Annotated in this window: 38 protein-coding genes, 1 tRNA gene and 1 pseudogene; 21 read left to right on the top strand and 19 right to left on the bottom strand. The window is 66.9% G+C overall.

Annotated features, from left to right (window positions below; genetic code table 11):
- The 5 genes and pseudogenes from KMAL_RS17600 to KMAL_RS09045 form a co-directional block, all read right to left on the bottom strand.
- Positions 1-385: pseudogene (locus KMAL_RS17600) on the bottom strand (hypothetical protein); the annotation flags it as partial.
- Positions 385-1,197 carry an LPS export ABC transporter periplasmic protein LptC gene (gene lptC / locus KMAL_RS09060; RefSeq protein WP_110095385.1) on the bottom strand — a complete coding sequence of 271 codons (813 nt, stop codon included), beginning with the start codon at positions 1,195-1,197 and terminating at the stop codon, positions 385-387. The pseudogene KMAL_RS17600 and the gene lptC, both read right to left, overlap by 1 nt.
- Positions 1,194-2,255: a KpsF/GutQ family sugar-phosphate isomerase gene (locus KMAL_RS09055; protein ID WP_110095384.1), complete on the bottom strand. Its 1,062-nt coding sequence runs from the start codon at positions 2,253-2,255 to the stop codon at positions 1,194-1,196. The genes lptC and KMAL_RS09055 overlap by 4 nt, the downstream gene beginning before the upstream one ends.
- Before the next feature lie 72 nt (positions 2,256-2,327).
- Positions 2,328-2,975, bottom strand: a complete 648-nt coding sequence (locus KMAL_RS09050; RefSeq protein WP_110095394.1) for a ribonuclease D — start codon at positions 2,973-2,975, stop codon at positions 2,328-2,330.
- A gap of 327 nt (positions 2,976-3,302) precedes the next feature.
- Positions 3,303-3,389 (bottom strand) — tRNA-Leu (locus KMAL_RS09045).
- Between the two features lie 240 nt (positions 3,390-3,629).
- Here KMAL_RS09045 and KMAL_RS09040 point away from each other — a divergent pair.
- From KMAL_RS09040 to KMAL_RS17245, 13 genes are all read left to right on the top strand, one after another.
- Positions 3,630-4,571, top strand: a complete 942-nt coding sequence (locus KMAL_RS09040; RefSeq protein ID WP_110095383.1) for a complex I NDUFA9 subunit family protein — start codon at positions 3,630-3,632, stop codon at positions 4,569-4,571.
- Between the two features lie 173 nt (positions 4,572-4,744).
- Positions 4,745-6,199 (top strand): NAD(P)-dependent oxidoreductase, encoded by a 1,455-nt coding sequence (locus KMAL_RS09035; RefSeq protein WP_110095382.1) that lies wholly within the window; start codon positions 4,745-4,747, stop codon positions 6,197-6,199.
- Positions 6,199-10,743 (top strand): glutamate synthase large subunit, encoded by a 4,545-nt coding sequence (gene gltB, locus KMAL_RS09030; protein WP_110095381.1) that lies wholly within the window; start codon positions 6,199-6,201, stop codon positions 10,741-10,743. Before KMAL_RS09035 ends, gltB begins: the two co-directional genes overlap by 1 nt.
- Positions 10,744-10,950: 207 nt before the next feature.
- Positions 10,951-12,798: a M3 family oligoendopeptidase gene (locus KMAL_RS09025; RefSeq protein ID WP_239020042.1), complete on the top strand. Its 1,848-nt coding sequence runs from the start codon at positions 10,951-10,953 to the stop codon at positions 12,796-12,798.
- Positions 12,779-14,164: an ABC1 kinase family protein gene (locus KMAL_RS09020; protein ID WP_110095379.1), complete on the top strand. Its 1,386-nt coding sequence runs from the start codon at positions 12,779-12,781 to the stop codon at positions 14,162-14,164. The genes KMAL_RS09025 and KMAL_RS09020 overlap by 20 nt, the downstream gene beginning before the upstream one ends.
- Before the next feature lie 99 nt (positions 14,165-14,263).
- Complete coding sequence (uvrB, locus tag KMAL_RS09015) at positions 14,264-16,501, top strand: excinuclease ABC subunit UvrB (RefSeq protein WP_110095378.1); 2,238 nt, start codon at positions 14,264-14,266, stop codon at positions 16,499-16,501.
- 99 nt (positions 16,502-16,600) lie between these two features.
- The gene (locus KMAL_RS09010; RefSeq protein WP_110095377.1) at positions 16,601-17,485 is read left to right on the top strand and encodes an aldose 1-epimerase; all 885 of its coding nucleotides are present in this window, start codon (positions 16,601-16,603) and stop codon (positions 17,483-17,485) included.
- Positions 17,479-18,024, top strand: a complete 546-nt coding sequence (gene greB / locus KMAL_RS09005) for a transcription elongation factor GreB (protein ID WP_110095376.1) — start codon at positions 17,479-17,481, stop codon at positions 18,022-18,024. The genes KMAL_RS09010 and greB overlap by 7 nt, the downstream gene beginning before the upstream one ends.
- 121 nt (positions 18,025-18,145) lie before the next feature.
- A complete protein-coding gene (gene gshB / locus KMAL_RS09000; protein WP_110095375.1) occupies positions 18,146-19,147 on the top strand; it encodes a glutathione synthase in 1,002 nt (333 codons plus the stop codon).
- Positions 19,148-19,390: 243 nt separating this feature from the next.
- Entirely contained in the window at positions 19,391-20,101 is a 711-nt protein-coding gene (locus KMAL_RS08995; RefSeq protein ID WP_110095374.1) for a class I SAM-dependent methyltransferase, read from the top strand.
- 185 nt (positions 20,102-20,286) lie between these two features.
- Complete coding sequence (locus KMAL_RS08990) at positions 20,287-21,690, top strand: cbb3-type cytochrome c oxidase subunit I (RefSeq protein WP_110095373.1); 1,404 nt, start codon at positions 20,287-20,289, stop codon at positions 21,688-21,690.
- Complete coding sequence (gene cyoE / locus KMAL_RS08985) at positions 21,687-22,634, top strand: heme o synthase (protein ID WP_110095372.1); 948 nt, start codon at positions 21,687-21,689, stop codon at positions 22,632-22,634. Before KMAL_RS08990 ends, cyoE begins: the two co-directional genes overlap by 4 nt.
- Before the next feature lie 45 nt (positions 22,635-22,679).
- On the top strand, positions 22,680-22,820 hold the full coding sequence (locus tag KMAL_RS17245) for a hypothetical protein (RefSeq protein WP_167400020.1): 141 nt from the start codon (positions 22,680-22,682) through the stop codon (positions 22,818-22,820).
- Positions 22,821-22,959: 139 nt separating this feature from the next.
- Here KMAL_RS17245 and KMAL_RS08980 read toward each other — a convergent pair whose 3' ends face one another.
- The 6 genes from KMAL_RS08980 to KMAL_RS08955 all read right to left on the bottom strand — a co-directional run bounded on the left by KMAL_RS08980 (position 22,960) and on the right by KMAL_RS08955 (position 30,995).
- Positions 22,960-23,943 (bottom strand): Tim44 domain-containing protein, encoded by a 984-nt coding sequence (locus tag KMAL_RS08980; protein ID WP_110095371.1) that lies wholly within the window; start codon positions 23,941-23,943, stop codon positions 22,960-22,962.
- A 137-nt stretch (positions 23,944-24,080) separates the two neighbouring features.
- Positions 24,081-25,421: a TldD/PmbA family protein gene (locus tag KMAL_RS08975; protein ID WP_110095370.1), complete on the bottom strand. Its 1,341-nt coding sequence runs from the start codon at positions 25,419-25,421 to the stop codon at positions 24,081-24,083.
- Entirely contained in the window at positions 25,418-26,683 is a 1,266-nt protein-coding gene (locus KMAL_RS08970) for a M16 family metallopeptidase (protein WP_110095369.1), read from the bottom strand. The genes KMAL_RS08975 and KMAL_RS08970 overlap by 4 nt, the downstream gene beginning before the upstream one ends.
- A gap of 82 nt (positions 26,684-26,765) precedes the next feature.
- On the bottom strand, positions 26,766-28,163 hold the full coding sequence (thrC, locus tag KMAL_RS08965) for a threonine synthase (RefSeq protein WP_110095393.1): 1,398 nt from the start codon (positions 28,161-28,163) through the stop codon (positions 26,766-26,768).
- A gap of 88 nt (positions 28,164-28,251) precedes the next feature.
- Positions 28,252-29,406, bottom strand: a complete 1,155-nt coding sequence (locus KMAL_RS08960; protein WP_110095392.1) for an L-dopachrome tautomerase-related protein — start codon at positions 29,404-29,406, stop codon at positions 28,252-28,254.
- Between the two features lie 68 nt (positions 29,407-29,474).
- Positions 29,475-30,995, bottom strand: coding sequence for a carboxypeptidase M32 (locus KMAL_RS08955; RefSeq protein ID WP_110095368.1), 1,521 nt, complete (start codon positions 30,993-30,995; stop codon positions 29,475-29,477).
- A gap of 90 nt (positions 30,996-31,085) precedes the next feature.
- On the opposite strand from KMAL_RS08955, the gene KMAL_RS08945 reads away from it, so the two are divergent.
- Positions 31,086-33,020: a tetratricopeptide repeat protein gene (locus KMAL_RS08945; protein WP_146044188.1), complete on the top strand. Its 1,935-nt coding sequence runs from the start codon at positions 31,086-31,088 to the stop codon at positions 33,018-33,020.
- Here KMAL_RS08945 and KMAL_RS08940 read toward each other — a convergent pair.
- From KMAL_RS08940 to tsaD, 6 genes are all read right to left on the bottom strand, one after another.
- The gene (locus tag KMAL_RS08940; RefSeq protein ID WP_110095365.1) at positions 33,010-35,907 is read right to left on the bottom strand and encodes a [protein-PII] uridylyltransferase; all 2,898 of its coding nucleotides are present in this window, start codon (positions 35,905-35,907) and stop codon (positions 33,010-33,012) included. The genes KMAL_RS08945 and KMAL_RS08940 overlap by 11 nt on opposite strands.
- Positions 35,908-35,967: 60 nt before the next feature.
- Entirely contained in the window at positions 35,968-38,595 is a 2,628-nt protein-coding gene (mutS, locus tag KMAL_RS08935; RefSeq protein ID WP_110095364.1) for a DNA mismatch repair protein MutS, read from the bottom strand.
- A gap of 75 nt (positions 38,596-38,670) precedes the next feature.
- On the bottom strand, positions 38,671-40,239 hold the full coding sequence (murJ, locus tag KMAL_RS08930) for a murein biosynthesis integral membrane protein MurJ (RefSeq protein WP_110095363.1): 1,569 nt from the start codon (positions 40,237-40,239) through the stop codon (positions 38,671-38,673).
- A gap of 36 nt (positions 40,240-40,275) precedes the next feature.
- Complete coding sequence (locus KMAL_RS08925) at positions 40,276-40,761, bottom strand: glutathione peroxidase (RefSeq protein WP_110095362.1); 486 nt, start codon at positions 40,759-40,761, stop codon at positions 40,276-40,278.
- A 172-nt stretch (positions 40,762-40,933) separates the two neighbouring features.
- Positions 40,934-41,911: an NAD(P)H-dependent glycerol-3-phosphate dehydrogenase gene (locus KMAL_RS08920; protein WP_110095361.1), complete on the bottom strand. Its 978-nt coding sequence runs from the start codon at positions 41,909-41,911 to the stop codon at positions 40,934-40,936.
- Between the two features lie 99 nt (positions 41,912-42,010).
- The gene (tsaD, locus tag KMAL_RS08915; protein WP_110095360.1) at positions 42,011-43,120 is read right to left on the bottom strand and encodes a tRNA (adenosine(37)-N6)-threonylcarbamoyltransferase complex transferase subunit TsaD; all 1,110 of its coding nucleotides are present in this window, start codon (positions 43,118-43,120) and stop codon (positions 42,011-42,013) included.
- Between the two features lie 71 nt (positions 43,121-43,191).
- Between tsaD and hemC the strand changes: the two genes are divergently transcribed.
- Together hemC and KMAL_RS08905 are read left to right on the top strand one after the other, a co-directional pair.
- Positions 43,192-44,268, top strand: coding sequence for a hydroxymethylbilane synthase (gene hemC, locus KMAL_RS08910; RefSeq protein ID WP_110095359.1), 1,077 nt, complete (start codon positions 43,192-43,194; stop codon positions 44,266-44,268).
- Between the two features lie 31 nt (positions 44,269-44,299).
- A complete protein-coding gene (locus KMAL_RS08905) occupies positions 44,300-45,001 on the top strand; it encodes a uroporphyrinogen-III synthase (RefSeq protein WP_239020041.1) in 702 nt (233 codons plus the stop codon).
- Positions 45,002-45,216: 215 nt separating this feature from the next.
- Here KMAL_RS08905 and secB read toward each other — a convergent pair whose 3' ends face one another.
- Positions 45,217-45,756, bottom strand: coding sequence for a protein-export chaperone SecB (gene secB, locus KMAL_RS08900; protein WP_110095358.1), 540 nt, complete (start codon positions 45,754-45,756; stop codon positions 45,217-45,219).
- Positions 45,757-45,982: 226 nt separating this feature from the next.
- Between secB and KMAL_RS08895 the strand changes: the two genes are divergently transcribed.
- From KMAL_RS08895 to KMAL_RS08875, 5 genes are all read left to right on the top strand, one after another.
- Positions 45,983-46,666 carry a Tim44/TimA family putative adaptor protein gene (locus KMAL_RS08895; protein WP_110095390.1) on the top strand — a complete coding sequence of 228 codons (684 nt, stop codon included), beginning with the start codon at positions 45,983-45,985 and terminating at the stop codon, positions 46,664-46,666.
- Between the two features lie 55 nt (positions 46,667-46,721).
- Positions 46,722-47,960: a murein transglycosylase A gene (gene mltA / locus KMAL_RS08890; protein ID WP_110095389.1), complete on the top strand. Its 1,239-nt coding sequence runs from the start codon at positions 46,722-46,724 to the stop codon at positions 47,958-47,960.
- A gap of 41 nt (positions 47,961-48,001) precedes the next feature.
- Positions 48,002-48,862: a DNA-methyltransferase gene (locus KMAL_RS08885; protein ID WP_110095357.1), complete on the top strand. Its 861-nt coding sequence runs from the start codon at positions 48,002-48,004 to the stop codon at positions 48,860-48,862.
- A gap of 114 nt (positions 48,863-48,976) precedes the next feature.
- A complete protein-coding gene (locus tag KMAL_RS08880; protein ID WP_180999782.1) occupies positions 48,977-50,398 on the top strand; it encodes a cytochrome-c peroxidase in 1,422 nt (473 codons plus the stop codon).
- Between the two features lie 204 nt (positions 50,399-50,602).
- Positions 50,603-51,190, top strand: coding sequence for a Smr/MutS family protein (locus tag KMAL_RS08875; protein ID WP_239020043.1), 588 nt, complete (start codon positions 50,603-50,605; stop codon positions 51,188-51,190).
- Positions 51,191-51,285: 95 nt separating this feature from the next.
- Here the strand turns inward: KMAL_RS08875 and KMAL_RS08870 are convergent.
- The coding region (locus KMAL_RS08870; RefSeq protein ID WP_408887909.1) for a hypothetical protein at positions 51,286-52,360 on the bottom strand (1,075 nt) is incomplete at its 5' end.

Genomic DNA, 52,360 nt, shown 5'->3' with positions numbered 1-52,360 from the left:
CAATCGGGGCTGTGGGGGCCTGTGCCTGCTGCTGCGGCCTTGGCTGCGGCGTGGCGGCAGCCTGAGTGGCCGCAGCCTGAGTGGTGCTGGCCTTCGGCGCATTTGCAGGGGTGGGCGCAGGCGCGTGCGCGCCCGGCGTCTTCTTGCGGTAATAGGCGATCAGGCGGTCCGCGCGCACCGTGACATTGCCACGCACGGCCTGCGCGCGGTCATAGGCGGTGACGGTCTGGCTGTTCTGGTCCCAGTCGAAGCCGCCCGCCGCCGTGATGCTGACCTGCCCGCCCTGTGACATGTCCAGGCCCTGCGCGGTGGCAGGAGCGTTGCCAGCCGTGGCGAGCGCACCGCCCGCAAGCAGCGCGAACGCAAGGGAATGTCGCCTGCGCATCAGTGTTTCCCCCCACCGGGTGCTGGTGTGGGTGGTGTGCTTTTGTCGGCCGACCCGCCATGCGTGGTGTTGAGGACCAGGCGTCCCGGCCCGCGGAACTGCATGATGCCGTCATGGATCAGCAGCATCGTCCCCTGCGCGTCCAGGGTGCCGAACGGACCTTCGGAATGGATCCAGCTGTCGGACACGATGACGCCGTGTTTCATGTCGATATCCGCGGTAGGGCTGTACATGGTGGTTCCGTCGCTACGATAAAGCATCACGTCCTGTGTCAGGTCCAGAAGCTGGCTATGCTGGATATAGACGCCATTGCGTGCCGTGACATAGACCCAGTTGCCCGGCCCCAGCAGGGTATCCGCCTGGGGCGTGGTCAGGTCGATGCGTTCGGGGGAGATCTGGCGCGCCTCGTTTGCCGTGACCATGAAGGGATGGCCATGGTCGTCCATCCCGCGATAGGTGGCGTTGAGCATGCTGCCGCTCTTGACGCGCACATGCGACATCTGCGCCATCGTGCCGCGATGCATGATGACCGCGCGCTCCACGGCGGGCCACGCCGCGATCGATCCCAGCAGCACCAGCGCGGTCAGCGGCAGCGCCCATTTGGCCGAGCGCATGATCGCCCGCCGCCGCGCCAGGTCATTTTCGTTGGGCAGGAGCCGCTGCCGGATGGAGCGGGTGTCGAAGATGCTGCGCTGCCGGGCGATGTCTTCGGCTGAACGGGCGTAATCCTCGCGCTGGATGCCGCCCTCGCGCGGGTCATCGCCCCGCGCGCGCGCGTCCTGTGGCGGATCGTCTGGCGCCCTGTCGCTCATGCCACCCCGGCACGCAGCAGGTCATGGATGTGCAGGATGCCAAGTGGGCGGCGCTGCGTATCCAGCACGAACAGGCTGGTGATCGGGCGCGGGCGGTCATTCATGATCCGCAGCGCGTCCACCGCCAGCACGTCGGGGCGGATGGTCTGCGGGTTCGTGTTCATGATGTCGGCGGCGCGGGTGCCGTCGATATCCTGTTCCAGCGCACGGCGCAGGTCGCCATCGGTAATCAGGCCGACCAGCGTGCCGTCCGGTCCCACGACGCCCATGCAGCCGAAGGCCTTGTGCGTCATTTCCATGATGACCTGGCGCAGCGGCAGGTCCGGGGAGCCAAGCGGCATGCTTGGCCCGACATGCATCAACTGGCGCACGTCGCGCAACTGCGCGCCAAGGCGGCCGCCAGGGTGGAAGATCCCGAAATCATCCGCCCCGAACCCGCGCTGCGTCAGGAGCACGATTGCCAGCGCGTCGCCCAGGGCAAGCTGCATTGTCGAACTGGTGGTGGGCGCCAGCCCCATGGGGCAGGCCTCCGGCGACTGGGGCAGGACCAGCGCGATGTCCGCAGCCCGCGCCAGGGTCGAGTCGGCGCGCGCGGTCATCGCGATCAGCAGCAGCCCGAACCGTCGTGCGTGCGAGACGATGTCCGCAAGTTCCGACGTCTCCCCCGAATTGGACAGCGCAAGGATCGCATCACCGGGCTGGAGCATGCCAAGGTCCCCGTGGGAGGCCTCGGCCGGGTGGACGAAGATCGACGGCGTGCCGGTGGAGGCCAGCGTGGACTGGATCTTGCGCCCGATATGGCCCGACTTGCCGATGCCCGTCACCACGACGCGGCGCGCGGGCATCGACAGGGCCTCCACCGTGCGGATGAACGCCTGCCCCAGATCGGATGCCTCCGGCCCTTCATGCGCCGGGCCAAGGGCCTGGCGCAGCGCCGCCATCATGTGCGCCAGCCCGTCGCGTTCGGTCTGCAGGACCTTGCAGGCCGATTCGATCATGTCGGCCTGTTCCGTGCTGACGGGACTGTGGTCTGGATGGGGCTGGAGGCTGTCGGTCATGCCTGTATTTTCTGTATTGCCATAAAGGCGCCCCCGGTGCGCCGGGGGCAGGTGAGGGGATCTGGACGGTTTTCAGGCCGCCCGGTGGGCGAACAGGTCCGGGTCCTCGTAGCCGAGGATGTCCAGGCGTGCGCGCGTCGGCATGAAGTCATAGCACGCCTGCGCCAGTTCGCGCCGCCCCTCCCGCACGAGCAGCGCCTCCAGCCGCGCCCACAGCGCATGGAGGTAAAGCACGTCCGATGCGGCATAGACCATCTGTTCGGGGGTCAGGTCTGGCGCCCCCCAGTCGGAACTCTGCTGCTGCTTGCTGAGTTCCACCCCCAGCAGTTCGCGGCACAGGTGGGCCAGGCCGTGCCGTTCCGTATAGGTCCGCACCAGCTTGGACGCGATCTTGGTGCAGATGCACGGGGCGACCGTGATGTCGAAGGTGAATTGCAGGATGGCGACGTCAAAGCGTGCGAAATGCATCAGTTTCGTCACGGACGGGTCCGTCAGCACCGCGATCAGGTTGGGGAAATCCGCCGCCCGCGCATGGGCCGGGACCTGTACCAGATGGGCATGCCCGTCCCCGCCCGAAAGCTGGACGAGGCACAGCCGGTCACGATGAGGGTTGAGGCCCATCGTTTCCGTATCGACGGCCACCGCGCCCGTGAATTTCACATCGGCGGGCAGGTCGCCACGATGGAAATGGATGGTCTCTGGGACGGTGGTCTGTGGCATTGCGGGTCGTGCTCCGTAACGGTGTCTGTCCGTGACATGCGCCATGGGGCGACAGGCGGCAAGGGGCATGTCCGGCGGACCGGGACGACAGAAACCGGAAAACAGGGCACGCCGCGCCACTGTCAGCATCCAGGCGGCCTCATGCCGACAGGGTCAACAGTGTCGCGGTTTACACGAAATTCATATCGGGAACAGGGGGGATTGATGCGAACGTCCAACTATTTGGGACATCGGGCGGGGCCGGAGCCAGCCGGAGGCATCGGAAGGACAAATCCCTGCCGGGAATGTCCCGGCAGGATTTGACGTGATTTTTCTTGGGAAAAATCCTGGTGCCCAGAAGAAGACTCGAACTTCCACGACCTTGCGGCCACAGGTACCTGAAACCTGCGCGTCTACCAATTCCGCCATCTGGGCTCAGAGGCTCCCCGTTGCCGGGGTGGTGTGAGGCGGTTTCTAGTCCGGCTTGGCGCGCCGGTCAACAGGGGGGTGCGTATTTTTTTGAATTTAAGGATATTTTTTTGTGAACCCCGCGGAAAACCGCCCTTTTGGCGCAGGGTGCGCGCGCGGGAATGACGTGCATGTGGCCCCGGGCTGGCCCATGATCGTCCCCGCAAGGTCCGGGTAGGGGATCGCAAGCCACGGGAGGTATGTCGGATGGATATTCGCAAGGTCGCAACGGTCTTTGGCGGTACGGGCTTCGTGGGGCGGCATGTGGTCGCCCACCTTGCGCGCGACGGCTACGTGGTGCGCGTCGCCTCGCGCCGGCCCGACCGGGCGGCGGGGATGCGCCCGCTTGGCGATGTGGGCCAGATCGTCCCGCTCTATGCCTCCATCCTCGACGAGCGTTCGAGTGTCGCCGCCATCGAGGGCAGCGACCTTGTCGTCAACCTCGTCGGGATCCTGGCCCCGGGGCGGCATGCCAGCTTCGAGGCGGTGCATGTGCAGGGCGCGGCGCGGGTGGCGCGCCTGTGCGCGTCCGCGGGCGTCGGGGCGCTGGTGCACATGTCCGCCATTGGCGCCTCACCCGACAGCGTTTCCGCCTATGGCCGCAGCAAGGGCATGGGGGAGGTGGAGGTCACGCGCCACATGGCGGAGGCGGTGATCATCCGCCCCTCCATCATCTTCGGGGCGGAGGACCGGTTCACCAACATGTTCGCCGCGATGTCGCGCTACCTGCCGGTCATGCCGGTCTATGGCGGGGCGACGCGGTTCCAGCCCGTCTATGTCGGGGACGTGGCGGAGGCGATTCGCCGCATTGCGCGCGGCACGGGGGCCGGGGCAGGGACGGGCATGGCGGGGGACATCTTCGAACTGGGCGGCCCGCGCGTGTGGCGGATGGACGAACTGGTGCGCTGGATCGCGCACACGGCGGGCCATCCGCGCCGCATCCTTGCCGTGCCGCCGGTGGTGGCGCGTGTGCAGGCGTTCTTTCTGGAACACCTTCCCGGCAAGATGCTGACGCGCGACCAGCTCTCGATGCTCTATGTCGACAATGTGGTCGCGCCGGGGATGCCTGACCTCGCGCAACTGGGCATCGCCCCGCTTTCGCTCGAAGTGGTCGGCCCGCAGTACCTCGCGCGTTTCCGTCCCGGCTGACGGGCCGCCATCTGTGGGGATCTGGCGATATCTTGCCGTTTTTTCGCAAGAAGGTCAGCAATGCTGTCTTTTCTTTGCGCCATGGCTTGCGTAGGTGTGGCTCACTGCGGGTGCGCAGAGGTGCGCCCGCATGTCTTTCCAGACCCGATTTTCCAGACCCGAGGGGCAGGCCAATGGCAGAGCGCATGCTGAAATTCGTCTCCGTGGCGCAGGAGCAGCCCGAAAAGCGGCCTGCGGAGTCACGGCGCCGGGATTTCAATGAAATCTATGACGAACTGCCACGCCAGCAGGCGCAGACGCAGTCCTCGCGCTGTTCGCAGTGCGGCGTGCCGTTCTGTTCCGTGCACTGCCCCCTGGGCAACAACATCCCCGACTGGCTGATGATGACGGCGGCGGGACGGCTGGAGGAAGCCTATGAAGTCTCCTCCGCCACCAACAACTTCCCCGAGATCTGCGGCCGCATCTGCCCGCAGGACCGCCTGTGCGAAGGTAACTGCGTGATCGAGCCGGGGTTCGAGAGCGTGACCATCGGCGCGGTGGAACGCTTCATCACCGACACCGCGTTCGAGCAGGGATGGGTCAGGCCCGTCACGCCCGTGACCGAGCGCACGCAGACGGTGGGCATCATCGGGGCCGGCCCCGGTGGCCTTGCCGCCGCGGTGCAGCTGCGCGAACTGGGTTTCCAGGTCCATGTCTATGACCGCTATGACCGCATCGGCGGGCTGATGATGTATGGCATCCCCGGCTTCAAGCTGGAAAAGGACATCGTCCTGCGCCGCCATCGCCTGCTGGTCGATTCTGGCGTCACCTTCCACCTCGGCAAGGGGGTGGGGGACGTGGATAATGACGACACGATCGCATTCTCCACGCTGCGCGACCGCCATGACGCGGTGCTGATCGCGACGGGTGTGTACAAGTCGCGTGATATCGGCGGCCCCGGCGCGGGGCTTGGCGGGATCGTGCGCGCGCTGGATTACCTGACGGCATCGAACCGCGTCTCCCTTGGCGACAGCGTGGCGGAATATGACAGCGGCGCGCTGAATGCCGCGGGCAAGTCGGTGGTCGTGATCGGCGGCGGTGATACCGCGATGGACTGCGTGCGCACCGCCATCCGGCAGGGCGCGCGGTCGGTCAGGTGCCTGTACCGCCGCGACCGCGCGAACATGCCCGGCTCCGTCCGGGAGGTGAAGAACGCGGAGGAGGAAGGCGTGGAGTTCGTCTGGCTTGCCGGGCCGGAGGCCTTCCTTGGCGACGATCACGTGACCGGCGTGCGCGCCGTGCGCATGAAGCTCGGCCTGCCCGACGCCAGCGGGCGGCAGTCGGTGGAGCCGGTGGAAGGCAGCGCCTTCACGCTGGAGGCCGACCTTGTGGTCAAGGCGCTGGGCTTCGACCCCGAACCGCTGCCGACCCTGTGGGGGCAGCCCGACCTTCAGGTTTCGCGCTGGGGCACCCTGATGGTGGACCGGCAGACCTTCATGACCAGCCTGCCCGGCGTGTTCGCCGCAGGCGATATCGTGCGCGGGGCCAGCCTTGTGGTGTGGGCCATCCGTGATGGACGCGACGCGGCGGCGCAGATGCACCGCTGGCTTGAGACCGTGGCGGCCGTGCGCGCCGAAGCGGCGGAGTGATGACAATGGACCAGCACACAGCACACAACACGGCCGCGAACGGGGATTTCGTGCGCGAATGGCGCGACAATGCCGAAGCGATTTCCGGCCTGTACGATCCCGCGCAGGAACATGACGCCTGTGGTGTCGGCATGGTCGCCGCCCTTGATGGCAAGCCGCGCCGTGACGTGGTGGAGGCCGGGATCGCGGCGCTGAAGGCGGTGTGGCACCGTGGCGCGGTCGATGCCGATGGCAAGACCGGCGATGGCGCGGGCATCCATGTCGAAATCCCGCAGGACTTCTTTGCCGACGCGATCCATATCGGCGGCGACGCCAGCGTGGACAGCCAGATCGCGGTGGGCATGATCTTCCTGCCCAAGACGGACATCGCGGCCCAGGAACGCTGCCGCCAGATCATCGAGAGCGAGATCCTCGCCTTCGGTTACGCGATCTATGGCTGGCGGCAGGTGCCGATCAACACCGACTGCATCGGGGACAAGGCGAACGCCACCCGTCCGGAGATCGAGCAGATCCTGATCCGCAACACGCCGGGCACGGAAGAGGACGCGTTCGAGCGCGACCTGTACGTCATCCGCCGCCGGATCGAGAAAAGCGCGATCGCCAACCAGGTGGACCTGTATGTCTGCTCCCTGTCGTGCCGGTCGCTGATCTACAAGGGCATGTTCCTGGCCGAGCACCTGACGGAGTTCTATCCCGACCTGCTCGACCCGCGTTTCGTCAGCCGCTTTGCGATCTATCACCAGCGCTATTCCACCAACACCTTCCCGACATGGAAGCTGGCGCAGCCGTTCCGCCGCCTTGCCCATAACGGGGAGATCAACACCATCTCCGGCAACGTCAACTGGATGAAAAGCCACGAGACGCGGCTGGCCGACCCGGCGCTCGACCCGTACATGGACGACCTCAAGCCCGTGGTGCAGGCGCAGGGGTCGGATACGGCGTGCCTTGATAACGTCTTCGAACTGCTGACATTCGCCGGGCGTGACGCGCCGATGGCGCGCTGCCTGATGGTGCCCGCCAGCGTCGGCGGCAATTCCGCCATGCCGCAGCGGCACAAGGACATGTATTCCTACTGCAACGCGGTGATGGAACCGTGGGACGGGCCGGCGGCGCTGTGCGCGACGGACGGGCGCTGGATGCTGGCCGGCCTCGACCGCAGCGGCCTGCGTCCGCTGCGCTATACCGTGACGTCGGGCGGCCTGCTGATCGTGGGCTCCGAGACCGGGATGGTCAAGGTGCCCGAGGCCGACATCGTCAGCCGTGGCCGCCTCGGGCCGGGGCAGTCGCTCGCACTCGACCTGAAGGAAGCGAAGCTCTACAACAACGACCAGTTGCTCGACCTGCTCTCCGCGCGGCAGGATTTCGCAGGCTGGGTGAAGCGCACGCGCGACATCTCCTGCCTTGTGCGCACCAACAGCGGGGAAATCAGCCTCTACCAGGGCGAAAACCTGCGCCGTCGCCAGCTTGCGGTCGGCACCACGCTTGAGGAACTCGAGGCGATCCTCCAGCCGATGGTCGAGAATGCGGCCGAAGCCATCGGCTCGATGGGCGACGACACGCCGCTTGCGGTGCTGTCCACGCGCTATCGCGGGCTTGCGCACTATTTCCGCCAGGCGTTCAGCCAGGTGACCAACCCGCCCATCGACAGCCTGCGCGAGACGCGGGTGATGAGCCTCGTGACGCGTCTGGGCAACCTTGGCAACATCCTTGAGGAAAGCGAGACGCAGTGCGACCTGCTCCAGCTTCCCAGCCCGGTCCTGACCACGGGTGAGTTCAAGGCCCTGCGGGAGTTCTGTGGCGAGAATGCGTGCGTCATCGACTGCACCTTCCCCGCCGCCGACGGGGAATCCGGCCTGCGCGAGGCCATCGCGCGCATCCGCACGGAGGCCGAGGACCATGTCCGCCGTGGCTGCACCCATGTCTTCCTGACGGACGAGCACCAGTCGGCCGAGCGCGCCTACATCCCCATGATCCTTGCGACGGCGGCGGTGCATACGCATCTCGTGCGGCAGTCGCTGCGGACCTTCACCTCGCTCAACGTGCGTTCGGCCGATGCGCTGGACGTCCATGCCATCGCGGTGACGATCGGGGTGGGCGCGACGACCATCAACCCGTACCTGGCGCAGGAAAGCATTGCCGATCGCCACCGTCGCGGCCTATTTGGCGACCTGTCGCTGGTTGACGCGGTGGAGCGTTGCCGCAAGGCGGTGAACAAGGGCCTGCTGAAGATCATGTCCAAGATGGGCATCTCCGTGGTTTCGGCCTATCGCGGCGGCTACAATTTCGAGGCGATCGGCCTGTCGCGCGCGCTGACGGCGGAATTCTTCCCCGGCATGCCCTCGCGCATTTCGGGTATCGGCCTGCTTGGCATCGCGCGCAATGTGCTCAGCTTCCATGAAAAGGCATGGGATCGGCAGATCGAATCCCTGCCGGTCGGGGGCCGCTACAAGCTGCGCCGCACGGGCGAGGTGCATGCCTTTGACGGCACGCTGATCCACATGCTGCAGACGGCTGTCGCGACCGACAGCTTTTCCATCTACCAGCGCTATGCCGATGCGGTGCGCCGCCAGCCGCCGGTGGCGCTGCGCGACCTGCTCGACTTCCGTGGCGGGCGCACGCCCATTCCCGTGGAATCGGTCGAAAGCATCACCGAACTGCGCAAGCGCCTGATCGCGCCGGGCATCTCGCTTGGCGCGCTCAGCCCCGAAGCGCACGAGACGCTGTCGATCGCGATGAACCGCATCGGCGCGAAGTCGGATTCGGGCGAGGGCGGCGAAGACCCCGCCCGCGCGAAACCGCGCGCCAATGGCGACAATGCGTCCTCCGCGATCAAGCAGATCGCCTCGGGCCGGTTCGGTGTGACCGCGCAGTACCTCAATGACTGCCGCGAGATCGAGATCAAGATGGCGCAGGGCGCGAAACCGGGCGAGGGCGGGCAGCTTCCCGGCTTCAAGGTGACGGGCCTGATCGCGAAGCTGCGTCATGCGACGCCGGGGGTGACGCTGATCTCGCCCCCGCCGCACCATGACATCTACTCCATCGAGGATCTGGCGCAGCTGATCTACGACCTCAAGCAGATCAACCCCGAGGCCACCGTGACCGTGAAGCTGGTCGCGCGTTCGGGCATCGGCACGATCGCCGCCGGCGTGGCGAAGGCGAAGGCGGATGCGATCCTGATTTCGGGTCATTCCGGCGGCACGGGCGCAAGCCCGCAGTCTTCGGTCAAGTATGCCGGCATGCCGTGGGAACTTGGCTTGGCGGAGGCGCATCAGGTGCTGATGCTCAACCGCCTGCGCCACCGGGTGAAGCTGCGCACCGATGGCGGGCTGAAGACCGGGCGTGACGTGGTGATCGCCGCCATGCTGGGGGCGGAGGAATTCGGCATCGGCACCGCAAGCCTTGTCGCGATGGGCTGCATCATGGTGCGCCAGTGCCATTCCAACACCTGCCCCGTGGGCGTGTGCACGCAGGATGACGAACTGCGCAAGAAGTTCGAAGGCACGCCGGAGAAGGTCATCAACCTGTTCTCCTTCATTGCCGAGGACGTGCGCAACATCCTCGCCTCGCTGGGCTTTGCGACACTCAACGAGGTGATCGGCCGCACCGACCTGCTGCATCAGGTGCTGCGTGGCGCGGACTACCTCGACGACCTCGACCTCAACTCCCTGCTCGCGCAGGCCGATCCGGGGCCGCATGCGCGCTACTGCACGCGTGAGGGCCGAAACGAGGTGCCCGAGACGCTCGATGCGCAGATGATCGCCGATGCACGCCCCCTGTTCGACCATGGGGAGAAGATGCAGTTGCAGTACAACGTGCAGAACACGCATCGTGCGATCGGCACGCGCATCTCGTCGCTGATCGTGCGGCAGTTCGGCATGGACAAGCTGGTGCCCGGCCACCTGACGGTGCGCCTGCGCGGTTCGGCGGGGCAGTCGCTGGGCGCGTTCGCGGTGCAGGGTCTGAAGCTCGAGGTGCTGGGCGATGCCAACGACTATGTCGGCAAGGGGCTGTCGGGGGCGACGATCATCGTGCGGCAGTCGCCTTCGTCGAACCTCGTGTCCAACGAAAACGCCATCATCGGCAATACCGTGCTGTATGGTGCGACGGCGGGCGCGCTGTATGCGGCGGGGCAGGCGGGCGAACGCTTTGCCGTGCGCAATTCCGGCGCGATTGGCGTGGTGGAGGGCTGCGGCTCCAACGGGTGTGAATACATGACCGGCGGGCTTGTGGTGATCCTTGGCGAGATCGGGGACAATTTCGGCGCGGGCTTCACCGGCGGCATGGCCTTCGTCTATGACGCCAGCGGCACGTTCGAGGAGCGGGTCAACCCCGACACCCTGACATGGAACCGGGTGAGCGACCCGAAATGGGAGGCCGCGCTGCGTGAGCAGGTGGAAACCCATGTGCGCGAGACGAGCAGCCGCTATGCCGAACTGCTGCTGCATAACTGGGACAAGGTGCTGCCGCGCTTCTGGCATGTCGTGCCGCGCGAATATGCGAAGGTCATCGGCTTTGCCCCTGCCGAACTGCCGCGCAGCGCCTGACGCACATATTTTGCAACATTGGTAAAACTGATGACGGGGCCGGGGATTTTTTACCCCGGCCCCGTCTGTTTCGGGGGCCTCTTTTCGGGGAATGTGGCATCAGGGGGTCGCACTGGCGGGGCAGAGGGACTAGATTCCCCGTCACTGGAACTCAGGGCCTGTGTGACGGTGTCGCGTGGGCCTGTTGCGATGACGGGTAATGGTCCGATGTCCGATCTGTATTTTCCCCATGCCTTCGCGCACGGCGCGCGCGTGTCCTCTCCCGCTGACGGGAACGGGGCTGTTGTCCCGCCACATGACGGGACCCTGCCGCGATGGGACCTGCGCGACCTGTATGAAAGCCCCGAATCGCCGCAGCTCCAGACAGACCTTGAGCAGGCGGACGCGGATTCGCGTGCGTTCGCCGATGCGTGGCGCGGCCGCCTGGCGCAGGCCGATGGCGCGGCCGTGGCGTCGGCCATCGTCGAATACCAGCGCATCGACGAGGTGCTGGGCCGGGCAGCGTCCTATGCGCAGCTTCTGTTCGCGGCCAATTCGTCGGATGCGAAGATCGCGCGCTTCAGCCAGTCGGTGAACGAGCGCCTGACGGCGATTTCCACCCACCTCCTGTTCTTCACGCTGGAGATGAACCGCATCCCCGACGATGTGCTGGCGCGCCAGATGGCCGACCCGGCGCTGGCGCACTGGGCGCCGTTCATCCGCGACCTGCGCGTGTTCCGCCCGTACCAGTTGTCTGACGAGGTCGAATCCGTCCTGCATGAAAAATCCGTCACCGGGGCGGCGGCGTGGAACCGCCTGTTCGACGAGACGATGGCCAGCCTGCGCGTGCCGCTCGATGGGGAGGAGATGACGCTTGGCTCGGCGCTCGACCGCATGTCCTCGCCAGACCGCCTTGCCCGCATGAAGGCGGCGAAGGCGGTGGGGGAGACATTGCAGGAGCGCATCCGCCTGTTCTCCCTGGTGACGAACACGCTGGCCAAGGACAAGGCCATCACCGACACGCTGCGCCATTACCCGCGCCCGACCTCCGCGCGCAACTGCGCCAACATGGTGGAGGACGAGGTCGTCGATGCGCTGGTGCAGGCCGTCACCGCCTCCTATCCGCGCCTGTCGCACCGCTATTACGCGCTCAAGGCGAAATGGCTGGGTGTGGGAAAGCTCCAGTACTGGGACCGCAACGCCCCGCTGACGACGCAGGACGAACCGCTGATCCCGTGGGCCGACGCCACGGCGCAGGTGCTTGGCGCGTATGAGGGGTTTGACCCGCGCATGGGGGAAATCGGCCGCCGGTTCTTCGACAATGCGTGGATCGACGCGCCGCCGGTGCCGGGCAAGGCGTCCGGCGCGTTCGCGCACCCGACCGTGCCGTCGGTGCATCCCTATCTCCTGCTCAACTATCGCGGGCGCACGCGTGACGTGATGACGCTGGCGCATGAACTCGGCCATGGGGTGCATCAGGTGCTGGCCGGTGCGCAGGGCTACCTGATGTCGGGCACGCCGCTGACGCTGGCGGAAACGGCCAGCGTGTTCGGCGAGATGCTGACCTTCCGCGCGCTGCTCGATGCGCAGAAGGACCCCACGCGCCGTCGCCTGATGCTGGCGGCGAAGGTGGAGGACATGCTCAACACCGTCGTGCGCCAGATCGCGTTCTACCGGTTCGAGACGCTGGTCCATGAGGAGCGGCGTTCGGGCGAACTGCTGCCTGAGCGCATTGGCGAGATCTGGCGCGAGACGCAGGCCGAAAGCCTTGGCCCGGCGTTCGAATTTACGCCTGATTACGATGTTTACTGGACATACGTGCCGCATTTCATCCATTCGCCGTTCTATGTGTATGCCTATGCGTTTGGTGACTGCCTGGTGAACGCGCTGTATGATGTCTTCCAGTCCGGGCATCCGGGTTTTCAGGACAAGTATCTGGATATGCTGCGCGCGGGCGGGACAAAGCGGCATCGCGAACTGCTGGCGCCCTTCGGGCTGGATGCGGCGGACCCCGGTTTCTGGAACCGGGGGCTCGATGTGATCGCCGGATTTATTGATGAACTGGAGCGTATCTGACGTGGCGCAAGAACGGGATCTCGATAACAGCGGACTGTTTGGCGAATTCCGCCGCATGGTCCGTACCTCCGGCACGATGGGGGGAATCGCGGCCCGGATCGCCGGGCACAAGATGGGCTTCCGCTCTGACAAGGTGATGCATGCGGGCGACCTGAAGACCGCGCTGGGCGGGCTGAAGGGGCCGCTGATGAAGGGCGCGCAGCTTCTGTCCACCATCCCCGGCGCCCTGCCGGAAGAATATGCGACCGAACTGGCGCAGCTGCAGGCCAATGCCCCGCCGATGGGATGGAACTTCGTGCGCCGCCGCATGGCCAGCGAGCTTGGCCCCAACTGGGAGCGCAATTTCCGCAGCTTCGGGCGGGAGGCCTCGGCCGCGGCCAGCCTTGGGCAGGTGCATCGCGCCGTGCTGCCCGACGGGCGGGTGGTTGCGTGCAAGCTGCAGTATCCGGACATGAAGGCCACGGTCGAATCCGACCTGCGCCAGTTCCGCATGGCGGTCGGCCTGTTCTACCGCATCGACAGCACGATCCAGCAGGATGACGTGCTCGAGGAGCTTGAGGCGCGGCTCTACGAGGAACTCGACTACACGCGTGAGGCCGCGAACATGCGGCTGTATCACCTCATGCTCGCCAACTCGCCGGATGTCACGGTGCCCGCCCCGATCGAGCCGCTGTGCACGAAGCGGCTGCTGACGATGGAATGGGTCAACGGGCGCGGCATCCAGAAGGTGCTCGACGCCAACCCGGACCAGGAACAGCGCAACATGATGGCGCGTTCGCTGTTCCATGCCTGGTATATCCCGCTCTACCGCTATGGCGTCATCCATGGCGACCCGCACATGGGCAATTTCACCGTGCGCGACGATTACGGCATCAACCTGCTGGATTTCGGGGCGATCCGCATCTTCCCCGCGTCCTTCGTGCAGGGGATCATCGACCTGTACCGCGCCCTGCAGACCAATGACGAGGACCTGGCCTATCACGCCTATCAGGGGTGGGGCTTTACCAACATGTCGCGTGAGACGATGCGCGTGCTCAATGAATGGGCGCGCTTCATCTATGAACCGCTGATGCAGGACCGCGTGCGCGCCATTCAGGAGGATAACGACCCGCAATATGGCCGCGTGGTGGCGGAGAAGGTCTATGCCGGGCTGAAACGCACCGGCGGCGTGCGGCCTCCGCGCCCGTTCGTGCTGGTGGACCGTTCGGCCATCGGGCTGGGCAGTGTGTTCCTGCGGCTCAGGGCGCGGCTGAACTGGTATCGCCTGTTCCAGGAAATGATCGAGGATTTCGACAGCGCGAAACTTGCGCAGCGCCAGGCCGCCGCCGTGAGCGAGGCGCGCGTGCCTCCGCCGCTGGGCGACTGACATCCCGTGGCGCGGGAGGCGATGCGGGGGTGAAAAGGGGCAATATCTTTGCCCGTCGCCCTTGCGTCCGCCGCCGTTGCTCCCCACTGTCAACACATCATGGCAGCAGCACCGCGCAAGAAAAAACGCATTACCGACCGGATCGAACCCCCGGTCACCTTCCAGCCCGAACGTCAGGCCGCCAAGCCCAAGACCCGGCAGTTCAAGATCCACTCCCCTTACGAACCGGCGGGCGACCAGCCCACGGCGATCGGTGAGCTCGTCGCAGGCGTCGAGGCGGGGGAACGTGACCAGGTCCTGCTTGGGGTGACCGGGTCGGGCAAGACCTTCACCATGGCCAAGGTGATCGAGGCGACGCAGAAACCCACGCTTGTCCTTGCGCCGAACAAGACGCTGGCCGCGCAGCTTTACGCGGAGATGAAGGAATTCTTCCCCGACAACGCGGTGGAATATTTCGTCAGCTACTACGATTACTACCAGCCCGAAGCGTATGTCCCGCGCTCCGACACCTATATTGAAAAAGACAGCCAGATCAACGAGCAGATCGACCGCATGCGCCATGCCGCGACGCAGGCGCTGCTGGAGCGCAACGATGTCATCATCGTCGCCTCGGTCTCGTGCATCTATGGTATCGGCTCGGTCGAGACGTATTCGCGCATGGTCGTGCGGCTGGAAAGCGGCGGCTCGATCGATCGCGACCAGTTGGTCAAGGCGCTGGTGGAACTGCAGTATCGCCGCAATGATGCAGGGTTCCAGCGCGGCACCTTCCGCGTGCGCGGCGAAAGCGTGGACATCTTCCCCGTCCAGAACGAGGACCGGGCCTGGCGCGTCACCCTGTTTGGCGACGAGATCGACGAGATCATCGAGTTCGATCCGCTGACCGGTGACAAGACCGCCGACCTGCAGGAAATCAGCATCTACGCCAACAGCCATTACGTCACGCCGCGCCCGACGCTCAATCAGGCGGTCACGGGCATCAAGGCCGAACTGCGCGCGCAGCTTGAGCACCTGACGAAGGAAGGCAAGCTGCTGGAGGCGGAGCGGTTGCAGCAGCGCACGACCTTCGACCTCGAAATGATCGAGACGACCGGCGTGTGCAAGGGGATCGAGAACTATTCACGCTACCTGTCGGGGCGCAAGCCGGGGGAGCCGCCGCCGACCCTGTTCGAATACCTGCCCGAAGATGCGCTGCTGATCGTCGATGAAAGCCATGTGACCGTGCCGCAGATCGGCGGCATGGAACGCGGGGACTATGCGCGCAAGTCGGTGCTGGCGGAATTCGGATTCCGCCTGCCGTCCTGCCTTGACAACCGGCCGCTGAAATTCGGCGAATGGGACGCTTTCCGCCCGCAGAGCATCTTCGTCAGCGCAACGCCGGGTCCGTGGGAACTGCAGCGCACGGGCGGCGTGTTCGCCGAGCAGGTGATCCGCCCGACCGGCCTGATCGACCCGGTGACCGACATGCGGCCCGTCGCCCACCAGGTGGACGACCTGCTGGCGGAATGCCGGCAGGCCATTGCCGATGGCGGCCGCGTGCTGGTGACGACCCTGACCAAGCGCATGGCCGAAGACCTGACCGAATACATGAACGAGGCCGGGATCAAGGTGCGCTACCTGCATTCCGACGTCGATACGCTGGAGCGGATCGAGATCATCCGCGACCTGCGCCTCGGGGCGTTCGACGTTCTGATCGGCATCAACCTGCTGCGTGAGGGGCTGGATATCCCCGAATGTTCGCTTGTCGCCATACTGGACGCGGACAAGGAAGGGTTCCTGCGTTCGCGCACCTCGCTGATCCAGACGATCGGCCGCGCCGCGCGTAACGTGGACGGACGCGTGCTGCTGTATGCGGACAAGATGACCGACAGCCTTGCCTACGCCATCGAGGAGACGGCGCGCAGGCGTGAAAAGCAGACCCTGTGGAACGAGGAACACGGCATCACCCCGCGTTCGGTGCGCAAGCATATCGGCGAGGTCCTGTCCTCCGTCTTCGAACAGGATTACGTGACCGTGTCCCCCACGCCGGAGGGGGATATCAAGGACATGGTGGGCAAGGACCTCAAGGGGGCGATTGCCGACCTTGAAAAACGCATGCGCGCGGCCTCTGCCGACCTGGAGTTCGAGACGGCGGCCCGCCTGCGTGACGAGATCCGCAGGCTTGAGGCGGTCGAACTCGGCCTGGAGCCACCGCCTGTCGCGCAGTCCATGGCCGGGCGCGCGGGCAGCAACGCCCGTGCCGACGCCCGGCGCAGCCGCACGCCACAGCCACTTGGCCCCGGGGGCGGGGGATACGATCCCGATGCCCGGCGCGGGGGTGGCCGCCGCAAGGGGCGCTGACGTACCACGGCGTGCGCGCCCGTGCGATGGGCCATGGCTTTTCGTGCGCGCGAAAAACGGGCAGGATCATTCCGGATGGCAGCAGCAGGGGGAGCCGGGATGATCGAACTGAAGGCGGGCGAGGCACGTCTGGGCCTGCTGCCCGACGTGGGCGGGGCGATCGCCTACTGGCGGCGCGGCGGCATGTCGTTCCTTCATCCCGTGGCGGACCCGCACCTTGTGGCGCAGCGCGGACGCGCGGTGGGGGGATATCCCCTCGTGCCGTTTTCAAACCGCATCGCCCATGGCCGCTTCGGTTTCGAGGGGCAGGAGTACCAGCTGGCTCCGAATTTCGTGGGCGAGGACAACGTCCTGCATGGCAATGGCTGGGAACGGCGCTGGCGGCTCGACCTGCTGGCCGATGACAGCGCGACGCTGGAACTCGACCACGAACCGCCCGGCGACCCGGTCGCCCAATGGCCGTTCGCCTATCGCGCGCTGCTGCGGTTCGACCTGCGCGAATGTGGCCTGTCGATCGGCATGATGATCGAAAATACCGATACGCGCGACCAGCCGGTGGGGCTGGGCTTCCATCCCTACTTCCCGCGCCATAACGGCCTGCGGCTGGGATTTTCGGCGCAGTCCGTCTGGACCAGCGACGATGACCACCTGCCCTCGCTGCGCGTCCCGGCGCAGGGCGACTGGTCGTTCGAGAAGATGCGCGATGTGGGCGGGGCCGCCATCGACAACTGCTATGCCGGGTGGACACGCAGCGCCTTCCTGCGCTGGCCGCGCCTTGGCATGTCGCTGACGATGGAGGCGAGCGACATCTTCCGCCACCTTGTCCTCTATACCCCGCCGGGCCAGCCTTTCATCGCGGTGGAACCGGCCTCCAACATGAATGACGCGTTCAACCGTCCCGGTGTGGAGGATGGCGGCATACATGTGCTGCCCCCCGGCGGGAAGCTGGAAGGACATGTGCGCATGACCGTCGCCACATGCTGACGCGCGCACCGGCAGGGGCCGGGCAGGGAAGCGGGCAGGGCGCGGAGCTTGCGCGCTATATCTCCCCTGCCGGGATGGAGGCGCTGCGCGGTGAACTCAACACCCTCCTGCGTGACGAACGTCCCCGCATCGTGGAGATCGTGTCATGGGCGGCGGGCAATGGCGACCGGTCCGAAAATGGCGACTACCTGTATGGCAAGAAGCGCCTGCGTGAAATCGACCGCAGGGTCCGCTTCCTGACGAAACGCATCGAAAAGGCGATTGTCGTGGACCCCGCGCAGCAGCCCCGGCGTGACCGGGTCTTTTTCGGCGCGACCGTCACCTATGCCACCGAACGCGACGAAACGCGCGTCGTTACCATCATGGGCGTGGACGAGGCGGATACCGTGCGCGGGGAAATCAGCCTCGTCTCCCCCGTGGCGCGCGCCCTGATGCGTGCGCGCGTCGGTGACGAGGTGCGGCTGGTGACGCCACGCGGTGATGAAATGCTGGAGGTCATGGCCATTTCCTACCCGCCGGCAACGGCGGGGCAGGGGTGAAAAACGCATCGTGGATGCTGGCCGTGGCACGCCTTACACATTATGACGTTTTTCAAGAACGGTATTTCGTATTATTACACGGTCGGAGTATCCGTCCCGCAGCCCGTCCGGAGGCCCACCCATGTCGCGCCCACTGAAGATAGCGGTCCAGATGGACCCGCTTGGTGCCATAGACATCAACGGCGATTCGACCTTCGCCCTGATGCTTGAGGCGCAGGCCCGGGGCTACGAACTCTATGTCTACCAGGTGGAGACGATGACCCTGAGCGAGGGGCGCATCTCGCCGGAGGGGACGCGGCTCGAACGGCTTGTCGCACGGGCGCGGCGCGTGCAGGTGCAGCGCGTCGCGGGTGCGCATGCGACCTGGGGGGAGGAACATGTCCTCGACCTTGGGAGCATGGATGTGATCCTGATGCGCCAGGACCCGCCGTTCGACATGGCCTACATCACCGCGACGCACATGCTCGAGCATGTCCATGGCGTCGGGCCGGGGCGTGCGCTGGTGGTCAATGATCCCGCATCCGTGCGCAACGCGCCCGAAAAGCTGCTGGTGACGCATTATCCCGACCTGATGCCGCCCACGCTGGTGACATGGGACGTGCGCGCCATCCGTGATTTCCGCGCCAGGTGGCGCGACATCATCGTCAAGCCGCTGTTCGGCAATGGCGGCGCAGGCGTCTTTCGCATCCGCGAGGACGACCCCAACCTCAATTCCCTGCTGGAGATGCACTTCGCCCGTTCACGCGAACCCCTGATGATCCAGCGCTATGAACCCGCCGTGCGGCAGGGCGACAAGCGGATCATCCTGGCGGACGGGCAGCCGATCGGCGCGATCGACCGTGTCCCCGCCGAGGGGGAGGCGCGGTCGAACATGCATGTCGGCGGACGCGCGGTGAAGGCCACCCTGAGCGCGCGTGACCATGAGATCTGCGCCACGATCGGGCCGCTGCTGCGTGAACAGGGGCTGATTTTCGTGGGGATCGACGTGATTGGCGACTGGTTGACGGAAATCAATGTGACTTCGCCCACGGGGTTGCAGGAAATCGACCGTTTCGATGGCGTCAATACCGCCTCCATGCTGTGGGACTGCATCATCGCCAGCCTTGGCCACGGCAGGGGATGAGGTGAGACGGGAATGCGGCAGGGGCCGTATCGGCAGGCGTATGAAAATGCTATGCCGTTGCGTGCAATCGCCGTGACACATGCCATCTGGCGTCATTGCACAGGGGAATATTCCGGGCAGCAGTCCCGGGATACATAATGGGAATCTAATGCAGCAGAACGGGACAGGTTTGATTATGCCAGACGCGCAACGGCAGGGCCGGACCCTGAAGACGGTTTGCATCGAAGGGGCAGGTACCATCTGATGAGTGACGTTCTGCGTGATTCCACCGCCGAGAAGGTGGTCGAGATTCCTTCTCCGCGTTCCGCCCTGGACGCCGATGCGGTCAAGGTGGCCTATCGCCGGTGGGCGGCGGTGTATGACGCGCTGTTCGGGGGGGTCTCCGCCCTTGCGCGCAAGCGCGCGGTGGAGGCGGTGAACGCCCTGCCCGGCAGGAAGGTGCTGGAGGTCGGGGTCGGGACCGGCCTTGCGCTGCCCTATTACCGCCGCGACAAGCAGATTACCGGCATCGACCTGTCAGAAGACATGCTGGAGCGTGCGCGTGGGCGCGTGAAGAAGCTGCACCTGTCGAATGTCGACGCGCTTCTGGAAATGGACGCGGAGGAGACGAAATTCCCCGACGCGTCGTTCGATATCGCCGTGGCGATGTTCGTGGCCTCCGTCGTGCCGCATCCGCGCCGCCTGCTGAGTGAACTCAAGCGCGTGGTCAAGCCGGGCGGGCACATCCTGTTCGTCAACCATTTCCTTGCCACCGGTGGCGTGCGCCTTGCGGTCGAACGTGGCATGGCGCGGGCCTCGCGCTCGCTGGGCTGGCACCCGGATTTCGCGATCGAGGGGCTGCTCCCGCCGGAGGACCTGGCCCGCGCGACCATCCGCCCGGTGCCGCCCGCGGGCCTGTTCACGCTGGTGACGCTCGACCGGCTGGACGACAGCAGTGAATCGCTGGTGGCCTGAAGCCACCCGCATCCGGCACTTTCCATGCGCAGCCCTGTCCTGACGGCAGGGCTGTAATGACATTCCCGCGACCGACATGCCCGCTCACGGGGTCGTTTTTACGGATATGCCGGGATATATTGCCGCCTGAAATGCTATATCAGGGCCGTGGCGCAATCCCCGCGTCACAAGGGGAGTAGATACATATGCCAACAGTCGGTCAGGATCGGATCGATGGCGCGGGCGCGGCTTCGCCCACCGGGACTGCCGGGGCGCGGGCGGGTTCGGGCGGCCATCGCCATGTTGGAACCCTGTATCTGTCCCTTGCCGTCGTTGCGGGGGCCGTGGGCGGCATGCTTGCCGTCGCGCTGCAGGCGGGACTTCTGCCGCATGACCTGCTGGCACGGTGGGGCGGCGGGGACGCCGATGGCATGTGGGAACGCATCGCCACGCGCCATGGCATGATGATGGTCTTCTTCTGCGCGCTGCCGGCCCTGTTCGGCGGGTTCGGCAACTGGTTCGTGCCGTTGCTGACCGGCGCGCGGGACATGGCGTTCCCCCGTCTCAATACCCTGTGCTGGCTTGCCGTCGGCGGCAGCTTCGTGCTCGCGCTGCTGGGCCTGTCGGTCGTGACCGCGCCTGCCATCTCGATCGCGGCCCTGCTGCTGTGGTGCGTGGGCATGCTGGGGATGGCCATCAACATGGTGGCCTCGGTCCTGAACATGCGCGCGCCGGACATGCGCCTGCGCGACATGCCGGTGTTCGTGTGGGCGCAGGCGCTCACCGCGATGATGCTGGTCATGGTCGTGCCCGTGCTGGCCGGTGCGCTGACGCGCGCCGTGCTGGACGGGGGCGATGTCTTCGCACGTCTCGACACGGTCCTGCGCGCCTTTGCCGGGCCGGAAATGGCCCTGCTGCTGCTGCCTTCCATCGGGATCGTCAGCCAGGTGGTGGAGACGTTCTGCGGCGTGCCCCTGCGCGGGCGCATGCAGGTGGTGGGGGCGCTGACGGTCATGTCCGTGGGGGGCGGCGCCGTCTGGACGCATGACCTGTTCAATGGCGGGCCCGGCGCATCCGACGGATATCACACGGCGGCCGAACTGCTGGTGATCCTGGTCCCTGTCGCCATGGTACTGTGTGCCTGGGTGGCGACGGCCATGGCCGGGCGGGTGCGCGCCAGCCTGCCGATGGCGTGGGCCGCAGGGTGTGCCGTGCTGCTGGTGGCGGGTGGCGTCATGGCGCTGCTGCCCGGTGGCATGGGGGACGTGCATGCGGCCACCGTGTTTGCCGCCGTGTTCGCCACTTTCGCCGGTTTCTATTACTGGGTGGGCAAGATGAGCGGCCATGTCGCCCCGCGCCTTGCCGGGTATGTCCATTTCGTCCTGACGGCGGCAGGTACCATCGTATCGCTGATGGCGCATCAGGGAACGCTGGCCATGGCCGGGGCGATGCTGATGGGGGCATCCATCCTTGTCTTCGCCGGGGTGGTCGCCGCAACCTGCATGCGGGGGCGTGGGCATATCGCCGCCAATTACTGGGGCGAAGGCGCGCGGACGCTGGAATGGACGCTGCCTTCGCCCGTCAGCATGGAGAGGGGGAACAGGGCATGAGTGGTTCGGTCGCATCGGTCCAGGACAGCCCGGCCTATCCGGTTGAACTCGTCGGGACGCAGGCGCGCGACTGGTTCGTGCTGCTCAAGCCCCGGGTCATTTCCCTTGTGGTCTTTACGGGGGCGGCGGGCCTTGCCATGGCGCCCGGGCACCTGAACCCCGTGATCGCGGCCATCAGCATCCTGTGCATCTGCATGGCGTCGGGTGCGGCGGGTGCGATCAACATGTGGTACGACCGCGATATCGACGCGGTGATGAAGCGCACGGCCACGCGGCCCATTCCCGATGGCCGCATGCGCCCGGACGAGGTGCTGGGCTTTGGCATCGGCCTGTCGGTGGCGTCGGTCATCCTGATGTGGCTGGCGACGAATGCGCTGGCCGCCGGTATCCTTGCGTTTTCGATCTTCTTCTACGCCGTTGTCTATACGATGTGGCTGAAGCGCTCCACACCGCAGAACATCGTCATTGGCGGTGCGGCGGGGGCGTTCCCGCCCATGATCGGTTGGGCGGCAGCGACCGGGTCGCTGACGGTGCTGCCGATCGTCATGTTCGGCATCATCTTCCTGTGGACGCCGCCGCATTTCTGGTCGCTGTCGCTGTATGCGTGCAAGGATTACGGGCGGGCGGGCATTCCCATGCTGCCGGTCGTTCGTGGTGCGCGTCACACGCGCTGGCAGATCCTGTGGTACACCATCATCCTGATGGCCGTGACGCTGGTGCCGTCGGTGATGCATCTTGCCGGCTGGCTCTATACGGCGACGGCAACCGTCCTTGGGCTGGGCTTCATCTATCGCGCTATCGGCGTCCTGCGGGACCAGCAGGATGCGCAGGGCGTCAGCCAGACGGGTGACCTGCCCGCGCGCAAGGCGTTCCGTTATTCGCTGGCTTATCTGTTCCTGCTGTTCTGCGGCATGCTGGCGGACCATTTCCTGGTCATGCAGTGAGGGCTGGCGCGCCGGGCGTGCCACCATCCAAGAAGGGATATTGCAATGTCATCGGATAATGCCCCTGTGGCCCGTACCCCGGCCGAGGAATATGCCCGCCGTCACAAGGGCCGCATCTATGGCGTCGCCCTGACTCTGGGGGCGCTCGCGATGATCCTGTATGTGCTGAGCCTCGTGCGGATCTGATCCGAAACACGCCGCCTTTTTCGATCAAAGGGCGGCCCCAAAAACCTTTATCTGTTTGGCGATGGGCTGGCGGGTCCGGCGCATAAAAAAAGGGTGGCCCGACATCTGCCGGGCCACCCTTCTTCTGTTGTGTCGCGGATCAGCGCGCCGCCTGCTGGATGGCGGACAGCAGCCATGTGCCGCCGCGGGAACTGCGCTCGAACGTCCACAGTTCCGTCACCGTCTGGCGTTCGGTGGAACTGCCGTCGATGACATGGCCCATCGTGTCGGTGGTCATGTCGATCAGCGAATAGCGCATGGCCACCGTGGCGAAATCCATGCCGCCTTCCCGCCAGCTTTCCGTCAGGTCGCCGTTTTCAAACCGCACGTCGGACACGATATTGCGTGCGCCACGGCTGGCAAGCTCGGTCAACTGACGGTTGAAGTAATTGACCATCTCCGGCGTGGCCATCTGCTGCAGTGCGCCAAGGTTCTGCTGGCTCCACGCGGTCTGGATGTTGATCAGCGCCTGCTGGAACGCCTGGTAATCCGCCGCCGTCAGGGCAAGCTGCTGCGTGCCCGCGCCCACCACCGGCTGCGGCGGGGCCGCGTTGCCGCCTGTCAGGCTGGACAGTCCCGGCAGGCCGGAGGAGGCGCCCCCCTGTCCCGCAAAGCGGCGGATCAGCCAGCGGACCACGAAGAACACCAGCAGGAGCTGGATCAGCAGGCCGAGGATCCCGCTGCCGCCCATGCCATGACCGAACATGCCATGGCCGAAGACCATGCCGAACAGGCCCGCGCCAAGCAGCCCACCGGCAAAGCCGCTGAGGAAGGGATGGCGGGGCCGTCCCATCATCGCTGCCGCACCCGCGCCATAGGGCATGCGCGTGGCCGCACCATAGGGCGCGGACGGGCTGCTGCGTGGCGTCATGGTCTGCTGGAACGGGGTTGCGCCATAGGGGGCCGTGGCCGTGCGTGGGGGCGCGCTGTAGGTACGCGACCCCCTGCTGCCCATCGACATGCCGCCACCGGCGCGTGCGTCAGCGGCCACCGGGTGGACGAGCAGCGGAAGGGCCGCAAGCGCGGCGCCCAGGCTCAGGGTGATGCGTTTACGGAGCATCGGTCGCGAAAGGGTCTGTTTCATCTGCGTCAGGGTATCTGGTATCCTGCGATAAGGCGATCCCGACGACTGCCGACGGAACCGTGGTTTATTTCAATATGGGGATTTATCCGTCGATAAACAGGGGGCAGGGGACATTATCGCGTCCCCTGACGCACAATTCATGCGCCCGCAATCATCATGTCATCAATCCGCACGGTCGGGGCGTTGGTGGCGCGGCGGAACTGCAGGTCATTGGCGGGCTGCATGCGTGCGAACATGTCCACCAGGTTGCCCGCCACCGTCAGTTCCGCCACCGGTTCCGCCAGTTGCCCGTCACGGATCATGAACCCGGCGGCCCCACGGCTGTAATCCCCGGTAATGCCGTTGATGGCCGATCCCATCAGTTCGGTGATGTAGATCCCCTCCCTGATATCCGCCATCAGCGCCTGCGGCGTGACCGCGCCGGGCTGCATGTACAGATTTCCCAGAGAGGGCGAAGGCGGTGACGACGCGCCCCTGCTGGCGCAGCCGTTGGAGACCAGCCCCAGTTGCCGCGCGCTGCGCGCGTCGAGCGCCCATGCCTGCAGCATCCCGCCGTGCACGATCGTCAGTGGTTCTGTCTGCATGCCTTCGCCGTCGAACGGGTGCGCGCCCAGGCCCCGGACACGCAGGGGATCGTCGATGATGGTGATGCCCGCATCCATGATCCGCTGGCCCATGCGGTCCTTGAGGAACGAGGTGCCACGGGCGATCGAAATGCCATTGATGGCGCCTGACAGGTGGCCAAGCATGCTGGTGGAAATGCGCGGGTCCAGCACGATGGGCATCCGCCCCGTGCGCGGCCGCACGGGGTTGAGGCGCGCGACCGTGCGTTCGCCCGCATGCCGCCCGATGCTGGCCGCGTCCTCAAGGTCCGACAGGTGCACCGCCGAATGGTAGTCGTAATCGCGCTGCATCCCCGTGCCCTGTCCCGCCACGACACTGGCGGAGATGGAGTGGCTGCTGCGTGAATACGCGCCGGAGAACCCGGCGGAAGTCATCAGGGCGATCTCCACGCGACCCGCGCTGGCGGAGGCGCCGTTGGTGTTGCTGACGCCGCTGATGGCAAGGGCTGCGGCTTCCGCCGTGCGGGCACGTTCGATCAGGTCGGCGGTGGAAGGCTGCGCCGTGTCCAGCAGGTCCAGTCCCGCCGCATCGACATGGCCCACGACCGCCTGGTCACACAGGCCCGCGAACCGGTCCTCCGGCACGACACGCGCCATCGCCAGCGCCTGTGTCACCAGCGGGTCGAAGCGCGCGGGGTCAAGGCTGGTGGCCGACACGATGGCCGAACGGTTGCCGACGAACACCCGCAGGCCAAGGTCGCAGGTTTCGGAGCGTTCAAGCTCCTCCGCCCTGCCGTTGCGCACCTGTGCCGCGTGCGCGACCCGGGTGATGTAAACCGCATCGGCCGCATCCGCGCCGGCGGCGCGCGCCTGCCTGATCAGGGTCGCAATGAGGTCGAGCGGTTCCGGTGTCATCGGGCAAGGATCTCCGCAACGGTGGCGACGTGGGGCATGTGCCGGACCGGCCCCAGCGATGTCAGGGTGGGGGTGCCGTGAAAGACGCGGGCGGCCACGCGCTGCACATCGGCGATGGTGACGGCGTCGATCCGCTTCACCGTTTCATGGGTGGGGATCAGGCGGTCGAAGATCTGCAATTGCCGGGCAAGCTGCTCGCACCGGCTGCCGGTGCTTTCCAGCGACATCAGCAGCGACGATTTCAGCTGCGCGCGCGCGCGGTCAAGCTCGTTCTGCCCCACCTGTCCCTGCACCTTGCGCAGTTCCTCCAGCGTGACCGGGATCAGGTCCGCCACCTGGGATTCGCCGGTGCCCGCGTAAATCCCGAACAGCCCGCCCTGGCGGAACGGGGCGTTGAAGGAATAGACGGAATAGACCAGGCCGCGCTTCTCGCGGATTTCCTGGAACAGGCGCGACGACATGCCCCCCCCCAGCAGCGTGGACAGCAGCAGGGCCGGGTAATAGTCCGGGTCGCCATACCCGACCGAGGGGAAGCCCAGCACGATATGCGCCTGGTCAAGGTCACGCTGCTGCGCGAATTCGCCCCCGACATAGCTGACGCCGGGACGCGGCGGGATGTCCGTCTGCGGCAGGTCGCGGAAATGCTGCTCCACCATCTCCACCACATGGTGGTGGTGCAGGTTGCCCGCCGCCGCGATGATGGTGTTGCGCGCGGTATAATGCGTGCGCATGTAGGTCATCAGCGTCTCGCGGCTCATCTCCCGGATGCCGGCCTCGGTGCCCAGCGTGGGACGGCCCATCGGCTGGTTGGGGAAGGCGGTTTCCTGGAAATGGTCGAACACGATGTCATCGGGCGTGTCGTTGGCCTGCCCGATTTCCTGCAGGATCACGCCGCGTTCGCGCTCCAGTTCATCCGGGGCGAAGCTGCTGTGGGTCAGGATGTCGCCGATGATGTCCACGCCAAGCGGCAGGTCTTCCTTGAGCAGCTTGACGTAATAGGCGGTGTGTTCGCGTGCGGTATAGGCGTTGATGTGGCCGCCGACATTTTCGATCTCTTCCGCGATGCCCGCCGCCGTGCGTGTCGCCGTGCCCTTGAACGCCATGTGTTCGAGGAAGTGGGAAACCCCGTTCTCGCTCGCGTCCTCGTTGCAGGTGCCGGCGGCGACATACGCCCCGAAGGAAGCGGTTTCGACGCGCTCCATCCGTTCGGTGACAACGGTCAGCCCGGAAGGCAGGCGGGTAACATTGATGAGGTCAGTCATTCGGATCCTGAAGGCCCGGCCGGGTTCACTGACCGGCAGGGCCATGTTGGAGAAATCAGGGAAGGAGGAGGGGAGCGGCAGGTCAACTGTTTTTCAGCACCGCCGCGCGCACCCTGTCCTCGATCGCGGCGAGGTCGGCGGCCACGACCTCGTAACGCTCCGGGCGGTCGAACAGGTCGGCAAGCGCTTCGGGCAGGGCGGGGCGGATGCCGATCGCCTTTTCCATTGCGTCGGGGAACTTGGCCGGATGCGCGGTCGCCATCGCCACCATTGGGATGCCCGACTCACGGAAGGCGCGTCCGGCGGCGATGCCGATCGCGGTGTGCGGGTCGGCCATGTACTGGCTTTCGGCGTGCAGGCGGCGGATTTCGGCCACCGTCGCGTCATCATCAAGTGCGACGCCATGGAACAGCGCATTGGCCTTGTCCCACACTGGCGTGGGCACATGCATGCGCCCGGTCTTGCGGAACTCCGTCATCGTGCGCGCGCACGCTTCGGCATCACGGTCGAGCAGTTCGAACAGGAGGCGTTCGAAATTCGACGACACCTGGATGTCCATCGACGGCGACAGGCTGGGCACGACGCCATGGATGGACATGTCGTTTTCGTTGAGGAAGCGCGACAGGATGTCGTTGCGGTTCGACCCCACGCACAGCGCGCGCACCGGAAGCCCCATCTGGCGCGCAACCCACGCGGCCAGCACGTTGCCGAAATTGCCGGTCGGCACGGCGAACGCCACCTCCCGGTCCGGCGCGCCCAGCGCCAGTGCGGAATAGACGTAATAGGGCACCTGGGCCGCGATTCGCGCCCAGTTGATGGAATTGACCGCCGACAGGTGCATGTCGGTGCGGAACGCGGCGTCGGCAAACATCGCCTTGACCATGTCCTGGCAGTCGTCAAACGTGCCCTGGACCGCAAGGTTGGTGACGTTGGGTTCCAGCACGGTGGTCATCTGGCGGCGCTGCACGTCGGATGTGCGGCCTTCGGGGTGCAGGATCACCACGCGCAGGCGTTCGCGCCCGCGACACGCCTCGATCGCGGCGGAGCCGGTATCGCCCGAGGTCGCGCCGACGATGGTCACGTGCTCGCCGCGCTGCGTCAGCACGTGGTCGAACAGGCGGCCGAGCAGCTGCATCGCCATGTCCTTGAACGCCAGCGTCGGGCCGTGGAACAGTTCCTGCACGAACAGCCCGTCTTCCACCTGCGTCAGCGGCACGATAGCGGCATGGTCGAAATGGGCATAGGCGTCGCGGCACAGCCCCGCCAGCACGTCCGGCGCGATGGAGCCGGCGGTAAAGGGGGCCATCACCCGCGCCGCGAGTTCCGGATAGGGCAGGCCACGCAGGTCACGCCATTGCTGGGGGGAGAATTCCGGCCAGCTTTCCGGCAGGTAAAGTCCACCGTCCTCGGCCAGGCCAGCCAGGAGCACGGACGAGAAATCGCGGACAGGGGCTTGTCCCCGGGTAGAAATATAGCGCATGGGTCCGATCATAATGCCATCTCCCCACGGCGCGAAGGGGCGCGTGGGACTCGATTGCCCTATCCTGAACGATTTTGCGGCGGGTGTGTCAGAATTTCGCTTCGGGCAGGGCGGCGACATTGATGCGGTAGACATGGACCGGCCATGACACCTCCATCTTCCCGGCATCGAGCGCGGGCGTGCGGTCAAGCTGTGCCGCGGGCACATACAGCATCCCGTCCGGCGTGACATATGATCCCGCGGGCCAGTGCAGGCGCGGGTCGGTCACGATGCGTTGATAGATCCGCTTGGGCGTCAGGCGGAAGATGCTGCTGGTGGACACGTCATTGAGGTAGAGCGTCCCGTCCGCCCCCACGGCGATCCCGCCATAGGGGGGGGATTTGTACCACAGCGTGGGGCTGTCCTCCAGTTCGATGGGCGTGACCTTGGGGTCGATCAGCACATCGGTGCCGAGCTTGTAGATCGGGCCGCTGAGCGGTTCGAAATACAGCCATTTTTCATCCGGGCTGATGGCCATCTGGCTGACATTGATGATGGCGGTATGCCCTGCCTGGTTCTGCATCACGCGCCCGTCGGGGCCAAGGATCGGCCGCCCCGCCGTCAGCGCGGGGTTGTGTTCCATCAGCCGCCGCTGCCCATGGCCGTCAAGGTCGGCCACGATCAGCGCGGGCACGCCTTCGTCACCGATATAGGCATGGCCATTGCCCACCCGCATCGTCGACAGGTGGCTGTCGGGGCGCAGGGCGGCGGCGTCGATCGCCCACGTGCCCTTCACCTGCGCGCTGGCGGCATCAATGCGCACGACCTTGGGCTGCGCGCGCGTCCCGTCGGCGGCGATCCCGCTGTCGAGCACCCACAGCGTCCCGTCCGCCTGCAACTGGATGTCCGCGGGCGCGACCAGACGCTGCGCCGCCGGGGTGGCGGGATCGTTCCATGCCGCGTCGGGATAGGGAACGGGTGGCTGTCCGGGCGTGAAGATGACAAGGCCGCCCTGCTTCACCCCGGTCCATGCCGGGGCCAGCGCGACCAGACGCCCGTCAGGCAGGGCGATGACACGCTCCCACGTCGTGGTGGAGGATGTGGCGACATCCTCCATCGGGGCGGACGGGTCCAGCGGCGGCGCGGGCTTGGCCGCGTGCGCGCCGGACATGTGCGTCAGGGCCAGTGCGCCCGCAAGGGCGACGGCGGCGCCCGCATGGCGGACGCGATGCGGGCGGGACAGTGCGGAATCGTGACTGGACATCGTGCGCATGTCGCCATGAACCGCCCCCGAAGGCAAGGGGCCGCAGGTGATGGCGGGTATCCGCGCGCCTATTCCCCGCAATAACGATGCCGCAGGTGCCGCAGGTAGGCATCCGGCCCCGGCGGCGCGCCGGTGGCGTCGCGCACGATGTCACGCATCGACACGCTGCTGGCGCGATGGTGGACATGGGTGCGCAGCCACGACAGCAGCGTGGAAAAATCGCCGCGCGCGATATCGTCCATCAGGGCCGGGTGCGCCTTCTGCGCCGCCTCGCGCAGTTGCGCGGCGATCATCGCGCCAAGCGTGTAGGTCGGGAAATATCCCCACGATCCCGATGGCCAGTGGATGTCCTGCAGGCAGCCCAGCCGGTCCTCGGGCACATGCAGGCCCAGCAGCGCGTGGATGCGGTCGTTGAAGGCGGCCGGCAGGTCGCGCAGCGCCATCTGGCCGTTGATGAGCGCGGTTTCCATTTCATAGCGCACAAGGATATGGGCGGGATATGTGACCTCGTCCGCGTCCACGCGGATGAAGCCGGGACGCACGCGCGTGACCTGCCGGTGCAGCGTGTCGGCCGACCATTCGGGGGCCTGCGCGTCACCGCCCAGCGCGTCCGCGATGACCGGGGCCGCCCATGCCATGAACTCGGCCGAGCGGCAGACCTGCATTTCCATCAGCAGCGACTGGCTTTCATGCAGGCTCATCCCCCGTGCCGCACCCACGGGTTGGGAATGCCAGTCGCGCGGCAGGCCCTGTTCATACAGCGCATGGCCGCTTTCATGCAGCACGCCCATCAGCGCATTGAGGAAGTCGCCCTCCTCGTACCGCGTGGTGATGCGCACGTCGTCTTCCGCCCCGCCGCAGAAGGGGTGCAGACTGACATCCAGCCGCCCGCGCGTCATGTCGAACCCCACGGTGCGCATCATGGTCTGGCCCAGCGCGGCCTGCGCGCTCGTGGCGAACGGCCCGCGCGGCAGGGTTGGCGCGGGATGGGCGCGCTGCTGTTCCAGCGCACCGGAAATCAGGCCTGGCAGTTCGGCGGCAAGACGGTCGAACACCGGGTCGATGTCCGTCTGGCGCGTGCCCGGATCATACTGGTCCAGCAGCGCGTCATAGGGCGAAAGCCCAAGCGCCGCCGCCTTGGCCTGCGCGACTTCGCGCGTGCGTTCGAGCACTTCGGTCAGGGACGGCAGGAGGCTTGCGAAATCACTGTCGCGGCGTGCGCTGCGCCATGCCATCTCGCACCGCGATGCCGCGCGTGACGCCGCTTCCACCAGGTCGGGGGGGACGGCCATGGCATGGGCATGCAGCCTGCGCATTTCACGCAGGTTCGCCGCCTGCCACGCATCGGCGGGCTCTGGTGCCGCCGCCAGCAGGTCCGCCATGTCCGGCCCGGTCATGATGCCATGGTGCAGGACCGACAGGGTCGCGATGCTTTCGGCGCGGCTGTGCGCGGCCCCCGATGGCATCGTCGTGTCCTTGTCCCAGCCGAGGATGCCCAGCGCGTTGGCGATATGTCCCATCCGCGCAAAGCGGCGGGCCAGCGTGGCATAGGCATCATGTGCGGGGGCGTTGGGGGCGGGGTCAGGCATGGAGGAATTCCCGGCGTAAAGGAGTCGTTATCAATTCCGCCCTAGCGTGGCGGCCTGAGGCACAACACGCAAGCAGGGACGGTTTCACCCATGCCGCAAAAGGCAGGCGACGTGATCGAACAGGGCCTGCGCCTGCTGGCGCAGGGGCAGGCGCAGGCGGCGGGCGGGCATTTCCGCGCCATCCTGCGCCGGGATGCGGGCCATGCCGGCGCGCTGCACGGGATGGCCTGCGTCGTGCGCGCCTGCGGGCGTGACGACCTTGCCATCGGCCTGGCCGGCCGCGCGATCGAGATCGAGGGCGCGGCCCATTATTATGTGACACTGGCGCAGGCGCTGATGGCGCGCGGCCATGTGGTGCAGGCCCGCGCGGCGGTGAATGTCGCGCTCCTGAAGGCGCCGCGCGACCTGGCGGCCCGGGCGGTGCAGGCCCGCATTGCCGAGGAATCGCACGATTTCACCACGGCGGAGACCGCGCTGGCGCAGGCGATCGCCTGTGGCGGTGTCGATGCGTGGCGCCCGCGCGCGGACATGGCGCGGTTCCTGTGGCGCAGGAACCGCCGCCCCGATGCCCTGTCATGGATGCGCAAGGCCTTTGCCCTTGCCCCGGCGGAAGACAGGCTCCTGTTCCACGAACTGGTGGAGATGCTGCTTGGCTGTGGCGAAGTGGGCGAGGCACGCGTCAGTCTGGAGGCATGGCTGCGCCACCTGCCCGACGATGCGATGGCGGCAGGCAACCTTGGCGCCGTCCTGTTCACGCAGCGTGACTATGCCGCCGCCCTGCCATGGCTGCGCCGCTGCGTGGAGGCCATGCCGAATGCCGATGCGTGGAACAATCTGGGCCTGACCTTCATGGCGCTGGGCGACGTGGCGCGGGCGCGGCGGGCGCTGGGGCAGGCATGCGACCTGAGGCCGGGTGACGGGCGCATTGCCGCCAACCTCGCCACCGTGCTGGCGGAGCAGGGGGAAGACGCCCCCGCCGCCGCCCTGTGCCGCGCGGTGATGGAGGATGCGCGCACCGATGCGCAGACCCGCGCGCAGGCACGCTTCAACCTCGGCACGCTGCTGCTGGGGCAGGGGCGCATGGCCGAGGGGTGGGAGGCGTGGGAGGCACGGCATGCGCTGCTGCCGCCCGATACGACGCATTATCCCGTCCTGCCCCGCTGCACCCGCGCGATGCTGGCCGATGACAGGGGGACGACGGGGGAGCGGATCGTGGTCCAGGCCATGCAGGGCATGGGCGATACGATCCAGTTCCTGCGTTACGTGCCGATGCTGGCGCGGCGGCGGCGCGTGGTGCTGGTGCTGCCGCCCGCGCTGCATCGACTGGCGGGCAGCCTGCGGGACCGGACGGGGGCGTCGGTCGCCCGGCGTATGGAAATTATCGCCCCAAACGATGAATATCCTCGTGGAGTCGTGGCGCGGTGCGACCTGTTCAGCCTGCCGTACCTGCTGGGACTGGAAGGACTGCCACAGTCGGTGGGGGCCTATCTCGGTCCCGTGGGGATGCCGCGCGCGACGGGTGGCCTTCGCGTGGGGCTGTGCTGGTCGGGGAATGAACGCTACCGCTTCGACAGGCTCCGCTCGATCGGGGCGGAGCGGATGGCGATGCTGGCCGGGGTGGAGGGGGTGACGTTCGTCAGCCTCCAGCACGGGGCGGGGGATGCCGACCTGCCGTTCCCGATGGAAACGCCGTCAATGGGTGACGTGATGGATACGGCATGGGTCATCGCCACGCTGGATCTGGTGATCTGCGTCGATACGATGGTGGCGCACCTGGCCGGGGCGATGGGGCGGCCGGTCTGGCTGCTCAACCGTCATGGGGGTGACTGGCGCTGGTCCGCCGCACTCGATGGGGGGGAGGCATCGCCATGGGGGCGGCAGGGCAGTTGCTGGTATCCGCGCCTGCGGCAGTTCCGGCCCACGCAGGCCGCGCCCCCGCCCCATGCGTGGGACGGGGTGATGGAACAGGTCCGCGCCGCGCTGCACCAGTGGGCTGCCGCGCGGCGCGGCGTTGTCAGATCGTGACGGTGTCGAGCGCCGATGTCATGCTGGTCGCGTCGGCCTCCGCCTTCTGAAGCCCCGCAAGCAGCGTCTGGCGGATGGTTTCCAGCCGGGTCTTGTCCGTAATCTTCAGCCCGAACAGGTCCTTGACGTAGAAGACGTCAACCGCCCGCACGCCATAGGTCGTGATGTGGGCCGAGGCGATCTGCAGCTTCTGGTCGCTGATGGTCGCGGTGATGTCATGCAGCAGGCCGGGACGGTCGCGCCCGTTGATTTCGACCACCGTGCAGGCATTGGACGCGCGGTTGTCGATCACCACGCGCGGCGGCACATGGATGGCGCGCATGCGCCGCCCGCTGCCGCGCCGCCCGCAGGTCGCGATTTCCCTGTTGATGTTGAGTTGTCCCGACAGCGCCTGCTCCACCAGCATCGACAGGAGGGCCAACTGCTGCGGTTCCTCGAACGCCGCGCCATCGGCGTCCTGCACCCATAACGTATCAAGCGCCATGCCGTTGGTCATGGTGTGGATGCGCGCATCGACAATGGATGCGCCCGCAATGGCCACCGCGCCGGCAATGCGCGAAAACAGGCCCGGATGGTCGGCGGCATAGATCGTGACTTCTGTCACGCCCCGCGCCGGGATGGGCTGGGGTTCGACTGTCAGCGGGGAATCCCGGGCCTCGGACTCGGTAATCAGCTGGATGTGGCGGCGATGGGTGTCGCGGTCGAACGACAGCCAGTAACTGCCGTAACCCAGGCCCATGAAATGGGTGATGTCACTTTCGGGCAGGCCATCTTCGGCCAACCACTGCGCCGTCGCCGCCTTGGCGCGCGCGACGCGGACATCGCGTTCCGTCGTCGCCATGCTGCCTTCGAGCACTTCGGCCACGCGCATGTACAGTTCATTGAGCAGCGTCGCCTTCCACGCGTTCCACACGCGCGGGCCGACCGCGCGCATGTCCACGATCGTCAGCAGCAGCAGAAGGCGCAGGCGCTCGGGCGACTGGATGATGTCGGCAAGGTCGAGGATCGTCTTGGGATCGTCGATGTCGCGCTGGAACGCCGTGTGGCTGAGCAGCAGGTGGTGCAGCACCAGCCACGACACGGTCTCCGTCTCCTCGCTGTCCATGCCGAGTTCGGGGCAGACATGCAGCGCGATTTCCGACCCGATTTCCGAATGGTCCCCGCCACGTCCCTTGGCGATGTCATGCAGCAGGACCGCGACATACAGCGCCCGGCGCGAATGCAGGTTGCGCGCCAGTTCATAGGCCAGCGGGATCTCGTCCGCCATTGACCCGTGCTCCACGCGCTCAAGGATGCGCAGCGCGTCGATGATGTGCTCGTCCACCGTGAAGACATGATAGGTGTCGAACTGCATCTGCCCCACGACCCGCGACCAGTCGGGCAGCAGGCGTCCCATCAGGCCGGTTTCGTTGAGGATGTGCAGCCAGTAGGCGTTCCCCTTGCGCCGGCCTTCGTCCATCTGGTGGAAACTGGGAGCGTCATCGCCCTGCACGGCGGCAGGTGGCGTGCCTGCCGCGCCATGGCGGGAGCGTTCGGGCGGGGTGCCGCACATCAGGTCGAGGAAGATGGAAGACGCCTCCGCATTGCCGCGCAGGGTGGCGGCATGGCGTTCCCAGCGGATCATCTGCTGCATCGCCAGCGGGTGGATCGGCAGCTTGCGCTTCTTCGCCCAGGCCAGCAGGCGCATCATCTGGATCGGTTCATGTTCGAACGACGTGCCGCGTTCGGGCAGGATGCGCCCGTCCATCACGGTGAACCCGGCATCGCGCATCTGCGCATCGGCCTGCGGTGCGTTGGCGATGGGGCCAAGCGCCTGGCGCAGCACGGCAGGTTCCAGCACCAGTGTGAGGCGCATGACCTCGCGCACCGTCAGGAAGTAGTGGCGCATGAAACGCTCCACGCCCACCTGCCGGCCATGGCGGGTATAGCCCATCCGCCCGCCGACCACGGGCTGCATGTCGAAGGTCAGGCGCTCCTCCGCCCGGCCGGAGACGTAGTGCAGGTGGAAACGCACGCGCCACAGGAAATCCCACGACCGGCGCGCGCGCTTGGCCTCCTGCTCCGTCAGCAGGCCGAGCGCGCTGAAACCGGGCGCCAGCAGGTCGGAGACATGGCGCGTGCCGAACGTGTAGCGACACATCCAGTACAGCGTCTGCAGGTCGCGCAGGCCACCGCGCCCTTCCTTGACATTGGGTTCGACCAGATAGGGGCTGTCGCCGAAACGGTGGTGGCGCGCGGCGCGTTCACGCCGCTTGTCGGTGATGAAGCACGCAGCCCCCGCCGTGACGCAGGCGACGATGTAGCGGGCCTCGAACATCGCGAACAGGTTGGCATCCCCCGCCAGCAGCCGCGCGTCGAGCAGCGTGGTGCGCACGGTGGTGTCGGCCTCGGCCTCCGTGATGCATTCGTCGATGGTCCGCGTGGCATGCCCGACCTTCAGCCCGAGGTCCCACAGGAAATACAGGATGTATTCGACAACGCCGCGCACCTCCTCCGACGGTTCGTCGGGGGTCAGGAACAGCAGGTCGATATCGCTGAACGGTGCGAGCAGCCCACGCCCGTAACCGCCCGTCGCGGTGATGGCGAAGGTGATGTCCCCCTTCGCATGCGACTCGGCGCGGACGCTGAGGGTCGCGAATTCGCACAGCGTGCGGATCATGCCGTCGGTATAGCCTGCCAGCAGCTTGCCCGCGTCCGCGCCGCCCAGCCGGTGCGCCTCGAACTGTGTGCGCACATGGGACTGGAACCGCGCAAGGTGCCTGCGGAACAGGCTGATCGCCTCCTCCCGCGGGAGTTCCGGGGCATAGGGAGCGTTCAGTCCCAGCGCGTCGCGCAGGGCAAGGGTCATGTCCTCGACGGTGGAGGAGGCGTGGGCATGGCTCGGCATCGGGGTATGATCGGCGTCCTTTGGGGCGAATGGGCCGGACGAGTGTGCCGGTCTTTGCAGTTACGGGTCCAGATGTTCCTTACTGGAATGTAGGAGTTTTTTTAACCGGTAAAGGGCGTCAAGCGCCGCGCGCGGGGTCAGTTCGTCGGGATCGAGGGTGGTGACCATCTCGATCACTTTTTCCGGCAGCGCGGGCTTTTCCTCCTGCGGCGCGGGGGCGGCCGTGTCGATCCGCTCGAACAAAGGCAGGGCGGGGGCGGCGGCGTGACGTTCCTTTTCCAGCCCCGCAAGCAGCCGCCCCGCGCGGCGCACCACGGGTTCGGGCACCCCGGCAAGGCGTGCGACATGCACGCCCCAGCTACGCCGCGCGGTGCCGGGGATGACCTCGTGCTGGAAGATCACCTCGCCCTTCCACTCACGTACGCTCATGGTATGCGGCGACAGGCGCGGCAGGCTTTCGGCCAGTTCGGAAAGTTCGTGGAAATGGGTTGCGAATATGGCCCGGCACCGCAGCGTCGAGTGCATGGCTTCGAGCACCGCCCACGCGATCGCCAGCCCGTCGAGGGTCGCCGTCCCGCGCCCGATCTCGTCCACCACCACAAGGGAACGCGGCCCCGCCTGGTTGAGGATGGCTGCCGTTTCCGTCATTTCCACCATGAAGGTGGAACGCCCGCGCGCAAGGTCGTCCGACGCCCCCACGCGGGAAAACAGGCGATCGACAATGCCGATGCGCGCGGCCTTCGCGCAGACAGGCAGCCCCGCCTGCGCCAGGATGACCGCCAGCGCCGTCTGCCGCAGGAAGGTGGACTTGCCCGCCATGTTCGGCCCCGTCAGCAGCATGACGCGGCGGTCGGGCGACAGGTCGCAGCTGTTGGGGGTGAAGCGCGCGTCACGCGGCAGGGCGGCCTCCACCACCGGGTGGCGGCAGTCGGTCAGTTCGAACGTGGTGTCGTCGCTGATGGCGGCGCGGCACCATGTTCCCCCACCGGCGAGTTCGGCACACGACTGCACAATGTCGAGCACGGCCAGCGCGGAGGCGATGTCCGGCAGGGCAGGTTCGGCGAGGATGCGCTGCACCAGTTCGCCAAACAGCGCGCGTTCGCGTGTTGCCGCGCGTTCCGCCGCCTCGATGATGCGCTGGTCGAGGGCGACGAGGCGGTCGGTTGAGAACCGCGCGGCGCTGGCGGTGCCCTGGCGCAGGATCAGGTCCTCGCGGCCCTTGATGCGCGCGGAGGCCGCCGATGGCACCTCGATCACATAACCCAGTTGCGCATGGTGGCGGATCTTGAGGTTGGAGATGCCGAATTCGTCGGCATATTCCTGCTGCAGGGCCGCGATGATACGGCGGCTGCCATCGCGCAGTTCACGTTCGCCATCCAGTTCGGCGTCATATCCGGTGGCGATGACGCCCCCGTCCTCCAGCCGCGCGGGCAGGCTGTCGGACAGGGCGCGCGCCAGCAGGGCCTCAAGCTCCGTCGCCTTGTCGAGGTGGGCTGTGGCGCGGGCGACAAGGGCGGGGATGTCCGTGCTTTCGCGCACGATGCGCGCCACATGCCGCGCGGTGGACAGGGCGGTGCGGATGGCGGCGGCGTCGCGCGGCTGCCCCCGGCCCAGCGACAGCCGGCCCAGCGCGCGCGCCACGTCCGGGGCGGGGCGCAGCGCATCACGCAGGGACTGGCGCACCTGCGGCTTGTCCAGCAGCCACGTCCATGCGTCCTGCCGCGCGGTGATGCGCCCGCTTTCCGTCAGGGGGGCCGCGACCCATTCGCCAAGCATCCGGCTGCCTGCCGCGCTGACGGTGCGATCGACGGCGGCGAACAGGGTATGGGTGTTTTCCCCGTCGCGCGTGCGCAGCAGGTCGAGGCTGGCGCGCGTGGCCGGGTCAAGGCCAAGGACCTCGCTGCTGTCATGGGGCTGCGGGCGCGACAGGCGCGGCAGTTGCCCCGCCTGGCTGCGACGGATGTAGTCGATGGCGGTCGCGCCTGCCATCGCCTCGCCGTCGGAAAATGTGCCGAATGCGTCAAGGCTCGCCGCGCCGAAGGTTTCGGCCATGCGGCGGCGCGCGGCCTCGGCGTTCACGGGGATGACGGGTGGGGCGCGGCGGGCTGCGAAATCGCCCAGCGCGATATCGTCGGCGCACAGGATTTCCGCCGGGTCAAGGCGGCCCAGCAGGTCAAACAGCCCGTCGGGCGGGATGCTGGCGGTTTCGAACAGGCCGGTGGAAATGTCGATCCACGCAACACCCAGCCGCCCCGCGCCACGCTCTGCGACGATGCAGGCCAGAAGGTTCTGCCGCCCGGCCTCGAGCAGTTCGTCCTCCGTCAGGGTGCCGGGCGTCACCAGCCGCACGACCTCGCGCCGCAGGGGGCCTTTCGCAGCACCACGCCCCTTTCGCGGGGCCTCGGTCTGTTCGGCGACCGAGACGCGGAACCCCCGGCGGATCAGCCGCGCAAGGTAGGCGGGGGCGGCATGGACCGGCACGCCGCACATCGCGATCGGCGTGCCTGCATGCGTCCCGCGCGCCGTCAGCGAGATGTCGAGGGCCGCCGCCGCCGCCTCGGCATCGGCGAAGAACAGTTCGTAGAAATCGCCCATCCTGAAGAACAGCAGGGCTTCGGGATGCTCCGCCTTGAGGGCGAACCATTGCGCCATGGCCGGTGTGGCGCCTTCGGGGGAGGGGATGGTCATGGCATGGATGTGTAAAGAGGCCACAGGCGATTTTCCAGACCCCAAATCCCGATCAGGGTGAAAAGGGCGCCGGGGCTATTGCGTCCGGGCGCGCAGGCCCAGCCGCCGCGCAATGGCGGAGGCCACGCGCCCGCCATCCATCACGCCCGTCAGGTGCAGCCCCGCGCCATAGGTAACCGCCGCCACCACCATGACCGCGCCCAGGACCAGCGTCCGTGCCGTGCGGGTCATGTCCATCATCTGCCCTGCCGGCGTCCACTGGCACAGGGCCATGACGACCACCGCCATGATGGCGGTGCATGCGCTCATGCGTGAGAGGCGCGAGATCAGGTTTTCCGTAAGCCGCATCGCACCGCTGCGCAGCAGGATCGCGCCCAGCACGACCACGTTGACGATGGCGGCGAGGCTGCTGGCCAGTGGCGGGCCGACATGGGCCAGCGGGTGCATGAACATCAGGTTGAGCACGAGGTTGAGCGCAAGGGTGCCCAGCCCGATGATGACCGGGGTGCGGGTATCGCCACGGGCGAAAAACCCGGGGGAGAGCACCTTGACCATCACGAACGCCGGCAGCCCCAGCGCATAGGCACGCAGCGACTGCGCCGACATCACGGCATCATGGGCGGAAAACGACCCGTGCCCGAACAGCGTCATCATCACCGGGTCCGCGACAAGGATCAGCCCCAGCGTCGCGGGCAGCGTCAGGACCAGCGCATATTCGATGGCGCGGTTATGGATGGCGTGCGCGTCGTCCAGTTCGCCACGCGCAAGGTGGCGGGTCAGCACCGGCAGCAGCGTCGTTCCCGCCGCAGCGCCCAGCACGCCAAGAGGCAACTGGTTCACGCGGTCGGCGAAATACATCAGCGACACGCTGCCCGCCGGCAGCAGGGTGGCGATGATGGTGTCGATCATCAGGTTGATCTGCGTGATGCCGCTGCCCACCAGCCCCACCGCCATGCGCCCGAGCAGCAGGCGGATGCGCGGCGTTACGCACGGCACCACCGGGTGCAGCGTCATGCCCGCGCGGTGCAGCGCGAACAGCAGGATGGCGAACTGGATCACGCCCGACGCCGTCACCCCCCATGCGGCGGCGGGGGCCACGCCGCCGACATAGGGCGGCAGAAGCAGTATGGCGGCGATTCCCACGACGTTGAAGCTGACATACGCCGCCGCCGCTACGCCGAAATGGTGCATGCCGTTGAGCACGCCCGACACCAGCGCCGCCCCGCAGATCAGCACGAGGTAGGGGAAGGTGATGCGACTGAGCGAGACGGCGAGCGTGTCGCGCACCCCGTCATGGGCGAAGCCGGGGGCCAGCAGTCGCAGCACGCCGGGCATGAAGATTTCGCCCAGCACCATCAGCAGCGTCAGCCACGCAATCAGCACGCTCAGCGTCTCGTTGGCGAAGCGGCGGGCGGGTTCGCGCCCTTCCGTTGCCAGCAGGGAGGAGAACAGCGGCACGAACGCGGCGTTGAGCGCGCCTTCGCCAAACAGGCGGCGGAACATGTTGGGCAGGCGAAAGGCGATCTGGTAGGCGTCCTGGACCGGCCCCACCCCCATCAGCGCGGCCAGCAACTGGTCGCGCACAAGCCCGAGGATGCGGCTGAGCATGGTCCAGCCGCCAACCGTCAGGAACCCCCTAAGCACGTGCGCCGCACCCGTGGCCGCGCGGTGATGGCGCCATCAGTGGTCCATGACGGCGCGTTCGACCGCCATGCGGACCCGGCGTGATTCGGGCGAGGTGATGGACGAAAACCAGTTCACCAGCGTGCCGTCGCGCCCGATCAGGTATTTGTAGAAATTCCATCGTGGCCGCGCGAGGAAGCCGCCCTGCTGCGCCAGCCAGCGGAACAGCGGGATCGCCTGCGGCCCGCGCACGTGGCTTTTCGCCGCAAGCGGGAAGGTGACATGGTAGTTGCGTTCGCAGAATGCGCCGATTTCCTGCGCTGTGCCGGGTTCCTGCGCGCCGAAATCGTTAGACGGCACGCCAATCACCATCAGGTCATGGCTGCGCCATGTCGTCCACAGTCCCTGCAACCCCTCATACTGGGGGGTGAAGCCACATTTCGATGCCGTGTTGACAATCAGGATCGGCTTGCCACGCAGGGTGGAAAGGTCGATCGGCTCTCCGCTCAGGGCGGGCAACGTGAAGTCATACGCACAGGTCATGGGAATTGCTCGGGCTTGGAAGAGGGATGCGGCATGGCCAGGGGCCTTTGGGGATAGGCGAATATTCGCCCCCCGCAGTCAAGACCCCTGCCACGCGAAGGCAGGGGATTGCATGGGAGATCTGTGTAAAAGCCCCGTAACATGGCATGGCCGCGTCCGGCGGCGCCATGCGTCACGCGGTTGCGTGGAACTCCTGTCCTACCGGGCGGCTCATCAGGCGCGTGCGCGCGGCCGCAAGGTCGATCTCCCCCGCCAGCAGCATGGCCACGGTCTCGATGATCGGGACGCAGACCCCCCGTGCACGGGCGAGGGCAAGCAGAGCGGGCGCAGTGGTCACCCCTTCCACGACTCCGCCGCCCTGCGTCAGGGCCTGCTCCAGCGTCCTGCCCCGGCCCAGCGCCAGCCCCAGCGTGGAGTTGCGCGACGCCGCCCCCGTGCAGGTCAGGATCAGGTCCCCGATTCCCGCCAGTCCCGACAGCGTTTCCGCCCGGCCGCCCAGCGCATGCGACAGGCGGCCGAGTTCGGCAAGGCTGCGGGTGATCAGGGCGGCGCGCGCATTTTCGCCAAGTCCCGCGCCGATCGTCGCGCCTGCGGCGATGGCGATGACGTTTTTCGCCGCCCCCCCGACCTGCACCCCGGTGGGGTCGTCGCTGGCATACAGGCGGAATGACGGCGTCGTCAGCAGGTCGGCCAATGCGCGGGCCTGTCGCGCGTCGGCGCAGGCAAGGACGGAGGCGGCGGGCAGGCCACGGGCGATTTCGTGGGCGAAGTTCGGGCCGGACAGCACCCCGTGCGCCACGCCGGGATGGACCTGCGCCATGATTTCGGTTGGCAGCAGCCCGGTCGCAAGCTCGACCCCCTTGCAGCATGCGATCATCGGCGCGATCGGCGGCACCCGCGCGCACACGCCGCGCAGGTGCTGCGTCGGCACGGCAAGGAGAATCGCATCGGCGCGTACCGGCATTTCGGTGGACAGGGTGACGCGATCAGGCAGCGGCGCGTCAGGCAGGCGCGACAGGGTGCGCGTGTCCGGCAGCGGTTCGGCCCGGCGCGCCCACAGGTGCACATGCCCGCCCGCCCGCGCCGCCTGTATGGCAAGCGCGATGCCCCATGCCCCCGCGCCGATGACGGCGATATGCGCGCTGTTCATGCCCGTGTGCTCCTGTCGTGGCGTATCATGACCGCACTGGCATGCGCCTGAACGTGGCCCCCATGCAAGCGTGGAGAAACCGGCCCGGCCGGACGTGTCTCAGGCGGTGACGCCGGCCGGGGCGAAGCGCGCGGCCATGTCCGACAGCGGCCAGCGCGGGCGCGGGCGCAGGGCGATGTCGTCGGGGATGGGCAGGTTGCGGGACGCCGCCTCTCGCATCGTCTCGATCGCGGCCCAGGCCACCATGACCGCATTGTCCGTGCACAGCCGCAGCGGCGGGGCCGCGAACGGCAGGCCACGCGCCTGCGCGATGCCGGTCAGGCGCGCGCGCAGGGCCGTATTCGCAGCCACCCCGCCCGCCGCGACCAGTCCGCGCGCATCGGGCATCATGTCCAGCGCATGTTCGATTCGGTCGGCCACGATATCGCTGACCGCCATCTGGAAACTCGCCGCCAGTCCCGCCGCGACGTCATGTGGCAGGGCCGCGCGGTCATGGGGGGCAAGTTTCTGCGCCACCGCCGTTTTCAGGCCGGAAAAGGAGAAATCGCATCCCGCCCGCCCCATCAGCGGGCGCGGCAGGGCAAAGGCGGTCGGGTCGCCCTGCCGCGCCAGGGCCTCGACCGCCGGGCCGCCGGGCCAGCCAAGGCCGAGCATCTTGGCCACCTTGTCAAACGCCTCGCCCGCCGCGTCGTCGATCGTGCCCCCCAGCCTGCGGTACCGGCCCACGCCCTCGACCGCGATGCACTGGCAATGCCCGCCGGAGACCAGCAGCAGGAGGTAGGGGAACGGCGCGCCGTCGGGCGTGATGCCGGGCAGGCGGGCCGTCAGGGCATGGGCCTCGATATGGTTGACGGCAATGAACGGGCGACCCACCGCAAGGGCGAGGCCCTTGGCGAAGTTCGCGCCAACGATCAGCCCCCCGATCAGGCCGGGGCCACAGCTTGCGGCAACCGCGCCGACATCGCCCGGCCGCATCCCGGCCCGGTCCAGCACGTCGCGCACCAGCGCGGGCAGCGCGCCAAGGTGCGCGCGGGCGGCAATTTCGGGCACGACCCCGCCGAATGGCACATGGCCGGATTGCGTTAATGTCGCCTCTGCCATGATGGTGCCGTCGGCGGCCACGATGGCGCAGGCCGTGTCATCGCAGGAAGATTCAATCGCCAGCACGGGTGATGGCAGGTCGGGTGCGGGGGCTGGGCGCTGGCTCATCGTGCAAAATACCGTCCGTTCGGGGCGAATGTCATCTTTCCTTTATCGCGATGGGGTAATAGACACGCGATATGGATTTCGCAAAGTCTTCCGCCCCCGCTCCGTCGTCCGCGCTGCAGAAAGTCGCGGCCGAGGCCGCTGCACGCCAGCGAAAGGACGCCCCCCGCGCCGAACCGCACCGCCGGCAGTTGCCGCTGAAGGTGGGAACGCGCGCGTCCCCGCTTGCGCTCGTGCAGACGCGCGCGTTCCTGACGGTGCTGACGCGCTTCTGCCCGGTCCTGCGCGACATGGGCGCGTTCCAGGAACACCAGATCAGCACCACGGGTGACCAGGTGCTGAACCGCAAGCTGGCGGAAATCGGCGGCAAGGGGCTGTTCGCCAAGGAAATTCATGAAGCCCTGCTCGACGGGCGGATCGATTTCGCGGTCCACAGCCTCAAGGACCTGGAGACGACGCTGCCGCCGGGTCTGGTGCTGGCATGCACCCTGCGGCGCGAGGACGCGCGCGATGTGCTGATCCTTGGCCCCGACTGCCCCACGCCCGACCCGATGGACCCATATTCCGCGCTGGCGCCCGGCGCGCTGGTGGGATGTGCGTCGGTCCGGCGGCAGGCGCAGATGCTGCATGTCCGTCCCGACCTGAGATTCGGCCTGCTGCGCGGCAATGTGCAGACGCGCCTCGACAAGCTGGCGGCGCGGCAGTGCGACGCCACCCTGCTGGCGCTGGCGGGTCTGCGCCGCCTCGGGATGGAGGACCGCGCCGACGTCATCCTCGATCCCACCATCATGGTGCCTGCCGCGGGGCAGGGGATCGTGGGTGTCACGGTGCGCGAAAGCGATGTCGAACTGCGCGAACTCCTCGCCGCGATCGAGGATTACGAGGCCCGGGCCGTCGCCACGGCGGAACGTGCGCTGCTTGCGGAACTGGACGGGTCGTGCCGCACGCCGATCGGCGGGTATGCGCGCCTGATCCCGGTGGTGGCCGGTGGCGCGCCGGAACTGCACCTGACGGGCCTTGTCGCGCGGGAGGACGGGACCTTCCTGCTCAAGCGCTCCATCAGTGGCGCGCCGTCGGATGCCGCGCGCCTTGGTCATGCGCTGGGCCGCAGCCTGCGGGCCGACAGTCCGCCGGACATCTTTGCCGAATAGGCACCACGCACCGGTGCGGGGCAGGGGGAGCGTGCTGGTAACGCGCCCGCCCCCCGGCCTTGCCGAAACGATGGCCGCCACTGTCGCACAGGGATGGTGCCCGGTTGCCGCCCCGATGCTGGACATCGTGTCGTGCCCGCTGGCGCACGGTGGCGCGGTCCCGCCGCAGGCCGTGGTCGTGACCAGCAGCCAGGCCATATCCGCCATTGCCCGGCCGGACCTTGTGAACATTCCCTGTTATGCCGTCGGGGCCGCGACCGCACGCCGTGCGCGTGCCGCCGGGTTCGCCCATGTGCATGTCGCGCCCGAAGGCACGGCGGAGGGACTGGGGCGGATGCTGCTGTCCTCTGCCGCCCCGTCGGCCGGGGTGCTCCTGCTGGCGATGGGGCAGGGATATGGCATGGACCTTGCGCACGGGTTGCGCGGCGCGGGGTTCCGGGTGCGGCGGCGCGTCGTCTATCGCGTGACGCAGCGCAGGCGGCTGCAGGCGGGGGCATGCGACGTGCTGCTGCAGGGGCATGCGGGGGCGGTGCTGTTTTATTCCCCACGCACGGTGCGGGCGTTCATGGATGCGCTGACCCCCGCGCTGCGTGCGGCGCTGGCGCAGGTGCGCGCCATCGTCATTTCCGAACGTACGGCCGATATGCTGGAAGCCGCGCAATGGAAGTCGGTGGAGGTCGCCCCCACCCCCGACAGCGCGGGGATGCTTTCCCGCCTTGGCGCGCGGGGTTGAAATTTTGCCGCATGCCCTGCAGGGCTGCAGGCCCCTGATCCATGGCCGGGTCCTGGCCTCCAAAGGGCAATGCCCTTTGGCGGGTTTCAGGGCGGCGCCCTGAAGAGGGCGCCCCGCGGCCGACCTTTCCCCGGACCGGGCGCACTATTCATGAAAAAAGCCCGGCGGGATGATCCGCCGGGCCTTTGCCATTACCGCAATGCGCTGCGCCGCCCTCAGGCGTGCCCGGCTGCCTGCGCGAAGGTGTTGCGCTTGTGCTGCCACAGCGCCGCGAAATCGATGGGCTGGAGCATGACGGGCGGGAAGCCGCCGTCGCGCGTCGCATTGCACAGGATGTTGCGCACGAACGGGAAGATCAGGTACGGCACCTGGATCATGAGGATCTGCTCAAGGATGTTTTCAGGCGCGCCCGTTACCGTCGCCAGCGCGGAGTAGGCCAGTTCGACAATGAACACCGGCCGGCCACCCGCAGGTGCGTCGGGGGTCACGGGCGGCAGCTTGGCCTCGATCTTCGTGATCAGCGTCACCTCATAGAGGGGCTGTTCGGGCGTGACCTGCCGTGTCACCACGTCGATGTCATACGAGATGGTGGGATTTTCCGTCTGCAGCTGCTGGAAGATCGCCGGGCCACCGGGAACCTCGAACGAGAGGTCCTTGATGTACTGCTTGTTGATGGTCATCGAGAACTGGGGAGCAGCCTGTCCCTCCTGCTGCTCGTCGGCGTCCTTCGGAAGGATGGAAGGCGTATCGGTCATGTGGCTCTGTATTCCCTGAAAACGGAAAGGGGAAGGAAAACGGGTGTTCCAAGCCGGTAGCATGCCTCCACGCGTTCGCCAACCGTGTCGCGTCGTGATGCAATTGCCGCGATATGCGCATTAAACGCTTCTGTCGCATTGTCTTGGCAGCAGGCGTTGCCTATGTTTGCCGAAGGATTTTTTTGACGGGCCGGGGTTCTCCCGCTCGCGGGTATGGACAGGCGGCATGGATTTTCTATTCGGGCATTTCCCCCTTGATCTGGTGTTCCTGGGGCTGATCGCCGTGTTTCTGGTGGTGCGCCTGCGGGGGATCCTCGGCAAGCGTGTCGGTGCCGAACCCGCCCCGCAGCCGATCCGTCCCGCCACCGCCCCCACACCGGTGATCGAGGGGACGCCCGAACCCGTGGCCCCCGCCACGACCTATGACATCCCGACCCCGGATACGCGCGTGGGGCAGGTGCTGTCCGCGATTGCCGCGCGCCAGCCGGGCTTTACGCCCGACAGCTTCATCAGGGAAGCCGAGGCCGCGTTCCGCCAGATCGTCCACGCCTATGCCGTGGGCGATGTCGAGACCCTGCGCCAGCACCTGACCGAAAGCACCTTCACCGCGTTCGAGGCGGCGATCGTCTCGCGCCAGCAGGCCCATGAAACCATGCGCAGCGAAATCCGCGACATCACCGACATGGCCATCACGGACGCGGAGCTTTCCCCCGATGCCAGCGTGCCGTACGCCCGCATTGAGGTGCGCATCGTGTCCGACCAGGTCAGCGTGACGCTGGACCAGAACGGGCAGCCCGTCGCGGGCGTGGATGCCGTGACCGAATTTTCGGATCTGTGGACGTTCGAACGTATCCTTGGCGTCGCGGTCGCCGGCGCGCAGTGGCGTCTTGGCGCCAGCCGCAGCGCCTGAGTTCCCGGCCCCCTTTCCAAGCAACACCCCAGCCAGAGACTGTTCCCGATTGATCATGAAGCCTGTACCTGTCGTTGTGTCGGCGCTGCTGCTGTGTGCGTGCCATAGCCTTGTCCCGCAGATGGGACTTCGAACCGCCCATGCCGCCCACCATGCCCATCACAGGTTTCCCGCCAAGACCAAGGCCATTTCATTTTCAAAGGTGCCGGGCTGGGATGCCGACGCGACGGCGCAGGCGCTTTCGGTGTTCGTGGAGGAATGTCACAAGCTCGGCTCCCTGCCTGCCGACAGCGCGCTTGGCGACACGGCGGGCCGCGCGGGCAGCCATGTGGGCGACTGGCTGGCGGCTTGTGATGCCGCGCGCAGGGTCGCCCCTGACAATGACGCCGCGGCGCGTGACTTCTTCCATGCCTGGTTCCAGCCCTATCGCATCGGCACGCCCGACCGGCAGGGCACGCTGTTCACCGGCTATTACGAACCGGAAATCCGCGGCTCGCTGAAACGTGGCGGGATCTACCAGACCCCGGTCTATCGCCGCCCAACCGACCTGCAGCGCGTGCGCGACGCGCAGGGCCACATGCAGACCGGCCGGTGGGAGGGCAGGAAATTCGTCCCCTATGCCACCCGGGCGCAGATTGATGGCGGGGCGCTTGCGCATCACAAGCTGGAACTGCTGTGGGTGGCCGATCCGGTGGACCTGTTCTTCATGCAGGTCCAGGGCGCGGGACGCGTGCGCCTGCCCAACGAGAAGGTCGTGCGCCTGAGCTTCGACGGGCATAACGGGCAGCCTTATGTCCCGCTGGGGCAGGTGATGGTGCGGCAGGGCTACCTTGAGGCGGGGCATGTCAGCCTGACGGCGATTCGTGGCTGGCTGGAGACGCATCCCGAACAGGCCCGCAGCGTGATGGAGGAGAACCCCAATTACGTCTTCTTCACCGAACTGCCGTCCGACACCACCGAAGTGGGAACGCCGGGTGCGCTGGGCGTGCCGCTGACACCGGGACGTTCGCTGGCGGTGGACCGCCATGCCATCCCGCTGGGCGCGCCGGTCTGGATCGATACGGCCGTCAACGCATCAGGCCATGTCGAAATGTGGAGGCGGCTGGGATTCGCCCAGGACCTGAGCCGTGACGTCAAGGGGACGGGCAGCGTGGACCTGTACCTCGGCTGGGGGCCGGAGGCGGCGCAGGATGCCGCGGCCCAGCATTCCGTTGGCCAACTGATCGTACTGCTGCCCCGCAAGGCCGCGAAGGATGCGCCCGATGGCAGGGACGCCGGGGATAACGCGTCCTGAGCGGTGATGGCCGGTCACGCGACAACAAGGGGTAGAGAGCCATGGCGGGGCGGTCCACCACCACGGCGGCCGGTCCACAGGGGGCCGTGCCGCCACGCACCATACGGTATCGCGAGGGCGTGCATCAGCTGGTGCGCGGCGACTGCCTGAAGGTCCTGCGCCGGATGCCGGCGGACAGTGTCGATGTCGTGGTGACGTCGCCGCCGTACAATATCGGCCTGCGCTACAGCACCTATAACGATACGCTGGATGAGCAGGGCTACCTTGACTGGATGGTGGCGATTGCACGCCAGGTCCGGCGCGTGCTGAAACCTGACGGGTCGTTCTTCCTCAACATCGCCGGGTCATCGGCGCAGCCGTGGCTTCCGTTCGAACTTGCGGTGCGTCTGCGCGCGCTGTTCGCGTTGCAGAACCATATCAGCTGGGTGAAGTCGATTTCGATCGGGACGGAGACGTTCGGCCATTTCAAGCCGGTCAACAGCCACCGCTACCTTCACCGCAACCACGAACACCTGTTCCACCTGACACATTCGGGCAATGTGAGCCTCCGGCGGCTTGAGGTCGGCGTGCCCTATATGGACAAGTCGAACATCGCGCGGCGTGGGCACAGCCAGGACCGGCGCTGCCGGGGGGATACGTGGTTCGTGCCCTATGAGACGGTGCAGGGCAAGGCGCAGAAATACAACCATCCCGGCACCTTTCCCATCAGCCTGCCGCAGATGTGCATCCGCCTGCATGGCCGTCCCGATGCGGTCGTGCTGGACCCCTTCATGGGGACGGGCACCACCATCGTCGCCGCCGTGCGCGAGGGCGCGCGTGGAATCGGCATCGACCTTGACAGCGGCTATGTCGCGATCGCGCGCGAACGCGTGCGCGCGGCCCTGTGTGAAAGCGGGGCGTAAGCGGCATTTCCTGTTATTGAATTTTTCACTCGTTTTCATTGAAACGATTATTTTGACAAATGCTCCGCCGATCGGTCAGAACATCCCCGAACACAGACGGGGGAATACAGGGACATGTCGGTAAGGAAGGCGATTCTGGGGATCGTGGCCGCCGGGGGCGTAGCGTATGGCGGCACTGTCGCCTATCTGACCCATTTCGATCATGAAACGGCACCTGCACCGGCAGGGGCGGGTGTCGATGCGGTTTCGGCCACGGCGCTGAATGTCCTGCGTGAGGCGCGGTGCGACTACTGCCACGCGGCCAAGGTGGAACTGCCGTTCTATTTCAAGGTGCCGGTGGCCAACCAGTTGATGAACCGCGACCGTGACCAGGGGCTGCGTCATTTCCGCGTCGAACCCGTGATCGAGGCGCTGCAGACCGGCAAGGTCCCCGGCGAGGAAGCCATGGCCCGGATCGAGGAAGTGGTGCGCCAGAACCGCATGCCGCCCTCGCTGTACCTGCTGATGCACTGGCATGCCCGCATGTCCACCGAACAGCGCGATGCCGTCCTGTCATGGATCGCGCAGGAACGGCGCGAACATTACGCAACACCGGGGGTCGCGTCGCGCTTTGCCGCCGAGCCGGTGCAGCCCGTGCCCGAATCCCTGCCCGTGGATGCGAACAAGGTGGCGCTGGGGCAGCGGTTGTTCTTTGAAAAGAAGCTGTCGGAAAATGGCGAGTTGAACTGCGCCAGCTGCCACAGCCTGCAGCATGCGGGCATGGATGGCCTGGTGACCGCGACGGGCATCTTTGGCCAGAAGGGGCCGATCAATGACCCGACGGTATTCAATGCCGCGCTGAACAGGAGCCAGTTCTGGAACGGGCGTGCAGCAACCCTGGCGGACCAGGCGGCCGGTCCGGTGATGAACCCGCTGGAAATGGGGTCGCATGACTGGAACGCCGTGGCCGACCGCCTGCGGGCCGACCCGACCTATGTCACGGATTTCCAGACCGCCTTCGGCAGCCCCGACATCAACCAGGACACGATCACGGCCGCGATTGCCGAATTCGAAAAGACGCTGCTGACGCCCGACAGCCGTTTCGACCAGTACCTGAAGGGTGATGACACCGCGCTCAACACGCAGGAAAAGCACGGCTACGAACTGTTCAAGACGATCGGCTGCTCCGGCTGTCATACCGGCGCGTCGATGGGCGGGCAGGCGTTCGAGGTCATGGGGCTGGAAGGGGATTACTTCGCCGCGCGTGGCGGTGCCCTGACCGATGCGGACAAGGGACGCTTCACCGTTACCCACCAGCAGCAGGACATGGAACGCTTCAAGGTGCCCAACCTGCGCAACGTGGCCCTGACGGCGCCGTATTTCCATGACGGCAGTGTCAAGACGCTTGATGGTGCGGTGCGGGAGATGGCGCGTTACCAGACGCCGGATCATGACATCTCCGACCAGGACGTGGCCGACATCGTCGCCTTCCTCAACACCCTGACGGGCAAGTACCAGGGGCAGACCCTGACGCTGGAACAGCCCGGAGCGCAGTAAGGGTCATTCCCCCTGCAATGACCGGTATCCTGCCGGTTCTGGCCCCGCCGCATCATGCGGCGGGGTTTTTTGATGCGGGCATGGCAGTATGTCATGATAAGGAACGGCGATAGGACCCTGTCCTGTCGTGTGGCGCATGTCGGACTGCTGCGCGTCATCATCTGCCGGGAAAACGGGAACAGCGGGCGCGGGAGGAAGGTCAAGGTGCGGCGGCGTCGGATACTCAATCAGGATGAGCAGGCGCTGTGGGCGGCCTTTACGCAGGATATTTCCCCCTTGCGCCCGGCCCGCGCCGCGCCGCGCGCGCCACTGTCGCCGCCGCCAGCCCCGGCGCAGGAAGGCGCGCCAGCCCCCAGGGTCGCCGCACCCGCCGATGGTATCCGTCGCCTCAACCCGCCCGGCCTGCACCAGCGATCCCCCCATGGCCGGACGGACCATGACCGCGCGCTTGAAATCGGGGTCCGGCGTCCCGGCCTTGATGATACAAGCTGGCGGGGACTGGTCAGTGGCCGACTGCGCCCGCAGCGGCGGCTGGACCTGCATGGGCAGATCGCGCAGACGGCGTTCTACCGGCTGCATACCTTCCTGCTGCAGGCGCGCGCCGACAATGTGCGGTGTGTGGAAATCATCACCGGGCTGGGCAGTGGCGTCAATGGCGGCATCCTGCGCCGTGAACTGCCGCTGTGGCTGGGGCGTGCCGACCTGCGGCGCTTCATCCTTGCGGTGGTGCATCCGCACGCGGCCAACCAGGGCGCGGTTCGGGTGCTGCTGCGACGGCAGTCGCGCGCCTGAGGGACTGTTTTGAATGCTTGAAGGGCTGCCTTGTTTGCAAAAAGGCGGCGTTCTTTGAAGCGTTTATGATTTCAGTGGACCGAAAGTAGCGGCTTTCAACCCATCCGCCAGTCGGGCAGGTGGGTCGAAAGCCAGCGCCGCAGCGCCATGATGGAGGTCACGTCGCCCGCCATCTGCCGGTAGGGTGCGGCGCATGCCTCGGCATCAAGCAACTGGCGTCCCGTGCCGCTGGCCATGGCGCGGATGTCCGTGCCGTCGATGGCAAGGTCGGTGGCGTGGCGCCATTCCGCGACCAGGGGCGGCGGGGTGAGCATCGGCAGCACCAGCCCGATATCCAGCGATGCGGCCCCGGCCAGCGCCGTCCACGCGGCATAGAGCAGCGTGGACAGGGCCGAATGGTTTTCGCGCATCAGCACGTCACGCATGCACGGCACGTGCTGCCCGCCAACCTCGATCGCCACGCTGTCGGTCAGGGTAAAGAGCGCGCGATAGCCATCGCGTGACAGCGCCTCGATCGCCGTGCGTGTTTCGGGCGATCCCTGCGGGTCGAGGATCTGGATCACGTCAACCTGGTTGTCCCGCAGCGCCGTGATGGCATCCGTCACGCTGGCAAGGCCGGGAACCGGGATGGGACGCAGGCCGAACAGCGTCATGCCAAGGACGGTTGGCAGTTCGATTCCCGTCAGGGTGGAGACCGCGATGCGCACCGGGCGATCGCGCATGAAATTTTCAAGGTTGTGGTGCAACTGCGCCCGCCCGATCACCACTGGCGAGAGCAGGCTGAAGAACAGCGGCAGCCAGCGTGTGTAGTCGAAATGGATGCGCGGCGCGCCCGACAGCGCGGCGACCAGTGCCGCCCCCGGCACCGCCAGCGCGGTGGTGCCGTCGGGCGGGGTCTGGGTATCGAACAGGTTGGCCGCCGTGACCCCGTCCTGCCCCACGGTCATGCGGGTTGAAACCACCTGCCCATGGCCAAAGGCGCGTTCGAGTTCCGGGGCCAGCACGCTGCCCCACCGTCCGGCCGGGCTGCCCCTGTCCCCGCCAAGCAGCAGTTGCGGGTTGGTGACGGACTGCGCCTGCACCGGCAGCCGCTTGGGTGGCAGTTCCGACGCCCCCGCCCGCCCCGCCAGTGCTGCCGCCCCGAAGGGCAGCGCCGCCAGCAGGAAATCC

This window comes from Novacetimonas maltaceti (assembly GCF_002906255.1).
In the GTDB taxonomy this organism is placed as follows: domain Bacteria; phylum Pseudomonadota; class Alphaproteobacteria; order Acetobacterales; family Acetobacteraceae; genus Novacetimonas; species Novacetimonas maltaceti.
The sequence above is the reverse complement of the archived record's forward strand: the minus strand, read 5'-3'. Positions and strand labels throughout refer to the sequence as shown.

Excerpts from the sequence above, each read along its gene's own strand:
- lptC (WP_110095385.1), bottom strand. The coding sequence starts at position 1,197 with ATGAGCGACAGGGCGCCAGACGATCCGCCACAGGACGCGCGCGCGCGG.
- KMAL_RS09055 (WP_110095384.1), bottom strand. The coding sequence starts at position 2,255 with ATGACCGACAGCCTCCAGCCCCATCCAGACCACAGTCCCGTCAGCACG.
- KMAL_RS09050 (WP_110095394.1), bottom strand. The coding sequence starts at position 2,975 with ATGCCACAGACCACCGTCCCAGAGACCATCCATTTCCATCGTGGCGAC.
- KMAL_RS09040 (WP_110095383.1), top strand. The coding sequence starts at position 3,630 with ATGGATATTCGCAAGGTCGCAACGGTCTTTGGCGGTACGGGCTTCGTG.
- KMAL_RS09035 (WP_110095382.1), top strand. The coding sequence starts at position 4,745 with ATGGCAGAGCGCATGCTGAAATTCGTCTCCGTGGCGCAGGAGCAGCCC.
- gltB (WP_110095381.1), top strand. The coding sequence starts at position 6,199 with ATGACAATGGACCAGCACACAGCACACAACACGGCCGCGAACGGGGAT.
- KMAL_RS09025 (WP_239020042.1), top strand. The coding sequence starts at position 10,951 with ATGTCCGATCTGTATTTTCCCCATGCCTTCGCGCACGGCGCGCGCGTG.
- KMAL_RS09020 (WP_110095379.1), top strand. The coding sequence starts at position 12,779 with ATGAACTGGAGCGTATCTGACGTGGCGCAAGAACGGGATCTCGATAAC.
- uvrB (WP_110095378.1), top strand. The coding sequence starts at position 14,264 with ATGGCAGCAGCACCGCGCAAGAAAAAACGCATTACCGACCGGATCGAA.
- KMAL_RS09010 (WP_110095377.1), top strand. The coding sequence starts at position 16,601 with ATGATCGAACTGAAGGCGGGCGAGGCACGTCTGGGCCTGCTGCCCGAC.
- greB (WP_110095376.1), top strand. The coding sequence starts at position 17,479 with ATGCTGACGCGCGCACCGGCAGGGGCCGGGCAGGGAAGCGGGCAGGGC.
- gshB (WP_110095375.1), top strand. The coding sequence starts at position 18,146 with ATGTCGCGCCCACTGAAGATAGCGGTCCAGATGGACCCGCTTGGTGCC.
- KMAL_RS08995 (WP_110095374.1), top strand. The coding sequence starts at position 19,391 with ATGAGTGACGTTCTGCGTGATTCCACCGCCGAGAAGGTGGTCGAGATT.
- KMAL_RS08990 (WP_110095373.1), top strand. The coding sequence starts at position 20,287 with ATGCCAACAGTCGGTCAGGATCGGATCGATGGCGCGGGCGCGGCTTCG.
- cyoE (WP_110095372.1), top strand. The coding sequence starts at position 21,687 with ATGAGTGGTTCGGTCGCATCGGTCCAGGACAGCCCGGCCTATCCGGTT.
- KMAL_RS17245 (WP_167400020.1), top strand. The coding sequence starts at position 22,680 with ATGTCATCGGATAATGCCCCTGTGGCCCGTACCCCGGCCGAGGAATAT.
- KMAL_RS08980 (WP_110095371.1), bottom strand. The coding sequence starts at position 23,943 with ATGAAACAGACCCTTTCGCGACCGATGCTCCGTAAACGCATCACCCTG.
- KMAL_RS08975 (WP_110095370.1), bottom strand. The coding sequence starts at position 25,421 with ATGACACCGGAACCGCTCGACCTCATTGCGACCCTGATCAGGCAGGCG.
- KMAL_RS08970 (WP_110095369.1), bottom strand. The coding sequence starts at position 26,683 with ATGACTGACCTCATCAATGTTACCCGCCTGCCTTCCGGGCTGACCGTT.
- thrC (WP_110095393.1), bottom strand. The coding sequence starts at position 28,163 with ATGCGCTATATTTCTACCCGGGGACAAGCCCCTGTCCGCGATTTCTCG.
- KMAL_RS08960 (WP_110095392.1), bottom strand. The coding sequence starts at position 29,406 with ATGTCCAGTCACGATTCCGCACTGTCCCGCCCGCATCGCGTCCGCCAT.
- KMAL_RS08955 (WP_110095368.1), bottom strand. The coding sequence starts at position 30,995 with ATGCCTGACCCCGCCCCCAACGCCCCCGCACATGATGCCTATGCCACG.
- KMAL_RS08945 (WP_146044188.1), top strand. The coding sequence starts at position 31,086 with ATGCCGCAAAAGGCAGGCGACGTGATCGAACAGGGCCTGCGCCTGCTG.
- KMAL_RS08940 (WP_110095365.1), bottom strand. The coding sequence starts at position 35,907 with ATGCCGAGCCATGCCCACGCCTCCTCCACCGTCGAGGACATGACCCTT.
- mutS (WP_110095364.1), bottom strand. The coding sequence starts at position 38,595 with ATGACCATCCCCTCCCCCGAAGGCGCCACACCGGCCATGGCGCAATGG.
- KMAL_RS08925 (WP_110095362.1), bottom strand. The coding sequence starts at position 40,761 with ATGACCTGTGCGTATGACTTCACGTTGCCCGCCCTGAGCGGAGAGCCG.
- KMAL_RS08920 (WP_110095361.1), bottom strand. The coding sequence starts at position 41,911 with ATGAACAGCGCGCATATCGCCGTCATCGGCGCGGGGGCATGGGGCATC.
- tsaD (WP_110095360.1), bottom strand. The coding sequence starts at position 43,120 with ATGAGCCAGCGCCCAGCCCCCGCACCCGACCTGCCATCACCCGTGCTG.
- hemC (WP_110095359.1), top strand. The coding sequence starts at position 43,192 with ATGGATTTCGCAAAGTCTTCCGCCCCCGCTCCGTCGTCCGCGCTGCAG.
- secB (WP_110095358.1), bottom strand. The coding sequence starts at position 45,756 with ATGACCGATACGCCTTCCATCCTTCCGAAGGACGCCGACGAGCAGCAG.
- KMAL_RS08895 (WP_110095390.1), top strand. The coding sequence starts at position 45,983 with ATGGATTTTCTATTCGGGCATTTCCCCCTTGATCTGGTGTTCCTGGGG.
- mltA (WP_110095389.1), top strand. The coding sequence starts at position 46,722 with ATGAAGCCTGTACCTGTCGTTGTGTCGGCGCTGCTGCTGTGTGCGTGC.
- KMAL_RS08885 (WP_110095357.1), top strand. The coding sequence starts at position 48,002 with ATGGCGGGGCGGTCCACCACCACGGCGGCCGGTCCACAGGGGGCCGTG.
- KMAL_RS08880 (WP_180999782.1), top strand. The coding sequence starts at position 48,977 with ATGTCGGTAAGGAAGGCGATTCTGGGGATCGTGGCCGCCGGGGGCGTA.